The sequence below is a fragment of the Bartonella sp. AP65SXKL genome (assembly GCF_042195725.1).
GTDB lineage: Bacteria > Pseudomonadota > Alphaproteobacteria > Rhizobiales > Rhizobiaceae > Bartonella.
On sequence record NZ_JBHIOW010000011.1, the window covers coordinates 1 to 57,671 of the forward strand.

47 protein-coding genes, 1 tRNA gene and 1 pseudogene (1 of these 49 running past the window's edge) are annotated in these 57,671 nt (G+C 38.5%); 34 read left to right on the forward strand and 15 right to left on the reverse strand.

The window, feature by feature from the left end; translation table 11 throughout:
- Positions 1–209: 209 nt before the first annotated feature.
- A tRNA-Gly gene (locus ACFIMP_RS06985) sits at positions 210–284 on the reverse strand.
- Between the two features lie 186 nt (positions 285–470).
- Here ACFIMP_RS06985 and ACFIMP_RS06990 point away from each other — a divergent pair.
- The 8 genes from ACFIMP_RS06990 (at position 471) to ACFIMP_RS07025 (ending at position 8,898) form a co-directional block, all read left to right on the forward strand.
- The gene (locus ACFIMP_RS06990; RefSeq protein WP_375612741.1) at positions 471–1,448 is read left to right on the forward strand and encodes an ABC transporter substrate-binding protein; all 978 of its coding nucleotides are present in this window, start codon (positions 471–473) and stop codon (positions 1,446–1,448) included.
- 63 nt (positions 1,449–1,511) lie between these two features.
- A complete protein-coding gene (locus tag ACFIMP_RS06995; protein WP_375612740.1) occupies positions 1,512–2,408 on the forward strand; it encodes an ABC transporter permease in 897 nt (298 codons plus the stop codon).
- Positions 2,401–3,195, forward strand: coding sequence for an ABC transporter ATP-binding protein (locus tag ACFIMP_RS07000; protein ID WP_375612739.1), 795 nt, complete (start codon positions 2,401–2,403; stop codon positions 3,193–3,195). The genes ACFIMP_RS06995 and ACFIMP_RS07000 overlap by 8 nt, the downstream gene beginning before the upstream one ends.
- Before the next feature lie 4 nt (positions 3,196–3,199).
- A complete protein-coding gene (gene holA / locus ACFIMP_RS07005; RefSeq protein ID WP_375612738.1) occupies positions 3,200–4,240 on the forward strand; it encodes a DNA polymerase III subunit delta in 1,041 nt (346 codons plus the stop codon).
- A gap of 1,370 nt (positions 4,241–5,610) precedes the next feature.
- A complete protein-coding gene (locus ACFIMP_RS07010; protein ID WP_375685055.1) occupies positions 5,611–5,766 on the forward strand; it encodes a hypothetical protein in 156 nt (51 codons plus the stop codon).
- Between the two features lie 430 nt (positions 5,767–6,196).
- Positions 6,197–7,126, forward strand: coding sequence for a prephenate/arogenate dehydrogenase family protein (locus ACFIMP_RS07015; RefSeq protein WP_375612737.1), 930 nt, complete (start codon positions 6,197–6,199; stop codon positions 7,124–7,126).
- A gap of 410 nt (positions 7,127–7,536) precedes the next feature.
- Positions 7,537–8,391, forward strand: coding sequence for a YihY/virulence factor BrkB family protein (locus ACFIMP_RS07020; RefSeq protein ID WP_375612736.1), 855 nt, complete (start codon positions 7,537–7,539; stop codon positions 8,389–8,391).
- 30 nt (positions 8,392–8,421) lie between these two features.
- Complete coding sequence (locus ACFIMP_RS07025) at positions 8,422–8,898, forward strand: YaiI/YqxD family protein (RefSeq protein ID WP_375612882.1); 477 nt, start codon at positions 8,422–8,424, stop codon at positions 8,896–8,898.
- A gap of 2 nt (positions 8,899–8,900) precedes the next feature.
- On the opposite strand, the gene ACFIMP_RS07030 is transcribed toward ACFIMP_RS07025, so the two are convergent.
- A complete protein-coding gene (locus tag ACFIMP_RS07030) occupies positions 8,901–9,596 on the reverse strand; it encodes a TlpA disulfide reductase family protein (protein ID WP_375612735.1) in 696 nt (231 codons plus the stop codon).
- 32 nt (positions 9,597–9,628) lie between these two features.
- Between ACFIMP_RS07030 and argH the strand changes: the two genes are divergently transcribed.
- The 5 genes from argH to ACFIMP_RS07055 all read left to right on the forward strand — a co-directional run bounded on the left by argH (position 9,629) and on the right by ACFIMP_RS07055 (position 16,098).
- Complete coding sequence (gene argH / locus ACFIMP_RS07035; protein WP_375612734.1) at positions 9,629–11,029, forward strand: argininosuccinate lyase; 1,401 nt, start codon at positions 9,629–9,631, stop codon at positions 11,027–11,029.
- Positions 11,030–11,080: 51 nt separating this feature from the next.
- Positions 11,081–11,260, forward strand: a complete 180-nt coding sequence (gene lptM / locus ACFIMP_RS07040; protein ID WP_375622099.1) for an LPS translocon maturation chaperone LptM — start codon at positions 11,081–11,083, stop codon at positions 11,258–11,260.
- 8 nt (positions 11,261–11,268) lie between these two features.
- Positions 11,269–12,549, forward strand: a complete 1,281-nt coding sequence (gene lysA, locus ACFIMP_RS07045) for a diaminopimelate decarboxylase (protein WP_375628585.1) — start codon at positions 11,269–11,271, stop codon at positions 12,547–12,549.
- A 126-nt stretch (positions 12,550–12,675) separates the two neighbouring features.
- The gene (locus tag ACFIMP_RS07050) at positions 12,676–15,105 is read left to right on the forward strand and encodes a TIGR02302 family protein (protein WP_375628587.1); all 2,430 of its coding nucleotides are present in this window, start codon (positions 12,676–12,678) and stop codon (positions 15,103–15,105) included.
- A gap of 222 nt (positions 15,106–15,327) precedes the next feature.
- On the forward strand, positions 15,328–16,098 hold the full coding sequence (locus ACFIMP_RS07055; RefSeq protein ID WP_375612730.1) for a class I SAM-dependent methyltransferase: 771 nt from the start codon (positions 15,328–15,330) through the stop codon (positions 16,096–16,098).
- A 901-nt stretch (positions 16,099–16,999) separates the two neighbouring features.
- On the opposite strand, the gene ACFIMP_RS07060 is transcribed toward ACFIMP_RS07055, so the two are convergent.
- The 3 genes from ACFIMP_RS07060 to tsaD form a co-directional block, all read right to left on the reverse strand.
- Positions 17,000–17,680: a response regulator transcription factor gene (locus tag ACFIMP_RS07060; RefSeq protein WP_375612729.1), complete on the reverse strand. Its 681-nt coding sequence runs from the start codon at positions 17,678–17,680 to the stop codon at positions 17,000–17,002.
- 908 nt (positions 17,681–18,588) lie between these two features.
- Positions 18,589–19,023, reverse strand: coding sequence for an EVE domain-containing protein (locus ACFIMP_RS07065; protein ID WP_375677712.1), 435 nt, complete (start codon positions 19,021–19,023; stop codon positions 18,589–18,591).
- A 596-nt stretch (positions 19,024–19,619) separates the two neighbouring features.
- Positions 19,620–20,714, reverse strand: a complete 1,095-nt coding sequence (gene tsaD, locus ACFIMP_RS07070) for a tRNA (adenosine(37)-N6)-threonylcarbamoyltransferase complex transferase subunit TsaD (protein ID WP_375630686.1) — start codon at positions 20,712–20,714, stop codon at positions 19,620–19,622.
- A gap of 285 nt (positions 20,715–20,999) precedes the next feature.
- On the opposite strand from tsaD, the gene ACFIMP_RS07075 reads away from it, so the two are divergent.
- The 4 genes from ACFIMP_RS07075 (at position 21,000) to ACFIMP_RS07090 (ending at position 26,430) form a co-directional block, all read left to right on the forward strand.
- Complete coding sequence (locus ACFIMP_RS07075; RefSeq protein ID WP_375686173.1) at positions 21,000–22,184, forward strand: COG4223 family protein; 1,185 nt, start codon at positions 21,000–21,002, stop codon at positions 22,182–22,184.
- An 11-nt stretch (positions 22,185–22,195) separates the two neighbouring features.
- The gene (locus ACFIMP_RS07080) at positions 22,196–23,755 is read left to right on the forward strand and encodes a heme biosynthesis protein HemY (protein WP_375686174.1); all 1,560 of its coding nucleotides are present in this window, start codon (positions 22,196–22,198) and stop codon (positions 23,753–23,755) included.
- 145 nt (positions 23,756–23,900) lie between these two features.
- The gene (locus tag ACFIMP_RS07085) at positions 23,901–24,647 is read left to right on the forward strand and encodes a glutamine amidotransferase (RefSeq protein ID WP_375606037.1); all 747 of its coding nucleotides are present in this window, start codon (positions 23,901–23,903) and stop codon (positions 24,645–24,647) included.
- 796 nt (positions 24,648–25,443) lie between these two features.
- The gene (locus ACFIMP_RS07090; protein WP_375686175.1) at positions 25,444–26,430 is read left to right on the forward strand and encodes a DUF2125 domain-containing protein; all 987 of its coding nucleotides are present in this window, start codon (positions 25,444–25,446) and stop codon (positions 26,428–26,430) included.
- A gap of 1,186 nt (positions 26,431–27,616) precedes the next feature.
- Here ACFIMP_RS07090 and ACFIMP_RS07095 read toward each other — a convergent pair.
- Positions 27,617–32,326 carry an NAD-glutamate dehydrogenase gene (locus ACFIMP_RS07095; protein ID WP_375686176.1) on the reverse strand — a complete coding sequence of 1,570 codons (4,710 nt, stop codon included), beginning with the start codon at positions 32,324–32,326 and terminating at the stop codon, positions 27,617–27,619.
- Positions 32,327–32,592: 266 nt separating this feature from the next.
- Between ACFIMP_RS07095 and ACFIMP_RS07100 the strand changes: the two genes are divergently transcribed.
- The 4 genes from ACFIMP_RS07100 to rpsP all read left to right on the forward strand — a co-directional run bounded on the left by ACFIMP_RS07100 (position 32,593) and on the right by rpsP (position 35,793).
- A complete protein-coding gene (locus ACFIMP_RS07100) occupies positions 32,593–33,249 on the forward strand; it encodes a carbonic anhydrase (RefSeq protein WP_375612226.1) in 657 nt (218 codons plus the stop codon).
- Positions 33,250–33,479: 230 nt separating this feature from the next.
- Entirely contained in the window at positions 33,480–35,048 is a 1,569-nt protein-coding gene (gene ffh / locus ACFIMP_RS07105; RefSeq protein WP_273790300.1) for a signal recognition particle protein, read from the forward strand.
- Positions 35,049–35,072: 24 nt separating this feature from the next.
- Positions 35,073–35,402, forward strand: a complete 330-nt coding sequence (locus ACFIMP_RS07110) for a chorismate mutase (RefSeq protein WP_273790075.1) — start codon at positions 35,073–35,075, stop codon at positions 35,400–35,402.
- A gap of 16 nt (positions 35,403–35,418) precedes the next feature.
- Positions 35,419–35,793: a 30S ribosomal protein S16 gene (gene rpsP, locus ACFIMP_RS07115; protein WP_273787601.1), complete on the forward strand. Its 375-nt coding sequence runs from the start codon at positions 35,419–35,421 to the stop codon at positions 35,791–35,793.
- A 134-nt stretch (positions 35,794–35,927) separates the two neighbouring features.
- Here rpsP and ACFIMP_RS07120 read toward each other — a convergent pair whose 3' ends face one another.
- Positions 35,928–36,143: a DUF1674 domain-containing protein gene (locus ACFIMP_RS07120; protein ID WP_273790074.1), complete on the reverse strand. Its 216-nt coding sequence runs from the start codon at positions 36,141–36,143 to the stop codon at positions 35,928–35,930.
- Positions 36,144–36,226: 83 nt separating this feature from the next.
- Between ACFIMP_RS07120 and htpX the strand changes: the two genes are divergently transcribed.
- The 3 genes from htpX (at position 36,227) to ACFIMP_RS07135 (ending at position 40,495) form a co-directional block, all read left to right on the forward strand.
- A complete protein-coding gene (gene htpX, locus ACFIMP_RS07125) occupies positions 36,227–37,273 on the forward strand; it encodes a zinc metalloprotease HtpX (protein ID WP_375686177.1) in 1,047 nt (348 codons plus the stop codon).
- A gap of 47 nt (positions 37,274–37,320) precedes the next feature.
- Positions 37,321–38,685 carry an RsmB/NOP family class I SAM-dependent RNA methyltransferase gene (locus ACFIMP_RS07130; RefSeq protein WP_375612722.1) on the forward strand — a complete coding sequence of 455 codons (1,365 nt, stop codon included), beginning with the start codon at positions 37,321–37,323 and terminating at the stop codon, positions 38,683–38,685.
- A gap of 64 nt (positions 38,686–38,749) precedes the next feature.
- A complete protein-coding gene (locus ACFIMP_RS07135) occupies positions 38,750–40,495 on the forward strand; it encodes a heparinase II/III family protein (RefSeq protein ID WP_375612721.1) in 1,746 nt (581 codons plus the stop codon).
- 928 nt (positions 40,496–41,423) lie between these two features.
- Here ACFIMP_RS07135 and ACFIMP_RS07140 read toward each other — a convergent pair.
- The 3 genes from ACFIMP_RS07140 to ACFIMP_RS07150 all read right to left on the reverse strand — a co-directional run bounded on the left by ACFIMP_RS07140 (position 41,424) and on the right by ACFIMP_RS07150 (position 45,044).
- Entirely contained in the window at positions 41,424–41,576 is a 153-nt protein-coding gene (locus ACFIMP_RS07140) for a DUF1127 domain-containing protein (RefSeq protein WP_375612720.1), read from the reverse strand.
- A gap of 346 nt (positions 41,577–41,922) precedes the next feature.
- Entirely contained in the window at positions 41,923–43,542 is a 1,620-nt protein-coding gene (purH, locus tag ACFIMP_RS07145; RefSeq protein WP_375638442.1) for a bifunctional phosphoribosylaminoimidazolecarboxamide formyltransferase/IMP cyclohydrolase, read from the reverse strand.
- A 719-nt stretch (positions 43,543–44,261) separates the two neighbouring features.
- Positions 44,262–45,044: an SURF1 family protein gene (locus ACFIMP_RS07150; protein WP_375612234.1), complete on the reverse strand. Its 783-nt coding sequence runs from the start codon at positions 45,042–45,044 to the stop codon at positions 44,262–44,264.
- A 296-nt stretch (positions 45,045–45,340) separates the two neighbouring features.
- On the opposite strand from ACFIMP_RS07150, the gene rpmB reads away from it, so the two are divergent.
- The 3 genes and pseudogenes from rpmB to ACFIMP_RS07165 form a co-directional block, all read left to right on the forward strand.
- Complete coding sequence (rpmB, locus tag ACFIMP_RS07155) at positions 45,341–45,658, forward strand: 50S ribosomal protein L28 (protein WP_375612235.1); 318 nt, start codon at positions 45,341–45,343, stop codon at positions 45,656–45,658.
- A gap of 120 nt (positions 45,659–45,778) precedes the next feature.
- On the forward strand, positions 45,779–46,462 hold the full coding sequence (locus ACFIMP_RS07160) for a VUT family protein (RefSeq protein ID WP_375612236.1): 684 nt from the start codon (positions 45,779–45,781) through the stop codon (positions 46,460–46,462).
- A gap of 1,162 nt (positions 46,463–47,624) precedes the next feature.
- Positions 47,625–47,771 (forward strand): annotated as a pseudogene (locus ACFIMP_RS07165) (HaeIII family restriction endonuclease); the annotation flags it as partial.
- A 48-nt stretch (positions 47,772–47,819) separates the two neighbouring features.
- Here the strand turns inward: ACFIMP_RS07165 and cobT are convergent.
- The 3 genes from cobT to ACFIMP_RS07180 all read right to left on the reverse strand — a co-directional run bounded on the left by cobT (position 47,820) and on the right by ACFIMP_RS07180 (position 51,533).
- On the reverse strand, positions 47,820–49,715 hold the full coding sequence (cobT, locus tag ACFIMP_RS07170; RefSeq protein ID WP_375612718.1) for a cobaltochelatase subunit CobT: 1,896 nt from the start codon (positions 49,713–49,715) through the stop codon (positions 47,820–47,822).
- A gap of 14 nt (positions 49,716–49,729) precedes the next feature.
- Positions 49,730–50,710, reverse strand: a complete 981-nt coding sequence (gene cobS, locus ACFIMP_RS07175; RefSeq protein WP_375612717.1) for a cobaltochelatase subunit CobS — start codon at positions 50,708–50,710, stop codon at positions 49,730–49,732.
- 202 nt (positions 50,711–50,912) lie between these two features.
- Entirely contained in the window at positions 50,913–51,533 is a 621-nt protein-coding gene (locus ACFIMP_RS07180; RefSeq protein ID WP_375606021.1) for a J domain-containing protein, read from the reverse strand.
- Between the two features lie 124 nt (positions 51,534–51,657).
- Here ACFIMP_RS07180 and ACFIMP_RS07185 point away from each other — a divergent pair, with 124 nt between their 5' ends.
- Positions 51,658–51,930, forward strand: a complete 273-nt coding sequence (locus ACFIMP_RS07185) for a BolA family protein (protein ID WP_375612716.1) — start codon at positions 51,658–51,660, stop codon at positions 51,928–51,930.
- A gap of 18 nt (positions 51,931–51,948) precedes the next feature.
- Here the strand turns inward: ACFIMP_RS07185 and ACFIMP_RS07190 are convergent, their stop codons facing one another.
- Positions 51,949–52,917 carry a tyrosine recombinase XerC gene (locus tag ACFIMP_RS07190; RefSeq protein WP_375686178.1) on the reverse strand — a complete coding sequence of 323 codons (969 nt, stop codon included), beginning with the start codon at positions 52,915–52,917 and terminating at the stop codon, positions 51,949–51,951.
- Between the two features lie 3 nt (positions 52,918–52,920).
- Positions 52,921–53,742: a SapC family protein gene (locus tag ACFIMP_RS07195; protein ID WP_375632437.1), complete on the reverse strand. Its 822-nt coding sequence runs from the start codon at positions 53,740–53,742 to the stop codon at positions 52,921–52,923.
- A 132-nt stretch (positions 53,743–53,874) separates the two neighbouring features.
- Here ACFIMP_RS07195 and rimM point away from each other — a divergent pair, with 132 nt between their 5' ends.
- From rimM to sdhA, 6 genes are all read left to right on the forward strand, one after another.
- On the forward strand, positions 53,875–54,432 hold the full coding sequence (gene rimM, locus ACFIMP_RS07200) for a ribosome maturation factor RimM (RefSeq protein ID WP_375653385.1): 558 nt from the start codon (positions 53,875–53,877) through the stop codon (positions 54,430–54,432).
- Positions 54,433–54,716: 284 nt separating this feature from the next.
- Complete coding sequence (gene trmD, locus ACFIMP_RS07205) at positions 54,717–55,415, forward strand: tRNA (guanosine(37)-N1)-methyltransferase TrmD (protein ID WP_375612244.1); 699 nt, start codon at positions 54,717–54,719, stop codon at positions 55,413–55,415.
- Positions 55,416–55,624: 209 nt separating this feature from the next.
- On the forward strand, positions 55,625–56,065 hold the full coding sequence (rplS, locus tag ACFIMP_RS07210; RefSeq protein ID WP_375612245.1) for a 50S ribosomal protein L19: 441 nt from the start codon (positions 55,625–55,627) through the stop codon (positions 56,063–56,065).
- Between the two features lie 495 nt (positions 56,066–56,560).
- Positions 56,561–56,962: a succinate dehydrogenase, cytochrome b556 subunit gene (sdhC, locus tag ACFIMP_RS07215; RefSeq protein WP_375606014.1), complete on the forward strand. Its 402-nt coding sequence runs from the start codon at positions 56,561–56,563 to the stop codon at positions 56,960–56,962.
- 18 nt (positions 56,963–56,980) lie between these two features.
- A complete protein-coding gene (sdhD, locus tag ACFIMP_RS07220) occupies positions 56,981–57,367 on the forward strand; it encodes a succinate dehydrogenase, hydrophobic membrane anchor protein (protein ID WP_375612246.1) in 387 nt (128 codons plus the stop codon).
- A gap of 6 nt (positions 57,368–57,373) precedes the next feature.
- Positions 57,374–57,671, forward strand: the 5' end (the start) of a protein-coding gene (gene sdhA / locus ACFIMP_RS07225; protein ID WP_375677720.1) for a succinate dehydrogenase flavoprotein subunit. Its footprint extends 1,547 nt past the window's final position; only the first 298 of its 1,845 coding nucleotides appear in the window; its start codon is at positions 57,374–57,376; its stop codon lies off the right edge, out of view.

A 57,671-nucleotide genomic window follows, 5' to 3' on the forward strand; every position in this document is an offset into this window, starting at 1 on the left:
CCAACTCAATGATTGATCATCTCAAATTGCGATTTTGAGCAGAAAAGAAAAAGAGGCTTTAAATGATCTTTGAAAGGTCTTTGAAGACCCTTTGAGAACCCCTTAAAAACTCTTTGAAAAAAATAAATTGGTACAAAACCTAGTGGCAAAATACACAAAACCCGCTGGCAAGCTACATCCATACAAGAACGAATAAATACAAAATTCAATGGAGCGGGCGATGGGATTCGAACCCACGACCCCAACCTTGGCAAGGTTGTGCTCTACCCCTGAGCTACACCCGCTTACCGATTCGATATATGTCTTGTCTGTATGGCGTAGGCTTCTACGAATTGCAACAAAAAAATATCATTTTAGTTTGATTTATTTTGTCCATGTTTAAATAAAATGAAATAAAGATTGATTTTAGAAAATTCTTCAGTAATAGATTATTCCTTTTTTAATTTTTGCATGGAGAGGGGTGGAATATAATGTTGAAGAGAATAAATATATTAGGGGTTATCATTGCAACTGTTTTTATGATGAACAGTGTTGCAAAGGCCGATGACCAAGTTAAACACGTTAAAGTTGCAATAACGCAAATTATGGTCCATCCTGCTGCGGATGCTGTTCGTAAAGGTGTGGAAGATGTGCTTGCAGCAAATGGTTATAAGCAAGGTGAAAATTTTCAACTTACCTTTTTATCAGCGCAGGGTAATATTTCAACAGCAACGCAAATTGCGCGTAAATTTGTTGGTGATAAACCCGATGTTATTGTAGCAATTACCACGCCTTCAGCACAAACGATGCTTGCGGCAACAAAAACAATTCCTATCGTCTTTGCAGCAATTTCTGATCCTATCGGAGCTAAAATCGTTTCTTCACTTACCAAACCTGGCGGTAATATGACGGGGAGTTCTGATCGTATAGATGTTGCAGAAAGTGTTAGACTTTTACAAGAAGTAAAACCAGATTTGAAAAAAATTGGTTATCTTTATAATGCTTCTGAGGCAAATTCTGTTTCGACACTTAAAACGTTAAAGGATGTAGCAAAAAAAGCTGGAATTGAAATTATTCCCTCATCGGCACCAAAGCCTTCAGATGTTCAGGCAGCAACACGCGCTTTAATCGGTAAGGTCGATATTATTTTTGTTCCTGCTGATAATACGATTTTATCTGTTTTAGAAGGTGCAATAAAGGTCTCAGAGGAAGCCAATATGCCTGTATTTACTGTTGATGCGAATACTATCGGGCGCGGGCCTTTTATGACGCAAGGTGTGAATTTCTATGATGTAGGGGTTGATGCTGGGAAATTGGTTGTGCGTATTCTAAAGGGTGAAAAGCCTGGTGATATTGATGTTGTGCAGGCGGCTAATAATGACATTCGAATTGATTTGAAAGCAGCCCAAAAAGCAGGGATTATTATTCCGCAGGCAGTTATTGACCGTGCAACAAAAGTGATTCAATAACTTTTATTGATAGAGTGTTGATACAATAAAAATACGTTAAGTTTTCATGGGGATTGTCTTTACATGAATATATTTGCGTTTTCTGGTGCTGTGGAATTAGGCCTTATTTATGCGTTTGTTGCTATAGGGGTTTATCTTTCATTTCGGGTTTTGGATTTTCCTGATTTAACGGTTGATGGCTCGTTTCTTCTTGGATCCTGTGTCTGTGGTGTTTTGATTCTTTTAGGTTTCAATGCGTGGACAGCTATGGCATGCGCTTTTTGTGCAGGTATGGCGGCTGGTTTGTTAACAGCTCTATTGAATTTGCGTTTTGGCATTTTGAATCTTTTAGCTTCTATTTTAACAATGTCAGCACTTTATACAGTTAATCTTCGTATTATGGGAATTATGGGAGGGTCTAATGTTAATTTAGCACTTGCTGATACGGCGTTAACCCCCTTTTATAATCTGTTTGGTTTGTCTGATATTTTTGTGCGTCCTCTTTTCGTTGGTATTGTGTTGCTCGTTATGGCGTTTTTGATTTGGCGCTTTTTGGAAAGTGAAATTGGTCTTGCTATGCGTGCAATGGGCGCTAATCCACGCATGGCGACGGCGCAAGGTGTCCATACATCAGCATTGATATATTTTGGAATGGGGCTTTCCAATGCGTGTGTGGCACTTGGTGGTTCTCTTTATATTCAAACTGCGATTGCAACAGATATTACCGGTGGAATTGGAACAATTGTTTTTGGATTGGCAGCCGTGATTATCGGTGAAACTCTCTTTCGTACGCGCAATATTTTTTGGATTATAATCAGCTGTATTGTAGGGTCTGTGCTTTATCGTGTGGCGGTGCAATTTGCATTTGAAGCAAATGGCATTGGCATTGATACGTCGACAGATCTTCAGTTGATTACTTCGCTGTTGGTTGTTTTAACCCTTATTGTGCCACGCTATTGGAGGAGGCATAAACGTGATTGAGTTTTTTCATGTTGGGGTCACATTTAAACCGCAAACACCTTTGGAAAAACAGGCTTTAATTGATATTAACCTGAAAATTGATCAGGGTAGTTTTGTTACGGTTATTGGTTCAAATGGTGCTGGTAAATCAACTTTGCTCAGTGTTTTAGCGGGTGCTACGCTTCCTTCAACAGGGAAAGTGGTTATCAATGGACAAAATGTTTCTAGGCAATCAGTCAGTGAACGCGCTGGAAAGATTGCTTGTGTTTTTCAAGATTCGTTAGAGGGAAGTTGTGGTTCTTTAACAATTGAAGAAAATTTGGCTCTTGCTGCTCTTCGAGGAAGTCGTCGTGGTTTGCATGCGGCTTTAAATCATGAGAAACGGCAATTTTTTCGAGAGAAAATTGCTCAATTAGGCATTGGTCTTGAAACATATATTCATAATCCTATGGATAGTTTATCAGGTGGGCAACGCCAAGCAGTTTGTCTTGTGATGGCAACATTAGCACATGCGGATGTTTTATTGCTTGATGAACATACCTCAGCGCTTGATCCTGGAATGGCTGATTTTGTGATGCGGTTGACTGAAAAAATCGTTGAAGAGAAAAAATTAACAACTATTATGGTGACTCATTCTATGCGTCAGGCTCTTGATTATGGCGATCGTACCTTGATGTTGCATGGTGGAAAAGTGATTTTGGATGTCTGTCATGAAGAGCGGAAGGGCTTGGATGTCAATGATTTAATTGGCATGTTTCAGAAAGTTCGCGGGGAAGTTCTTGATGATGATGAACTATTAATGGATTAATAGTGTGGCTCAGAAAAAAGCACATGAAGTTGATCAGTTTCTAATGCGTTTTTCACGTGCTTTTCCTATTGTTCTCATTTATGGGCCAGATCGTGGTCTTATTTGTGAGCGTGCACAATGTTTTGCAAAACTTACACGGGTAGCAATAGAAGATCCATTTTCGACAATTCGTTTGGATGCTGCTGAAATTGATAAAGATCCTGCACGTTTAGAAAATGAAGCGCGTACGTTATCGCTTTTTGGGGGAGATCGTTTGATATGGATCTCTAATGCTGCTAACCAAAAAGGTTTTCTTGCTGCCTTAAAACTTTTAATTGAGAAACCACCAGAAGCTTGTTTTATTCTCATTGAGGCAGGGGATTTAAAAAAAGGAACAGGGTTGCGCAATGCTGTTGAAACAGCATCAAAAGCGATGGCTTTACCCTGTTTTGCCGATGATATGCGGTCTCTTGACGGTTTGATTGATGAGGTTTTAGGACAGTTTAAGAAGACTCTTTCTTTAGATGCACGTAGATGGTTGCATGAATGTTTAGGGGCGGATCGCCTTGTATCACGCAGTGAATTAGAAAAGCTTTGTCTTTACGCTGCAAATGTTCATATTACTCTTGAAGATGTGAAAGCTGTTGTAAGCGATGTCAGTGCTCTTTCTCAAGATGAAGTCATTGATGCTCTTTTATTGGGCGATATATCAGGCTTTGAAGCGCATTTTAACCGACATGCAGCAGTGCAGGGGGCACTTTTTTTAATTTTGAGTACAGCTCAAAGGCATTTTCAGCAATTACAGCTATTGCGTTATCAGGTAGAGGTTGAAGGAAATTCACCTTTTACGGTGGTTTCTCAGGCACGCCCTCCCATTTTTTTTCAACGGAAAAAGATCGTTGAACAAGCTTTAAAATATTGGAAGTTAGAACAAATTTCTTATGCAATGGAAAGAATTCAGAGTGCTGTTTTAGACAGTCGTAAAAATCCACTTTTGGGCGAAGCTATCATTCGTCAAGTTTTGTTAGGGCTTACAATTATTGCACGACGCCAGATGGCAGCTTAACAGCCTAGAAATATAATGATTTTTTATTTTTGGTATACCACAGAGGTATTTTCAGTAATTAAAACTGTTATGCTATCAAGTAGAGGTTGATGGAACTTGTATTTTTGAGGATGCATTTTAGGAGCTTGAAAGCTTGATAGAAATTTTTCTTCAAAAGAAATAGTTTATTTTCAAAAGGCCATTTTGAAACAGTTTTATTATTTTGTTGTGTCGTAAAATACTGTTTTTAGGGTAGTGATACGAGGCCCATATCAAATTTTATGTGTTCGATGTTTTTTTGTGTGGGTATTTGGTGAATATTAGGTTGGTTCATAGAGTCTTAATGGAGTAACACCCCCATGTAAAACAGAGTATCTCAAACAACAGAAGACACTTGTATGGTAGATTCATACGCTTTCTTAGAAATATTTTTCAATGCGCGTCATATCTATTTCGCGGCGGTGTTTATGAATGGTGTAGAAGTAAAGTTCCTTGTGAAGAATATAAAACCCATAGAGCAACTCTATCTTTATGCTTAATAAAAGCGCAAGTCGACACTCATTATATACTTTGCTAGCCTCTAATGTTACTACAGTTTTTAGCATTAGAGAGCGTTTTTCATCATTTTTTCTCACATGTCTTCTTGTGACGTGTAGCCAAGAGATTTTAATTGATAAGAGGGTTTGTGATGGAAGAATTTTACAGTATTCGAAGTTATGATTCAAATTGAAAAAAAGTATTATTTTTATAAATCAATGTATTATAGATTAATTGAATCACTTAAAATAGTGAGCCAGAGGAATCTTTTAGACAAGAAAATGAATTGTTTGCAGATCAGTATGAATTAAGAATCTTCATGGGATGAGAAGAAAGTCAAAATAGATTATGATGAAAACCACAGCACCTATGGGGAAACTTTTATGTTTGATACAGAGATGATTATCTTAGCAATGAATGTGTCTCATAAACAGAGCTAGTCATTGTTTATTATTAATAATTTATTATTTTTCATATTAAATCAATCAGAACAATGTCTTTTGCACGTCATAAGTGGGGGGCGTGTGGATAAAAACTGTACAAGAAAGCACTAAAAATGCCTCTTATGAATGCTCTCAAATTCCAAGGTTTTTTGCAACATTGGGGGTAGGAAAATATAATGATAGTGTTTTATTTAAGTGTGAAGAGGGTCGTGCTTAATAGATTTATAGTTATAACATTTACGAACACTGTTGTGAGATAGGCTAGGGAGCGAGATGTCTTTTAAAACAAACCCATGAATTTGTAATCCAAATTTATTCTGTTGAGGGCGTTCTGTTTTACGTGAGGGATGTGATTCCATTAAAGGGATATTCGGTGTTTTTGTTATCAAACTTTTTCTTTATTGAGAGGGCGTGTTTTTCTCATATTTATTTGATTTACGGTATCCGGAATCGGGAGAGGAAAATGTTTTTAATGGTATCTTTTGGTATGCGTTGTTTTACGGTGTTTTCAATATTCGCGAAACTTATGTTGATGTTGTAGGTGGAGGCGCAATACGTTTTATATAGGTCTAATATACAAATTAATGAACGTATCGGGATAATTGGAGAAGAGTTAGTGTCTGCTTACGCTTTTGATGTGTTTTTTTGTGAGTAAATTAGTAAGATAAAGTAAACTGATGGGATTTTATGTAGAGTCGTTGTTATCCTAATTGAGAGTGCATTTTATTTTGTTTCGGTGATGCGCTTTGATCAGTAATTAAGAGGGAGTTTTAGAGCGTGATGTTAGATTTCTCGTCATTTATTTTTTATGTGTTTTCTAGGTAAAGTGATCTGTTGTCAGCTTGCGCAGGTGATAATTGGTAAACTGCGTTATTCTTTATTCCCTAGTTGTCATTTTTTAATGTTTTACGCATAACTCTTGAACAAACAAACAAGAAAATTGTGATTTTACAATTAGTCTTTATTGCCATTTGCAAAGAATCTTTGAAGGTGAAAGATGCTCCATACTCAGTTTGAAAAAATAGCACTCATTGGGATCGGTCTGATTGGGTCTTCTTTAGCAAGAGTGATTAAAAAGAAAAATCTTGCGGCTCAGATTTCTATTGCAACACGTCGTCCAGAAACCCTGAAAAGAGCGCGAGAATTGGAGCTTGGGGACTTTTATACGACAGATAATGCAAAAGCTGTTGAAGGAGCAGATTTGGTTATTCTTTCTGTTCCTGTTGGGGCTAGTGCAGAAGTGGCAAAAACCATTCGTGATCATTTAAAACTTGGAGCGATTGTGAGTGATGTTGGTTCTACGAAAGCGTTGGTTATTGCGGAAATGGCACCTTTATTGCCAAAAACGGTTCATTTTATTCCAGGGCATCCAATTGCTGGAACGGAATATTCAGGACCGGATGCTGGTTTTGCTGATTTATTTATGAATCGTTGGTGTATTTTAACGCCTTTTGCGGATAGCGATGCTGCTGCTGTCGCACAATTAACAGCGTTTTGGGAAGCTTGTGGTGCGCGTGTCGAAAAGATGGAACCTAAGCATCATGATCTTGTTTTGGCTATTGTTTCACATTTACCCCATTTGATTGCGTATAATACTGTTGGGACAGCGAGTGATTTAGAAAAAGTAACAAATTCGGAAGTGATTGCTTATTCCGCTTCCGGTTTTCGTGATTTTACGCGTTTAGCATCTTCTGATCCCGTTATGTGGCGAGATATTTGTTTGCATAATAAGGATGCTATTTTAGAAATGTTGAGCCGTTTTAGTGAGGGGCTTGCTTTTTTAGAACGGGCAATTCATTTAGGAGATGGTGAGACACTGTTTAACTTTTTTACACGTACGCGTGCTGTACGCCGCAATATTATTGATGCTGGACAGGAAATTGATGCTCCTGATTTTGGGCGTCAGAATGTTTCTAAAAAAGGGTGAGTAAAAACAAGAGGTTTTTGTTGAATTTCGTTGGTTTTTTCTAAAAACCGATAAGAAGTTTTTTCTCTACTCAGTCATAGATTGCAATAAAAAAGAGTGGCGATTGCTCCGATATAGATAACCATGACTTCAAAAGATTTTATGTGTGCACGATCATCTTGCTTAGTTCTCTATAGGGCATATGATGTACAGAAGAGGTTACTGATCTGTAGAAGTAACAAAAAAATGAGGTCGTTGTAGAACTTCATAGAGTGGGTTATTGTTTTTGTTTTGGTATAAAGTCGGGCTTGACCGTATTGATTATTGACCGTTATATTGCAACATTGCAAAATGTTTATTTGCAGAGTTTTGATGATTTTTATAAAACTTGAAATAGACTGAGGAAGAGTTTTACCAGAAAGTATTGAGTTTTGTTAAAAAATATCTTTTGGTATAGCTATCGTATTTTGTGTGACGCAGTAAGTCATTATTGGCGTGATAATGGGAGTGCTTTTGCAAGCCATGTTGCGCTATCGGGGCTTTTAGCATTTTTCCCTTTTTTTATTTTTGGAACATCTTTTGCTCGTTTTCTAGGTGCTTTTACTTATACACCGCAAAAAATTAAAGCACTGGTGCAGTTATTGCCTGATGTTATTGCAGAGCCTTTATCTCAGGAAATTGTTAATGTTTTAACCATTCATCGAGGAGGTGTGTTGACGCTTTCTGTCATTGGAGCGGCTTATTTTGCTTCTAATGGGATAGAGGCTTTGCGTACGGCTTTAAATAAAGCTTACCGTGTTACTGATCGACGGAGTTTGTTATTTTGTCGTTTTCAAAGTCTGTTTTTTGTAATCCTTGGAGCTGTTGGTCTTGTTGTGATTAGTTTTTTATTGATTCTGGCGCCTTTGTTGATCAAAATTATGCAAAATCATTCTTTTTTTATGACTGAATATATTGCTGTTATTCGTGTATGGCGTTATACAGTTGCAATCGTTATTTTGTTTATCAGTCTTTTGATTGTTCATAAATGGCTTCCAGCAGGGCGGCGGAAAATTATAGATATTTTACCAGGAATAGTGGTGACAATGTTTATATGGTTTATGGCTTCTATCGCTTTTGCGCAATATTTAACGATGTTTGATTATATTTCTACCTATGCAGGGTTGGCATCTATTATGGTTGCTATTATTTTTCTGTACATATTGAGTGCAATTTTTATTTTGGGAGGAGAAATAAACGCGGCGATAATGTTTTATCGCAAGGATTTGCAACATTCAGATAAATGAAAGAGCTTATTATTGCTTGAAAGCCAAGGTATGATTATCCCAATAAAGCCTGCTATCACTTTGTTGATTGATGCAGATGCTTGTCCTGTAAAAGATGAAGTTTATCGTGTGATGAATCGTTATCAGCTTAAGACATTTGTTGTGGCAAATCGTTCTTTGTCCCTTCCAGATGAAGCACTCATTGAAAGAGTGGTCGTTGCTGGTGAATTCAATGGTGCTGATGATTGGATCGTAGAACATGTGCATGAGGCAAGTATCGTTATTACCAGTGATATTCCTTTAGCAGCGCGGGTTGTGCAAGCTGGGGGTTTTTGTCTTTCGCCAACGGGGCGTATTTTTGATGTAAATTCAATTGGTCAGGCTTTGGCGATGCGCAATTTGATGGAAGATTTGCGTGGACAGGGCAGTATAATAGGTGGTCCCCGTCCTTTTTCTCGTAAAGACCGTTCTGCTTTTTTGTCAGCACTGGATCTTGTTATACAACGTTTAAAAAGACGCGGTTATTAAAGTTATAGGGCTTCTTTAATGACTGCTTTTATAAGTGCTTTGGCATCGTCATTGGCCCATGGAGCTGCACCATTGAAGGAAGCAATGAGATATCCCTCTTTATCAATGAGCAATGTAATGGGGAGTCCTAAAGCGAGCCCCTGTTTTCTAACATTGTTGAAAATATCCATTGTTTCATCGCGATAGTAAAGCAAATTATCTGAATGAATATTCTGTAAAAATTGCTGAATTTTTTCAGGAGAAGCAGTTTTATCGATATTTATAGCTATGACATCAAAGTTTTCTCCACCTAATTCACGTTTTAATTGCGCAAGTTCAGGCATTTCTGTGCGGCAAGGTGCACACCAAATAGCCCATAGATTGACCAGCATTGGTTTTCCGATAAATTCGCTGAGTGTGTGCTCTTTTCCTAGAATATCCTTGAAAGAGAGTTTATTCATATCTGAGGGCGTATCAGCAAATCGTATGTGGCTAAAAAAGCCTTTTGCTGCTTTTCGTATCGCCATCATTTTTTCTGCTCGTGCTTTATCAGTATTTATTTCTTGTGCTTGTGCTGCTGAAATGAAATTGAAAAGAAAAAACTCTCTTTTGGTATCGTAGTTTATGGTTGCGTATAAACTCAATGCAATGATAAAGAATGCAAGGGAAAGTTGCCTTTTTTTATTGTTTTTTTTGCTGATGAAAATTTGAAAAATCATAATTTTGTCCTTTGGATGGGTGTTTTCAGAATATGACAGATGAGAAGTTAAAGAACCAAATGTGGGGTGGTCGGTTTGCGGCAGGCCCTGCTGCAATTATGGAAGAAATTAATGCTTCTATTGATTTTGATCAAAAACTTTATCGACAAGATATTGAAGGTTCTCTTTCTCATGCAGCTATGTTAGCGCAAACGAAAATCATTTCACAATCAGATTATGAAAAAATTGTTCATGGTTTGAAACTTATTCGCCAAGAAATTGAAGACGGTAAATTTGTTTTTTCACGAAAGCTTGAAGATATTCATATGAATATTGAAGCGCGGCTGAGCGAATTGATAGGTCCTGTAGCTGGGCGTTTGCATACGGCGCGTTCACGCAATGATCAAGTTGCTGTTGATTTTCGCTTGTGGGTACGTGAAGCAACGCAAAAGATAGCACAAGCTTTAAAAGGATTGATAGAGCAATTACTTATTCGCGCAGAACAACATGTTGATACCTTTATGCCAGGCTTTACGCATTTACAATTGGCTCAACCCGTAACATTGAGTCATTATATGATGGCTTATGTTGAAATGTTTGGTCGAGATTTATCGCGGATGCGTGATGCTCTTGAGCGAATGAATGAATCGCCTTTAGGGGCGGCTGCTTTAGCGGGGACAGGCTTTCCAATTGACCGTTTTATGACAGCAAAAGCGCTAGGCTTTCGCGAACCTACACGCAATTCAATTGATAGTGTTTCAGATCGTGACTTTGCATTGGAATTTTTAAGCGCTGGCGCTCTTTGTGCAACACATCTTTCACGTTTAGCAGAAGAAATAATTCTTTGGTCAAGTGAACAGTTTTGTTTTATTCATTTATCAGATGCTTTTTCAACAGGGTCTTCCATTATGCCACAAAAGAGAAATCCTGATGCGGCAGAGTTAGTACGAGCGAAAGCAGGTCGATTGAATGGTGCACTTATGGGATTGTTAACGGTGATGAAAGGATTACCGCTTGCTTATTCAAAGGATATGCAAGAAGATAAGGAATATGTGTTTGATGGGGCTTTGAGTTTGGAATTATCACTAGCAGCAATGACAGGGATGATTGCTGATTTGAAAGTGAATAAAAAAGCCATGAAACAAGCAGCGGATTTAGGGTATGCAACAGCTACAGATTTTGCGGATTGGCTTGTACGCAATTTAGGGATTCCTTTTCGCGAAGCACATCACATCACAGGGTGTGCTGTGGCATTGGCAGAAAAAAAACAGTGTCGCCTTCATGATTTATCATTAGATGAACTTCAAGCAATTTGTCCTGATATCAATGCGACACTTTTTGATGTTTTGACCGTTGAAAAATCTGTTGAAAGTCGTAAAAGCTTTGGGGGAACAGCGCCTTCAGAGGTTCTTCGGCAAATTGCGTATTGGAAAAAGCGTCTCGTGAGCGCTTGAGTGATTGTATTTTAAAGGTAACAAAGAGATCGAGATGAGGAAAGAGGACAGATGAAAATTATATTAAAGGGGTTGATAATTGTCCTTTTTGGGGGCTTGGGTATCGTTGGGTGTGGGCGTAAAGGGTCATTAGAGTTACCTCCTTCAACAGGAGTGAATTCTTCACAAGGAACTTTTGTTTCTCAAGGTAAAACAGATAAACCTTTTATTCTTGATCGGTTAATACAATAGGAATTTTTATGCGTTTTTTTTCTTATCATCAGGGTGTGCTTCACGCTGAAGGTCTTTCTCTTTTGGAACTTGCGCGAGAAGTTGAAACACCTTTTTATTGTTATTCAGCTAGCGCAATCGTTGCACATTTTAAAGATTATCAGAATGCATTTCATGATATGCCGAGTTTAATTGCTTATGCGGTTAAAGCGAATTCCAATCAAGCAGTTTTACAACTTTTAGCTAACAATGGAGCGGGAGCTGATGTGGTCTCAGAAGGGGAATTACGGCGTGCACTTGCTGTTGGTATTCCTGCGCAGAATATTGTTTATTCTGGTGTTGGTAAAACAGTGAGAGAAATAGATTTTGCTCTTGCACAAGATATTTATTGTTTTAACGTTGAATCAGAGCCAGAACTTGAACAATTATCGGCGCGGGCTGCTGCGCTTTCAAAAACGGCTCGTATTTCTTTACGCATTAATCCTGATGTGGATGCTAAGACTCACAAGAAAATTACAACAGGTAAGTCTGAGAATAAATTTGGTATTCCACTGTCTTTGGCGGGTGATGTATATAAAAAAGCAGCTCAATTGCCTGGTCTTCATGTGTGTGGTGTTGATCTCCATATTGGCAGTCAAATTTGTGATTTAAAACCGTTTGAAGATGCATTTGTTATTGTTGCAGATTTTGTGCGTCAATTATGGAATAATGGTTATGCGATAACCCATATCGATATTGGGGGCGGGCTTGGTATTCCTTATGGTTATGAGAAGCATCCAGTACCTTCTCCTTTTGAGTATGCAGCACTGGTAAAGAAACATATTGCGCCTTTAGGGATCAATATTATCCTAGAACCTGGGCGTAGTATTGTTGGTGAAGCCGGTGTGTTGGTGACATCGGTTGTGTATTTTAAAAAGGGGGAAGGACGAAATTTTGTTATTGTTGATGCGGCGATGAATGATTTCATGCGTCCAACGCTTTATGATGCGTGGCAAAATGTAATGCCAGTGAAAAAAACACCAATAGATGCCCCTCTGATTAATGCTGATATTGTCGGTCCTATTTGTGAAACTGGTGATTATTTAGGTTTGGAACGTTCTTTACCAGTGTTAAAAGCGGGTGATGTTTTGATGTTAACAGGAGCAGGGGCTTATGGCGCAGTGATGGCAAGCACTTATAATAGTCGACTTTTGGTGCCGGAAGTTCTGGTTCAGGATACGCGTTATGCAGTCATTCGTCCACGCCTTGATTATGCACAATTGATAGGCTGTGATCATATTCCAGATTGGATTGAGCCCAAATTAGATTGAGCATTATTAAATATTTTGGGTCTTATTTTTACTAAACTTTGATGAAACAATTTATTTTCTAGAAATTGTTTTGTATGGGGTTTATGATCTTAATGCACCACGATAAAAGGGGATAAATGCTTGTTTATGAAAAATAAAAACATCAAAGGTTTTGCAATGAAGCTTTTGTGTGTGCGCATTTTGATGTGGGGGATCCTTTCATTTGAACGGATGTGGGTACGGTTGTTGCCATTTTTCCTCGTTCTTAGTCTCTTTTGTTCGTTTAGCTGGTTGGGACTTTTTGGTATTTTGGGCTATTGGTCACATTTGCTCTTACTTGGGGTTATACTTATTTGTGCTGGGGCGAGTTTATTTTTTCTTATTCGTTTTCGGTTTCCCACAATGCGGGAAGTAAATTGCCGCCTTGAACGCGTCAATGATCTTAGACACCAGCCTTTGAATATTCAGACAGATCGTTTATGTTCTGAAAATGATGAAGATTTTAGTGCTGTTATTTGGCGTGAACATCAACGCCGAATGGCAAAGCAATTATACCATTTAAAAACTGGATTTATCTCTCTTAATAATGCGGATTATGATCCTTTGGCTTTGAGGGCTTTGTGTGCTCTTCTTTTTGTGTGCGCTTTTAGTTTTTCTTTTGGTTCACAAGGGGGGCGTTTGGCTGATGCCTTTGATTTTCGTCCTATCGTTGATGAAAAACTCATGCGGATTGATGCTTGGGTAACACCACCTGCTTATACCGGTGTGGCACCGATTTATTTGACAAAAGATGAGAAAACACAACTAGAAATCCCTGAAGGGAGTAATGTTGTTGTGCGTGTTGTCAATGGGGCTGGCATTACAGTAAAAGCAAAGTCTGTAGAAGATGGGAGGGAAGTTTCGTTTTCAGAGAAAACGGAACAAACAGCTTTGAATGATCCAATTGTTCATTTTGAAACACATTTAAAGCATCCAATAAATTTATTTGTATCATCACGTCGTAAAAAACAGCAATGGCATTTGCAGATAATTAAGGACACGCGTCCAACAATTCATTGGTTGGAAAAACCAGGGAGGATTTTAACGGGATCATTGGAGTTACGATATGTGGTGGATGATGATTATGGTGTGACAAAGGCTTTTGTTGAAATAGAGCCTTTTCTTCCTCAGAATAAAAGTGCTTCTTCTCTTTATAATGCTCCGGAAATAGAACTTCTTCTTCCGCGTGGTGGAAAGGGGAAAATGCGAATGGTGCAGGATATATCAGCGCATCCATGGGCAGGTTCGCAAGTCAAAATTACTTTGGTGGCAGAAGATGGTGCGGGGCAGAAAGGGCGTAGCAAAACTTTTGTTATGATATTACCACAGCGTGTTTTTTCGAATCCTGTTGCACGCGCAGTGGTTGAATTGCGTCGTCTATTAGCTCTTGATGCTTCTGTGAAAGAGCGTGTATTGGATATGCTTTCTGCTTTGCTTGTGCGTCCAGAAAAGGGGTTGCAAAATGCATCGCATTTTATTGTTCTACAAAGTGCGTGGACAAGACTTTCTTTAGCACAAACAGACGAGGATTTGCGCGATGTGGTGGATTATTTATGGCAAATTGCTTTGGGTATTGAAGATAATCAGCTTGAATCCGTGCAAAAAAAGTTAAAACAAGCACAAGCTGCTTTACGTGATGCACTGCGTTATGGTGCTTCAGCGGCAGAAATTGAACGGCTTATGGCAGATTTACGTCAAGCTATGGATGAGTATATTCGTGCTTTGGCTGAAAAAGCACCGGATAGTCAAGTTTCTAAAAATTCTAAAAGCTCAAAAAGTCCTAATCTTTCTGAATCTACATTACAAGAAAAGCTAAATTTAATTGAGGAAATGGCTAAAACGGGCTCTTCTTTAGCAGCTGAACAACTCTTGGCGGAAGTTGAACAGACGCTTGATCATTTGCATGTGCAAAAAGGCAATCAAAATGAGGGAGAAAAAAGCCAATCTGCACAAATGAAAGAAAAGATGGACCAGCTTGGAGATTTAATGCGTCGTCAGCAAGAAATTCTCAATGAAACACATCAGTTAGAGATGGAACAAAAACGCGGAGAAAATGTACCGGAAACACAAAAAAAATCTTTAAAAAAACGTCAAGCTGAATTGCAATCTGAATTATCAACATTAGAAAAAGAATTATCAGAACAAGGATTTGAAACAGGGGGCGCATTGAAAAGGGCAGAAGAAAAAATGAATTCTGCGGAAAATGCGCTTGATAATGGAAATCATCAGGTATCTATACAAAATCAGTCTGATGCTTTGGAATCTTTGAGGCAAGGAGCACAAAATGTTTTGAAAAAAATGCGCGAAACACTTAAAGAAACGGGAGATGATCAAAATGCTGATTTTGGTCCTAAAGATCCGTTAGGACGTCCACTTTCTTCAACAACAGATGAAGAACAAGAAGGCGAGGCACTACCACAAGAAAGTGATCAAATGCGTACGCGGCAGATTTTGGATGAAATTCGCAAACGTCTTGGTAAAGAGCATCTTTCAGAAGAAGAAAAAAACTATCTTGAAAGATTGCTTCATTTTAATTAACCAGTGTTGGCTTTTTTCTTAATTGATGTCAAAAACAGTATATGAAGAACCTCTATGGGGTTTATCTCCAAAAAAATGATTAAAGTGCTTGTAAGGCAATAATCATCCTATTGTACTGATTTTTTAATCATTTAAGTTTAAAATATGCAATATTGAAATGTTCGCTATTGCGGAAAAAAAGCAGAAGTCCATATAGGTTTGGTATATGAAAATCTGTAATGTTTGAAATTTGTTTCTACATGGTATGTTGAGTTGGATATCGTTACGCTGAAAGATTTTTATGCTTCTGCACTTGGACTGCGTGTGCAAAAAACGCTATGTGACCAATTGAATTTATGGTGGCCTGATCTTACGGATAAACGGATTATGGGATTGGGTTATGCACTTCCTTATCTTTCTACATTGCGTGAACGTGCCCAACAATGTTTTGCTTTTATGCCAGCTTCTCAGGGTGTTTCGCCTTGGCCTTGTTCTGAGCAAGTTGCTACAGCGCTTGTTTTTGAAGAAGATTTGCCGCTTCCGGATGCGTCAGTTGACTGTATTTTATTGGTACATGCATTAGAATATACAGAAAATTCATTTGAAACGTTGAATGAAATATGGCGTGTTTTAGCACCCAATGGCCACTTGATCGTTATTGTACCTAATCGCTCTGGCTTTTGGGCGCGCAATATTACTACGCCCTTTGGTTATGGCGAACCCTATAGTCGGCAACAAATTACTCGTTTGTTCGAAAAAACAAATTTTGTTTCTGGACCAATACAAGAAATTGTACACTATATGCCCTCTACGGGGTATTTTTCGCGGTTGCTCTCATTTTTTTACGAGCCATTTGCTCGCTATCTTTTGCCTTATTTTGGTGGACTCTTAATGTGTCAGGCACAAAAACGTGTTTATCAGGGTTTGCTCGTACAGCGTCGTCAGTCGCGACGTATTTTTATTCCTGCTTTATCACCACAGACAAGAAATATTTTAATTTATAAAGATAATTAATCATTTTGTCATTGTCATAAGAACCGCAAATATAGAGGCATTCTCTTATTTCAATTTTTTGCATTTACAATTAAAAAATATTCTTTTGTACATTAATATGTGGAATTGGTATGTGAATAAAAATCTCAAGTATCTATATACCGAACCATATTTCATGAATAGTGGAAACATTTTAAAAGAAAAAAATGCTGGTATCTTCGTAAACGTAAAAATAGCAGAGTCCAAGAGATCTTACATAATATGGTTTATGGTGGTTAAAAACTGTACAAGGAAGGATTACAATGCTTCTTATAAACCATCTCAAGTATCAAGGGCTCCTCTGCAACATCGAGATCTAACATAAGTGTGTGATGGTGCTGGCTTGTTCTTTTATAAGCGTAAAGATGGTGATGCCCAGTGGCTTTATCGTTAGGATAAACATTTAGCGTTATATCATGAATTATATAACCTCTTAAGAGGAGATAAAGTCATAAAGAATGGAGGAAAACTATAAAGATAAAAAACATCTCTCAAGTTAGGTTAGTGAATGTGAGATAAAGCAGTGCGTGGAGCGGTTTTTCTGAAAAAAATAATCATAAATAGCACTCATCTAAAGATGATAGTTATGATCAAGAATGTTGCTAAAAGATATCACGATTATTTATATGCGAAACATATTAAAAACTTTAGAAAGAACAAAAGCATGTGAAACAGAAGTTACAAAGTATATCGTGAGGGTTGAAAGCATTTTTGTTTTTGGTTCTCATGTTGGAATATTTCGTTTTTTATTCATAATGTTATATATTTTGTCATAAGAGTAAGTTCTATGTAATAGCATTCGAATTATATGCGAAGGTTTTTTCATCTCGTTTCTGTTTTCATTTAGAATATTAAAATTATTTTTGAAACAGAAAATCTCGAATTAAAGATTTAAACGGTAACCATTTTGATCTGTTATGAGAATTTGCGCATTGGAGGGATCGTTTTCGATTTTTTGTCGCAAACGATAGATATGGGTTTCTAAAGTATGGGTGATAATATTTTCATTATATCCCCAAACTTGTTCTAACAATGTTTCACGGCTGACAATTTTATCATTGGCATGATAGAGACATTTAAGGATCGCTGCTTCTTTTTCTGTGAGACAGATTTTATTGTTGCATTGATCAAGAAGAAGTTTTTGTCTTAGTTTAAAAGTATAGGGACCAATATGAAAGGTTGCGTCTTCATTTTGTTCATATTGGCGCAACTGTGCTCGAATTCTCGCTAATAACACCGCAAAGCGAAAGGGTTTTGTTACATAATCATTGGCGCCTGTTTCAAGATCTAAAATATTATCACAGTCTGTATCATAATTTATTATCATGATAATGGGGGCACGAAATCCTTGGGTGCGTAATTGTTTAACGGCTTTGTAGCCATCAAGATCAGGAAGTTGAAATCCCAAAATAGTGAGATCAATATTTTTTTCTTGGATTATTCTCATTCCCGCTTCTGCTGTTTTTGCTTGGAAAATTTTAAACTCTTGATGCATTTGCAATTGTTCTACTAAAATAGGGCGTAGATCATCGTCTTCAACGATTAAAAGAGTATAGTGGTTCATGTTTTTCCTTATAGGCATGTTGATGCACTGATTGATATAGTTTCATGAAAAATAAGATTTCATGCAAGAAAAATTAAAAGAGGAAAATTAAAAAAGAGCGCTTCTAAAAAATAAACTTTTATAATTTCTAATGGTTGCTTGCTGAAAAGACGGTATTCCGTCTGCAGGGTATTTTACGTGTTGGTTGGAAGCGTTTTTTTATGTTCTAGAACGTGTTTTAGCTATTGAGTGTCATCATCTTTACGCTTTATGGAGAAACAAGGTGTGGCACTATCATTCACTTTGCCAGCTCGTGGGTGTTGCGGACAGTTCTTGGCACTTGAGACGATTCATAGGAGGAATTTTTAGTCCTTTCTTTCACGGTTTTTTCCATATGGGACTTTCTCCGTTTAGAATGTGCAAGCAAATAGCCTTTGATTGATTCAATATAAACAGGTTGGGAATGAGAGAATCCTGCGGTATGAGGCGCACTCGTCCAACATGCAAAACAATGAACACGCAATATGATGCGTTTTTTAGGCGTGAAGAGAATTGTGCAACACCTAGAACATATGCACTGTTTAGGAGAACTTCACGATCGTTTTTATTGTTTTTATTCACGTTCAGTTTTGTTTTTTTGTTGCATTTGTGTGCGAAGGGGATTGAGTGTTATGTTCGTGGTGTTGCTTATTATAATCGTTGAGCAAGCTTTGCCTTTAGCAATGCCGAAAAGATGCATCATAAAGAGGTTTTTTGTGTAATTTGGAAGGAGACTGTATTGAGAAAGAGTGCAGGATAAAAAATGACAAAGAAAAATATCATATTTATGCATTTAGCATGAGAATACCTCAACAGAAGGGGGTGTTGAGCTTATTCTTCTGCGCTATGAAGCATCTTTTTATATGAGTTAATGAATAAAAATTATTGTTTTAAGATAAAAGCATTTCCTCCTTAAGGTTGCCCATCAAACAGACTTCTTTCCATTCATCTTCTGTTACGGGTTGCACTGATAAGCGGCTGGCTTTGACCAGCGCCATATTTGCTAGTTTGGGATTGGCTTTAATTTGTTTTAATGAAACAGGTGTTGGCATGTCACAAAGTGCACGGATATCCACACATTCCCAGCGTGGATCAGAGCTTGTAGAATCAGGGTGCGCTTCAGTACATATTTCTACAATTCCTACAATTTCTAAACCTTTATTTGAATGATAAAAAAAACCTTTATCGCCATATTTCATAGCGCGCATATTATTACGGGCTTGATAATTGCGTACACCATCCCATTGTTCGCCATTAACTCCTTTTTTCTTTTGCATCTCCCATGACCATTTATGGGGTTCAGATTTAAAAAGCCAATAAGCCATGAGTTCTCCTTTTTCATAGACTGTTATGCATTTTTATAAGTATCTTTGTAATACCATCAACGATGATTTTTAAAATGGGGTAAAGAACGGCTATTATCTGTTTTTTCTTGTTTCAAAATAACGTGTAGTAGAGAGACGCGCTCTATTGATATTTCATGTTGTATAAAGGTATTTTGCTCTTTGCTTATCCTTTTAGCTATGGTTTGAAATGCGGTCATTATAAGAGTTTGTTGGAAAAAATGAAGAAAATTGGTTCTAAAAAGCTTTAAGATTACAATGGCAATGAAACGAATGAATGGTCAAAGATGAAGAGGTCAACGAATGGCATTCATATTTATGCTTCGTGGGAGAGAGTAGATCTTATTATGCTGTAAAATACTGTCATTTGAAATGTAATGATATAAGGCAGTTTTTTGAAACATGAAGGTTTTCAGAATATGTGGTGAATATTTAGGTTTACGTGTCGAGCTTTGGGTTAAGTGAATTGTGTGAGTGGGAAGCAGGTGGAAGCTGCTCGATAGAGAATTCGGGCTATCTATAGACCGGATTGAGTAGAAATCTTCGTTCTTTAAGGTGTGTGTGGGACGTCAATTTTATTATGCTTTTGTTCCACGGCGTCCCATCCCGATCAAGGGCGCGGCTTTTTCATCTAATGGCCAGCGTGAGCGGGGTGCAATGTCAAGAGAGCTTGTTTCTCCTCGTGCGAGTTTTTGTGCACCGGCAAAAGCAATCATTGCAGCATTATCGGTACACAAGGAAAGAGGAGGGGCTATAAATTCAAAACCATGTTGATGGGCAAGTTCTTGCAACGTAGAGCGAATGGCTTGGTTTGCGGCAACACCGCCTGCGACAACCAAAGCAGGAGAACGCTTTTCTTGATCATGAGAGAGAGGGTATTGGTGGGCAAAGTGTTGTAGGGCTAGGTGAATACGATCATGTACTGTATCGGTCACAGCGGCTTGAAAACTTGCGGCAATGTCAGCAATATCATTTTCTGTAAGAGGAGCTATGGCTGTTGCGGCTTGTCGAACAGCAGTTTTTAGTCCGGAAAAAGAAAAGTCTAACCGTTTTTCACCTTTTAAAGGTCGTGGAAGGGGAATGCGATTTTTATCACCAAATAAAGCTGCTTTTTCAAGTGCTGGTCCACCAGGATAGGGAAGACCTAAAAGTTTTGCAGTTTTATCAAAGGCTTCTCCTAATGCATCATCAATGGTGGTTCCTAAACGTTGGTAGTTGCCTACTCCATGAACAATGATTGTTTGTGTATGACCCCCTGAAACTAAAAGTAATAAATAAGGAAAGCTGACGTTGTGCGTTAACACAGCTGTTAAAGCATGTCCCTCTAAGTGATTTACCGCAATAAATGGTTTGCCAGTGGCAAGAGAGAGTGCTTTTGCGCTCATAACGCCTACCAACAATCCTCCTATCAAACCAGGACCACTGGTGGCTGCAATGCCATCAATATCTTTTAATTTTGTGTTTGCTTCTGTTAGTGCTTGTAGAATTAAATGATCAAGAACTTCAACATGGGCACGAGCAGCAATTTCAGGAACAACACCGCCGTAAGGTGCATGGTGATCAATTTGACTCCAAACAACATTGGAAAGAATTCGGCTGTTTGATTCATTGTTATATTCAATGACAGCTGCTGCCGTTTCATCACAACTTGTTTCTATTCCCAGCAGACGCATTTTAAACAAAACCTTATATGGAAGCTTCTTTCCTGCGTGCGTACCATGAACAGAAAAAGATGCAAAGTATTTCTCTTAGAATTGATATTTCTATTTCTTTGAATTTTATGATATCGTTGATTAAAAAATAAAGCTGTATTTTCGAGTATAAAATGCAAATGTTTTTTAAAAACTTGTCTATTAAAGGCGATACTTGTAAATATTATTGAGAAAAGCTGCGTTTTTAAAACTTTTTTCATTTTATTATTTTATCATTAAAAAAAGTGTGCACGAAAAGTGACAGAGATGGTCGATTCTTCAAAACCAAAAGTTAAACCACATTATGCTGGTACGCGTCGTAAGAAACCAGTTATTGAACATGAAGCTGTTCCCCATGATTCAGAGGAAAAAATCCACAATTCTGTAGAAGCTCATGCGCGAGAAAAACAGAATATGCAAGGTCAGGATAAAAGTACCTCTAGTACAACTTGGCTTTTCTTGTCCCTTTCTGGGATTTTGGGAGGATTCATTGCTTTGGGAATTTTTATGGGGCTTCAATGGGCTGGTTTTTTTCCTTCTCCTTTTGTGGAAAATTCTGCTGGAGGAGAAAAAGCTTTGCAGATTGCTGAAGCCGCAAAAAGTCAAGGTAAAGACACAAAGGAACAATTGAGGCGGGTCTTTCAAGAAATTGATACGTTAAAAACAGAGTTTTCTTCTTTTTCATCACAACAGTTTAAAACAACGAAAAATGATGAACTATCGAAAGAAGAAAGCAAAAAAGCTTTTGCGATTTTAGAGGAAAAAGTAAAAGCTCTTGAAGAAACTGTACAAACTTTTGTTAGAGAGTCGAAAGAGATAGAGACGGCTTTGTCTGTTGGGCTGAGCAATGCAAATGATCTTGCTGCGTTAAAACAACAGTTAGAAGCACTACAAGAAGAAACTGCTGTTAAAAATAGTGAGAAAAGAGAAATAGATACCGCGCTTTTTACTGCAATTAGTTCATTAAAAAATGCTGTAGAGCGTGGTGGATCTTATAATAATGAATTAAAGCTGTTACAACAATTATCGCCTTCGATTAATGGACTTGATGTGTTGCAAAAAACAGCTACTGTGGGCCTTCCAAGTTCAGCACAACTTTCAGTTGATTTTGCTCATGTTGCTGATACAATTGTTGGTACGCAAAATCTTGTTGCGTCAGATGCTGGTTTTTTTGACCGAATTTTAGCGTGGATAAAAGGGCTCATTGTTTCGCGACCGATTGGAAATGTTGAAGGGACAACGCTGGGGGCTATTGCGGCACGCATGGAAGTTGCCATTCAAGCTGGTGATTACGAAAAGGCTTTGAGCGAATGGCAATCATTGCCTCAAAGTGCAAAAGATGTTTCAATGGATTTTGTTAAGCAGCTTGAAAGACATATTGCTATTCAACAGTTGTTGCAGCAATTGTTATTGTCTGTGCAACAAGGATCTTTTAAAGCAACAAAGATGTAAATAGGCCCAAGATGATACGTGTTTTTATTTATATTTTTGTTGTTTGTATCCTCGGTTTAGCTTTCACGTGGGTTGCTAATCACAATGGTATTTTTGTTCTCACATTTTTGCATTTCAGATTTTCTGCTTCATTTCTTACAGTGTTAAGTGTGCTTATTTTGTTTTTTATAACGCTGGTGCTTTTATGGTGGTTATTATCTTTCTTTTTTTCCATACCGAGTGCTCTTTCCAATTATTTTTATAAACGCCATCAAAAGCGTGGTTACGAAGCTCTTTCAAAGGGGATTCTTGCAACTTTTGCTGGTGATAGTATGGTTGCGCAAAAAATGGAAGAACGGGTTGCTAAATATCTTGCAGGAAAACAAGAGCCATTGGTAAAACTCTTACAAGCGCAAACCTTGTCTTTACAAAATGACTCTGTCCGCGCCATCGGTCTTTATGAAGAGATGAGAAAGGAAGATCCGACAAAACTGGTTGGACTTTATGGTTTGTTTCGTGAAGCGATGAAGAGTAAAGCTTATGAGGCGGCGCAACAATATGCCGAAGAGGCACTGACTTTATCGCCAGCACTTTTATGGGCGCATCAGGCGGTGCTTGATCGGTTAAGTACTGAGGGTAAATGGGATAAGGCACTTACTATTTTTGAAAGAACGCAAAAAGCTCTCCCGCGTTCTATTCGCGCGACTCCAGAGCGGCAGCATATACAGGTTTTACTACTAAGTGGGCAGGCACTTTCTTTGTTTGATACACATCCTGTACAAGCACGTGAAGCCATTTTGAAAGCCCATAAATTGGCGCCTGATTTTGTTCCAATAATAGTTATTGCTGCTGATATTCTTTATAAGTTAAATGAAACGCGTAAAGCGGATAAAATGATTATAGCGACTTGGCAAAAGAATCCTCATCCTGATTTGGGAGCGCTTTATCTTGAAAGAGAAGAAGGAGCCATTGGGCGATTGAAAAGGGCTAAGACACTTGCTTCTTATAATAAAGATGCATTTGAGTCGGCTTTCCTTATTGCTAAAGCAGCTTTGGATGCTGGTGAAACAGCATTAGCAAGAGAGAAGGCACAAAAAGCATTACAATGTCATCCACGGGAAAGTGTTTATTTATTGTTGGCAGATATTGAAGAGGCACAGGGAAACAATCAAGGTGCTGTGCGTCAATGGCTTTCTTTAGCACTTCGTGCTGAACGTGATCCAGTGTGGATGTGTGATGGGTCCATTTTTTCTTCTTGGTCAGCGGTTTCTCCAATCAGTGGACGTTTGGGCTGTTTTGAATGGAAGGCGCCTCCCTGTATGCCTTCTCTCACATTAGAGGCGGACAATATTGTGCCGAAAAAGCAAGACAAAGAGTATGTTATGGGAAAAAGTGATGATGTTGAAGATAAGAAGCTGGAAAAATTAACACCTATAGATAATTCTCTTTTGCATAATGTGCAGGTGGAGAAACAAGATATAAAAGAAAAAGATGTAAAAATGTTTAGTCAAACTCACTTAAATGTTGATGATCCAGGGGTTAAAATAGAAGAAGAAACATCTTTATCGAGGAAAAAGTTTCGTTTATTTTAAATTGCACCAATGGATAATATGAGTGTTTTCTTAGAAGAAACAATTGACCTAGAAGAAAAAATATCGTTAGTCTTTTCCAATAAAATTATTCTCTTATGCTTTAAAAATAAAGTTTTGCTTGGTAGCAGAGGTGATTGGTTAAAAAATGTTTTTAAATCAGAGATGTCTTGATAAAAAACAAAAAAATAACAAACCAAGGATTGCTGTCGTTATTCATCGGCGCTCTACCTATACTGGTCGTTTGGGAAAATTTTTACAACAAAATGGTTTTGTTCTTGATATTTATCGTCCTATTTTTGGACAAAAACTCCCTGATACATTAGAGCATTATGCCGGCGTTGTTATTTTAGGGGGACCGATGAGTGTGAATGACAGCGAAGCTTATATTGGTGAGGAAATTGATTGGATTTCGTTATCACTAAAGGAAAATAAGCCTTTTTTGGGTATTTGTCTTGGAGCACAAATGTTAGCGCGAAATCTAGGGGGGCGCGTTGGTACAAGAAGTGATGGGACTGTTGAAGTCGGCTGGTATCCACTAGAAGCAACCCCACAAGGGAAGGAATTGATGAATTGGCCAGAAATGGTCTACCATTTCCATGATGAAGGTATTTATGATTTACCGAAAGAGGCAATGCTTTTGGCAACAGGGAATACATATCCTACACAAGCTTTTCGTTATGGAAACAATGCATGGGGCTTGCAGTTTCATGCTGAATTTACACGCGCTATGATGCGGCGTTTGGTCGTGCGTTCGGCACATAAATTGACTGAAAAAGGTGCTCAACCTGCTTGTGCACATTTGAAAGGTCGTTTAATCTATGATCGAGCTTTGAGCCAATGGTTTGAAAGCGCATTGCACCAGATTTTTTGTACACCGCCCGTACTTGTGTGATTATTGGCAACGCATTGATTTATACAGATAATTCACTGTTTTGCATATTGAATGAGAACCCCGAATATAGTAAGGTTTTCTCATTCCAAACCTGTGTATGTTGACTCAATAAAAACCTCTTGTTTGCATGTCACAAGTAGGGCTGGCGTGTGGGCAAAAACTGTATAAGAAAAGACTAAAAATGCTTCTTATGAACTGTCTTAAGTGCCAAGGGCTGTCGCAAAATTGTGGGGGTAGCCAAATATAATGATGGTGCTGGCTTTGGGGTCTCCATAAGCGTAAAGATGGGGGGCTCAATGGTTTTATCGTTAAGAAACACTATTCATTATCATTTTTGTTGTGCTGTAAAACAGTATGGTTTAAGGCAGAGGTAGAAAATCTATGTAAAACTTTACACATGAGGTGTTTTTTGTTAAAGGGTGTAATAGATTTTTTAAGAAAATCTTGTTTGTTGAGCTTATGAGATACTGTACTTTAGAACGATGTATAGGGACTTCTTGAAGTGATTAGTATATAAAATCCGGTCGATTAAGAAGTTGGATTGTGTATAAACTGACCGTGGTTGGGAATCTTTATCCTTTTTAGGGTGGGGAGGAAGTTAAGAGATAAAGAAAGTTTGAATATTGTCTAAATCCTTTCAAATACCATCATCACAAAAAAGTTTTTCTTTGAGTTATTTAATTTGTGGGCTCTTTTGTCTTACTTTGGTATTTATTTATAGCGCGCTCTGGTTTTTTTTTCACGTAAAATAGAAGACTATGTTTCTGATATATTCACAAAAATATCTTCCCATAATATGGTGGCGGTATGTGAGAATGTGCACAAGGATGGTTATCCTTTACGTGTCGGTGTTGTTTGTGACAAGTTTCAATTTTCTTGGCCTTTACATGGGGTTTCTTTATCGACGGGGCGTTTGACAGCTGGTGCACCAATTTACGCACCTCATTTGGTCGAGTTTAATGTTCATTCTCCTGCATTAATTGTTTTTTCCGGAAAAACTCCCATAGTATCGCATTGGCGCAATTTGGTGATTGAAACAGAGCCTTATTGGAAAACGGGTAAAACATTGAAGTTTATAGCTGAAGGGCTTGAGATTTCATCTTTTTCCTCTTCCCCTGAAGATCAAAAGCTTCAAGAAGCATTAAGAGCACAAACGACAGATAAAAAAACGACACAAGAAAATATTGAAGATCAGGCATCTTTGCAAAATACGCATAACGTGATTATTCAGCCGTTAGAGCCAAAAGAAGCTTCCCAAAAAATAACGGCAGAATTTTTTCGACTTGATCTTAAACATGAAAAGAATGATTTATCGGGACATATAACTTTTGACGGTTTTGATGCTTCTCCTTTTTTAAAATCTTCTTTTGTTGATATTCCTAAAATTGATGGCAATTTGAAATGGGTTTTAAATGATGCTTCGCTTCTGTTTGAAAATGAAGGAAAAAATTGGCAACAGCGACTGTATGGAAAAAGTGGACTTTTAAAGCAAGGTGAATTGACTTTTCATACAGGTGGTGCAGTGCGTATTAGTGGACCTTTTTCTTTTGATGATGAAGGATATTTGACAGCAAAATTTGAACTTGTCCTTATTCAGTCCATGAAGCTTCTTGACACTCTGCAGCGCTTATTTCCCACGCAAACCAATAATCTTCAAGCGTTATTTTTTATTTTAGGTGCTTTGCCTAAAAATGCGGACGGCGCTCCCGTTCTTTCCTTGCTCATTAACAATGGGTGGGTAAAACTGGGATTTTTAAAACTTGGTCGTCTTGCTCCACTTTAGGTGTTGTACCAAAGCCTTTTTTCATTTTTACTACCAAATTTCAACTTTTTCTGATTTTCACACTTTTTTGCAATTTTAGAGTGTCAAAATCTATTTTAACAAAATGCGTATTTAATGGTAAAAAAATAGCTATAAAAATAAAAAATTATCACCTACTCCTAACTCGTCCAACCTCTTTTCACTTAGTGCAAAATCTTATGTCAAACTACATATAGCAACAGTGTTTCTATGGAAAAAGTGGCATTTTAAAGTATGCTGAATTGCCTTTTTATACAGGTGGTGTGGTACTTGTTAGGAACCTTTTTCTTTATATATGGAATGAGCATATTGCATATATCTGTTTGGGTGTAACCTCTTAAAACAAGTAAATAGCCTAGTTGGAGGAAGATATGAAGTTGTAAAGGGGAAAATCAACATCCATCTTTACTGTCATTTTTTATTCGATTTTACGCATTTGTTAAAAAAATAGTTCTCAGTGCTTCCTATTTCACGATGTCGCCTATGAATGGTATAATGATAAAGCCATTAAGCACCATCATCTTTTCGGTTACGGAGTAACAAGCTAGGGGAAAACATCATCATATTTATATTTGCTTATATTTGCTAATTCTCAATCTTACTGCAGCTTTTGGCACTTGAGGCGGTTTATGAGGGGCATTTTTAGTCCTTTCTTTACTGTTTTTATCTATTTGGCTTTCCCATTTGCAATATGCAAGGGGAAATGGGGTTAATTAATTGAATATAAATAGATTTTAAATGAGACAAATTTAGAATATCGGATTATCAGTTATCATAAAAATGATAAAATTATGATTGTAAATCAATATATTATATTTTTATGATGAAGGATATTTGACAGTAAAATTTGAGTTTATTTTTAGTGCTCTGTCTAAAAATGCGGGATAGCGCCTCCGTTCTTTCCTTGCTGCTTCGTCATGGATGGATAGAACGGGGCAAAAGCTTAGCTGTTTTGTACTGCTTTTAAGTCTGAAAGTTTATGTTTTTAGGGTGAGAAATCAATCCTGCTGTTTTTTTGACATTGTTGCAAACAATTCTATTGTGATAAATAGCGAGATTTTTATTTTTGGTGTTATGTTTAAAATGCAAACTCCCGCTCTCTATTTTTGTTGGTTTGTTGTGGTGGTGGGATAGAACGGGAGATTGAGTGGGTCGTTTTGTATTTGCTTTAGGTTTGAAAGCCAATATTTTGAAGTTGAGAAATCAATCCTGCTGCAAAAGTAAAACGAGAAATATTGAGATCATTTTCAATAAGGGCGCTAATGCGGTTTGTAATGTTGTGAATATGATCTTCTTCTGTTTTTTTCCAAGTGTCAAAAGGATCTTTTTTCTTTCCATAATTTTTGAGGATTTTCATAACGATTTGCCGAAAGCTTTCAGAAACATTTTCTTTGGCTTGGCTTAAAGCCATACTATCATAATAATCTACTACAGGAATTATACGACTTGCTTCGTTAATGCGGTTTATACGAATGATTTGCGCAAGTGAAAAGTAGATCTCTGCGGTTTTAATAAGATCACTGTTGCTTTGTTTTGCAATCAAAGAAATATCACAGATTGTTGAAGCAGCTTCCAAGAGAGCTAATTGTTTCGCTAATGCTTTTGGTGCTCCCTCTTCGCTGTAGTGTAATGCTTTTTCTTCAATCTTTTGCTTAATATCGTTGCCGTGAGAATGCATAAGCTCTTTTTCAATAACGCTACGGGCTTGTTTTATTGTTTTTACAATTTCTTCTAATGGACGTGAGAGATCTATGTTGTGCAAACCCCAATTGGTTGTTTCAAAGAGCATTGGGGTCATTGTTGCGTAGAATTTATTTTGGACAAGACCGGGTATTTTATTATCAAGCTTATCAATTTGCTCAGACAATTGAGGAATTTCGAAACCATCGCGGATGGCAATGAAAACGCGAATAATATTTTCAGTCTTTTGTTCTGTTGCATCGTGTAGTCTATTAACAAAAGTGGGGCCTCCACGATTTACAATATCGTTGGCAATCAGCGTTGCGATAATATTACGACGCAATTGATGATTAATAACTTCCTTCTTAAAATTTTCTTGAATTTGGGTTGGAAAATAGTTCAGCAGGGCTGTATTGAAATAGTGATCATCAACAATGGGGCTATTAGCAATTTCTTCTTTTAAGGTCAATTTAGCATAGGCAAAAATAACGGCGAGTTCTGGACGGAGAAGACCTTTGCCTTGGGTTGTTCTTTGTCGTAAAATTTGCTCATCAGGGAGTATTTCAACTCTGCGATCTAGAAGCTTTTTTTGTTCCAAATCGTGCATAAAGCGTATTTGATAGGGCAAATCAGTAGTGCTTTGGTTTTCCGCCAAAGAAAGCGCAAGGGGTTGTAGATAATTGTTGCGCAAGACGAGTTGCTCGACTTGAGGCGTCATTTTTTTCAAGAGCTTATTGCGATCTTCGCGGGTTAACGTTTTGGCACGTAGTGCTGATGCAAGAACAATTTTGAGATTGACCTCAATATCAGAACAATTCACACCAGCAGAATTGTCAATGGCATCCGTATTGCATCGACCACCATTTAAGACATATTCAATCCGTCCACGTTGTGTAACACCAAGATTAGCTCCTTCACCAATAATTTTTGCACGCACTTGTTCTCCGGTAATGCGTATTGCATCATTTGCTCGATCACCTACTTGGGCATCGTTTTCTGTTGCAGCACGGATATAAGTACCAATGCCACCGAACCATAAAAGATCAACAGGGGCTTTGAGAAGAGCAGAGATAATTTCAAAGGGTGTTCCTGTTTGTTTTTCGAAACCAATGGCTTGTGCTGCTTCAGGTGAGAGAGTAATGGTTTTTTCTTTTCGTGAGAAGATGCCACCGCCCTTTGATAATTTGGTTTTATCGTAATCCTGCCAGCTTGAGCGAGGCAGTTTGAAGAGACGTGTACGCTCTACATAGCTTTCGTCTATGTTCGGATCTGGATCAATAAAGATATCGCGGTGATCAAAAGCGGCAATCAATTTTGTTTGTTTGGAAAGCAGCATTCCATTGCCAAAGACATCACCAGACATATCGCCAACACCGACACAGGTGAAGGGCGTTGTTTGAATATCGTAATTAAATGATTCTCTAAAATGTCTTTTGACGGCTTCCCATGCACCTTTAGCTGTAATACCAATGTCTTTGTGGTCGTAACCTGCTGAACCTCCAGAGGCAAAAGCATCATCAAGCCAAAAGTGGTTTGCTTGGCTGATGGCGTTGGCTGTATCAGAAAAAGTTGCTGTTCCTTTGTCCGCCGCAACAACAAAATAGGGGTCAGGGTCATCATGACAGATGACATTGTGGGGAGAACTTATTTTGCCGTTAATCAGATTGTCTGTAATGGAGAGCAAAGCTGTTATAAAGTCTGTATAAGCTTGTCGTGCTGCTTCTATGATGACAGCACGGTCATTTGTTTGGGGAAGCCGATGGGGATAGAATCCACCTTTTGCACCTGCAGGAACGATAACCGCATTTTTAACTTGTTGGGCTTTGACTAAGCTAAGCACTTCGGTGCGGTAATCTAATGCACGGTCAGACCAACGAATGCCGCCACGAGCGATAGGTCCAAAACGCAAATGGACCCCTTCAACTTCTGGTCCATAAACAAAAATTTCTCGGTAAGGGCGCGGTTCAGGCAAACCTTCAATCTGGCGTGGATTTAATTTGGTGGCTAAAATACGCCGTGGACTTCCATCAGGAAGAGGCGTAAAGGCATTCGTTCGTAAACTCGCCTCGATAAGGTTACAATAACGGCGTAAAATGAGATCATCATCTAAACCAGAGACTTTCCGTAATTTTTCTTCAATGCGCTTTTGAATAACTTGTTGGTTTTTTTCTCGTTCTTTTTCTGTATGGCTTTGATGAAATTTTAAATGAAATAAAGCATAAAGATCTTGGGTAATGTCAGGATAAGCATTTAAAGTTTGGGCAACGCGATCTTGCGAATAAGGAATTCCAGCTTGTTGGAGATAGCGCCCATAATGGCGCAAAATAACAATTTCATGCCAATCAAGCTCAGCTGTTTGGGTGAGAGCATTAAAGCCGTCATTATCAGCATTTTGTGCCCAAATGGCTTCAAAGGTTTCGGCGTGTTTTTGACCGTCTTTTTCAAAATCGATACAGCGTTGGAAAGTACTTTCTAGCTGCATATCATGAAGATACACAGAGCGCCCATTGCCATCTGGTAATTCAAGGGTTTGTTCAGCAATAACGCGAAACCCCATATTTTCAAGGAGTGGTACACGTTTGGAAAGGGCAAGTGCTTCATGGCGGTGAAAAAGCCGAAGAGAAATGCACTGTTTTTCTTTGTTTTGTGCGTGATAAAAGATCACGAAAAGGGGCTTTTCATCATGAAGACTTAGAATATGTCCGGCATCGTTAATAGCGTTTTCAGCTGAAAATAAATCACGATAGCTGTTGGGGAATTCACTGGCTAGACGTGTTTGTTGCTCTGTTATTTTCTTGTTAAGAGCGATGGCTTGAACCCTGTCTTCCCAACTTCGTGCAATCGAACGTACATGTTGTTCAAGTGTGGAGCGCTCGTGAAGGGGAACAGTTTCGTTTCCTTTGCGATGGATGATATAATAGACACGTATAAGGGTACTTTCCAAAAATAGCGGATAAGATTCAAAAAAGTCACCTTTATAAAGCTCTACAAAATGTTCGCCAACTTTTTCACGCAGGCTGCTGCTATATTGGTCACGCGGTACGTAGACAAGGATAGAAACAAAGCGTCCAAAAGAATCAGTGTGGGCAAGAACCCGTAAACGTGGGCGTTCATCTAATTGTAGAATAAGCTTAGTGTTTTCTGTCAATGTATCAACATCAGAGCGAAACATTTCATCTCTTGGATAGGTTTCTAAAGCACTGATGAGTGCTTTACCTGAATAATCGGCGTGATTGTGTCCAAGACGTTGAATAATAGTTCGGGCTTTTTCTTTTAAGAAAGGAATTTGCAAAATAGAACGTGTATAAGCTGAGGAGGTAAAAAGCCCTACAATGCGTAATTCTCCACAGAGTTGGTTTTCTTTATCAAAGATTTTAAGACCAATATAATCGAGCCAAACAGAACGGTGAATTTTGGAGCGGCTGTTCGCTTTTGTCACGATAAACAGATTATCGCTTTCCATGAAGGATAAAACTTCTTGAGGAGGTTCTTTCATGCTTTTATCGTCAACAATATGAATAGAAGCATCCGTGAGTATACCAAGCTCAATATTACTCGCTGTAAAGGATTTTAGGGGTTTTTGGTCTTTGATGAAGTTGTAAGTGCGCATACCAAGGAAAATGAAATTATCATCCATTAGCCAGTGAAGAAATTCAATAGCTTTTTCGCCTTCTTGTTTGTAGTGTGGGGGAAGACTTATTTGGTAGGCATGAATCTGCTTTTCAACTTCTTCAAGCATAGGTTTCCAGTCTTGTACAGCAGCATTAACCTGTTCAAGAACTAAGGTGAGTTCATTTTCAAGTTTTTGTATTTGCTGTTTGTTTAATGACTCGATGTGAATTTGCATCAGACTGATGCGTTTTCCAGAAGCACAATCAATAATGGGGTGTGCAATCAAATAGATATGGTTTTTGTGTTGATTAAAAACATTTAAAATAGAATCGAGAAGGAAGGGTTTGTTATCATTGACAAGCGTGATAACGGTTATAGGTCTGTTACTACGGGTTAAATTTTGCTCAAAGCAGATGGTATTTTTTCCCGTCTGATGGAGATTAAAAGCTTTTACCGCGATGGCTGTGGCTTTTTGAAGTTCTTCATTTTCATAATAAGCAATATCTTCTTTATCGGTTTGGGCAAAAAGGATTTGTTCTATTTTATCTTGGGTGTTTTTTGTCTCTGTTTTTTTTTGTTGCAACACATTCACTCTCCCTTTTTGCTCTTAAGGGGTCTTTATTAAAAGCAGACCATTATATTTTTTATATACTGTAACACCTTCTTTCTAAAGAAAATAGCTCTTTATTTGGAAAGAATGAGTTTGTTTTTGCTATTTTTTAGTAATATTTTGTACTTTAAAGAAATATTTTGCTTCAAGGAAAGGGCGCTTTTAGTATTTTTGTATGTTAATAGTTTGTTTTTTAAAATATACAAAATGAAAGTAAAAAAAGAAGCAAAAGTAAAGAGAGAATGGCGCATTTACCAGAAAGACTTTTAAGTGGTTACCAAAACTTTATAAACAATCATTTTTTATATAAAATAGCAGATTATCAGCAATTGGCGATTGAGGGGCAGAAACCTGAAGTTTTGGTCATTGCTTGTTGTGATTCGCGTGCAGTACCAGAAATGATTTTTGATGCTAAGCCAGGGGAAATTTTCACTCTGCGCAACGTGGCGAATGTGGTTCCTCCTTTTTCTCCTGATGACCAATATCACGCAACATCAGCAGCTCTTGAATATGCTGTGCAATTGCTTGAGGTGAGACATATTGTCGTTTTTGGTCATGCCCATTGTGGAGGCATTCGTACTGCTCTTAATGAGACATATAAATCTTTATTATCAAATGATTTTATCGGTCAATGGATAAGTCTTTTAGCACCAGCAGCAGAAATCGTTTTGAATAATAAGTCGTTGTCTTGGCCAGAAAAACAGACGGCATTAGAGCAGCTTTCTATTCGCCATTCGTTGAGAAATTTAGAGACGTTTCCGTGGATAAAGCTTCGCAAAGATCAAGGTTTTTTGACATTGCATGGTGTTTGGTTTGATATCTCTAGCGGAAAATTATGGAGCATGGAACAGGAAACAGGTTGTTTTATGCGTGTTGAAGTTGAAAGTTTTGAAGTATAGTATTTGTTGTTTTTATTTCTTCGTATAAAAAGATATTTTATGATAAAACTTGACAAAGCTGGGGTTTTATTGTTTGAAGGAGCAAGCTTTCAGTGACAAAATTAACTTGGAGCCACCGACTGAGACCCCAGTTTAAGGGTATAAAGAGATCTCAGAGGTCAACATCCGACGGCGCGATGCGTTCTCGGATGCTATTTTGGTTTGTTTGTTATGCAACAATGAGGTAAATGATGTTTGAATCCTTGCAAGAGCGACTTGGTTCTATCCTGTCTCATTTGACGGGACGTGGCGCTTTATCGGATCAGGATGTTGTAGAGGCGCTGCGTGAAATTCGTCGCGCTTTATTGGAAGCTGATGTTGCTCTTGATGTTGTGCGCTCTTTTACCGATAGAGTTCGGGAAAAAGCTGTTGGGGCCGAAATCGTTAAATCAATTAAACCAGGCCAAATGGTGGTTAAAATTGTTCATGATGAATTGGTTCATATTCTTGGAAATGAAAGCGTTCTGAGTGATTTAAATGCACCAGCTCCAGTTGTTATCATGATGACTGGTTTGCAAGGTTCGGGAAAAACAACCACAACAGCAAAGCTTGCAAAACGTTTTACTGATAAGCACAATAAAAAAGTTCTCATGGCGTCATTAGATACACGCCGTCCCGCTGCACAGGAGCAATTGCGCCAATTGGGAGAACAGGCAAAACTTGCAAGCTTGCCTATTATTGCGGGTCAGCTGCCTGTTGATATTGCATCACGTGCCGTACAGGCTGCTAAATTGGGTGGTTATGACGTGCTTCTTCTTGACACAGCAGGACGTAATCATATTGATGAAGCTTTGATGCTCGAATTGGCTGAAATTAAAGCATGTTCCCTTCCTCATGAGATTATGTTGGTGGCTGATAGTTTGACGGGGCAAGATGCCGTTCATCTTGCTCGTTCTTTTGATGAGCGTGTAGGGATTACGGGGATTATTTTAACACGGATGGATAGTGATGGGCGTGGTGGCGCTGCTCTTTCTATGCGTGCTGTTACAGGTAAACCAATTAAAGCAATTGGAACTGGTGAAAAAATAGATGCTTTAGAAGAATTTCATCCCAGTCGTATTGCTGATCGTATTCTCGGAATGGGGGATATTGTTTCTTTGGTTGAAAAAGCTGCTGAAACAATGGATCACGAGAAAGCTGCTGCTTTTGCAAAAAAAATGCAAGCTGGAAAATTTGATCTGAATGATCTTGCAGAACAGTTGCAGAAAATGAAAAAACTGGGTGGAATGGGCGGTATTATGGGCATGTTGCCAGGAATGGGGAAGGTCAAAGAGCAGATTGCGGCTGCGGGGTTTGATGATCGTTTGTTTGATCGTCAATTGGCCATTATTTCATCTATGACACCCAAAGAGCGGGCGAATCCAGAGCTTTTAAAACATAGCCGCAAACAACGAATTGCTAAGGGGTCTGGTACGACAGCGGCTGATATTAATAAACTTTTGAAGATGTATCGCCAAATGGCTGATATGATGAAAGCCATGGGTGGTAAAGGAAAAAGTGGTTTTATGGGAAAGATGTTGGGAGGCCTTGGTTCCAAAATGGGTTTTGGTGGTATGGGAAACTTGGGAGGGGATTCTCCAGCTATGCCGGATTTGTCGGGATTGGATCCAAAGCAATTCTCAACGCTTCAAAAGCAAATTGAAAATGGTAATGGAGGGAAGCTCTTGCCCGGACTTCCTAAGCGTGGACCTACATTTCCTGGTCTTTCCAATGGCATTGTCGATGGGGGAAATTTTCCTCAGCATCCTAAGAAAAAATAAGATGTAAAGAGGGAAAGGAATATAATGCAGGAAACAGTATTAAACGAATTGGCACATTTACGAGCATCCATTGATAATTTTGATGCAACTTTGATTCATATCTTAGCAGAGCGGTTTCGTTGTACGAAAGCTGTTGGGCGCTTAAAAGCGCGTTATGATTTACCTAAAGTAGATCCTCTGCGTGAGCAATATCAGGTAGCGCGTTTGCGGCAATTGGCTATGGATAGTGATCTTGATCCTGATTTTGCTGAAAGATTTTTAAAATTTATTATTAAAGAAGTTGTGAGTCATCATGAAGTTATTGCTGAAGAGCAAAAAACAAAAAAAGTCAATTTAAACGAAAGCCAGAGCTGACAATAGGAGATAAAATATGGCATTGAAAATTCGTTTGTCCCGTGGAGGTTCAAAAAAACGTCCTTACTATCATATCGTCGTTGCAGATGTTCGTAGTCCGCGCGATGGGCGGTTTCTTGAACGTGTTGGTGCATGGGATCCAATGTTGCCTAAAGATGGACCGAGGGTGAAACTTAATGAAGAACGTATCCAATATTGGCTTGGGCAAGGGGCTCAACCAACAGATCGCGTTTTACGGTTTTTAGATGCAGCTGGCTTGAAAAAGCGTCCAACTCGTAATAATCCACATAAAGGTGAACCGGGTAAAAAAGCACAAGAACGTATAGCAGCAGCAAAGCAAGCAGCAGAAGAAGCAGCGGCAGCGGCTGAAGCAGAATCTGCTTCAGCATAAGAAGCATGATTGTTTAATCAATGTGTTTTTAAAAGCTTTAGAAAAATAAATATTATCCGTTTTTGTCTATCAAAAACGGATTTTCATTAAAAAGCTGCTTGTTTAAATTGCGCCGTTTTTTTAAATCAATGGTTTTAAAAATCAATGGCGCGGCCTTTAATTTCCCAGTCTCCATAGCGGGAAGGGTCTTTGCCGCCGCGTCCGCCGTTTTCTAAAGGTTGTTCCTTTTTTGCTGCGCGTTTTCGTCTTTCTTCAGCTTCTTTAAGGGCGCGTTGTGCTGCGGGAGAAAGAGATTGCTGTTTAACGACAGTTGCATTTTTTTTGCTTGTTTTCTCATCTTTTTTATTCATTTTACACCTATTCCATTGAAGAAGCAGAAAGAAAACACCATCATATAGTATTGATTGACTTTTATCATGGAGTTTTTTGAGTAATGAATATAATGCGTACAGCTATGCTTTTGGCTTTTTTAACTGCTCTCTTTATGGGAGTTGGTTATCTTGTTGGAGGGGGCGGTGGCATGGTCATTGCTCTTTTGATGGCAAGTGGTTTAAACTTTTTTTCTTATTGGAATTCAGATAAAATCGTTTTACGCATGTACGGGGCGCGTGAAGTTGATCAGCATTCAGCACCAGTTTATTATAAGATTGTAAGCGATTTAGCACAAAAGGCTTCTCTTCCTCAACCAAAGGTTTATGTTATTGAGAATGCACAGCCAAATGCTTTTGCAACGGGACGTAATCCGCAAAATGCAGCTGTTGCTGCAAGTACTGGGTTGTTAGAGCGGTTAAGCGCTGAGGAAATTGCCGGCGTTATGGCGCATGAGCTCGCACATATTGAGCATCGTGATACGTTAACAATGACTCTAACCGCAACGATTGCAGGGGCAATTTCAATGCTTGGTAATTTTGCTTTCTTTATGGGAGGACAGCGTAATTCTTCAGAAGATTCTCATGGCGCTGGGGCAATTGGAGGATTTATTGCATTGCTCGTGGCGCCTTTTGCAGCGATGCTGGTGCAAATGGCGATTAGCCGTACACGGGAATATGCTGCGGATCGTAGAGGGGCTGAAATATGTGGTAATCCTTTATGGTTGGCTTCGGCATTGCGTAAGATTGCTGATGGGGGACGTGGGGTATATAATGAAGAAGCAGAGCATAATCCAGCAACCGCGCATCTGTTTATTATTAATCCTTTGAGCGGTGAGGGAGCGGATAGTCTTTTTTCGACACATCCAGCAACTGCAAATCGTATCGCTGCTCTTTATCAGCAAGCAGAAGAGATGAAAGGGGCTCTTGCCAAAAGTGTGGGATGGAATAAAGAAGACGCTATACATGAAAAAAGCAGCGGGATGAACTATGGAGATTTTCATAGTGGTCAGGCTCATGCATTAGGTGAGCAAGAAAATAGTTCTTTTCAGCGTGTTACAAAACGTCCTTCTTGGCTTCGTTATGAAAATTCAAAAAGATCTCGTTCATAGAATTATTGAGAGAGCTCTTGAGAAAACTGTGATATAAAGGTGGTGTTTTGAAACACAAAAAAGCGGGGCATGTGTCTGAAAAAAATGTTCCAGGATTAGCTGTTCGACAGGTGTGTGTGCGTCTTTTGGGGGCGGTAGTTGATAAGTACACGCCTCTGTCTGGTTTGACGGATAATGAACACGGACATCCACAATATTTGAAGCTTTCACAACGAGATCGTTTGTTATGTCGGGCTATTTTAACAGCTTCATTGCGTCATCGAGGGCAGATTATGGCGGCTCTCTCACGCTTTTTGGCGCGTCCTTTGCCTTCACAAGCACTTTCACTTCAGCATCTTTTGCATATCAGTGTTGCACAAATTCTTTATCTTGATATTCCCGATCATGCGGCTATTGATTTAGCTGTGCGTGTGGCGAAACTTGATCCTCGAATGCGCCGTTTTTCAGGGGTGGTGAATGCTCTTTTGCGCAATGTTGCACGTGAGGCAGAGCCTTTACGCCAACAAGTTCCTACCATTGAAGGTGTGCCAGCGTGGTTTGGACAGCTTTTAATATCAGCTTATGGAACAGAAAAGGTACATCAGATTATCGCAATTCAAAGTGTGGAACCTCCTTTCGATTTGACAGTGAAATCTGATAGTGGTGGATGGGCTGAAAGGCTTGGCGGTGTGGTATTGCCCAATGGTTCTGTTCGATTAAAGCGTCTGGAGTGTTCTGTTTCTGATTTACCAGGCTATCGTGAAGGGTCTTGGTGGGTCCAAGATTTTGCAGCAGCTTTGCCTGCTTGTTTACTTGGGAGTATTGAGGGTAAACGCGTTGCTGATCTTTGTGCGAGCCCTGGAGGAAAAACAGCACAATTGGCTTTGCAAGGGGCTGAGGTGACTGCAATTGAGCTTTCTGCTAACCGCATAAAGCGTTTAAAAGAAAATATGGAACGGCTTCATTTTTCAGTTCATATTTGGCAGGGCGATGTGAAAAATTTCCATTCAACACAGCTTTTTGATGCGGTTCTTCTTGATGCTCCTTGTTCTTCTACAGGAACAATCCGTCGTCATCCAGATATTTTATGGACGAAATCGAGGGAAGATATCGTCAAGTTAGCGGCGTTGCAATATGATTTGCTTGTCGCAGCAATTTCTTTGGTGAAGGAGGGGGGGCGGATTGTTTTTTCCAATTGTTCATTGGCAAGAGAAGAAGGTGAAGATCTTATTGAGAAAATTTTATCGATACGCAATGACATTGTTTTAGACCCTATTTATCCAGAGGAAATGGGAGCACTGGAACATTTGCTTTGTGGGGGGATGTTACGGACAACGCCTGCGGATTTTTGTCATAAAAATTTTGATGCTGAGAAAACCGTATTTTTAGGAATGGATGGTTTTTTCGCTGCGCGCTTACGAAAAATTGCTTAATTAACGCTTCATTTACAAAAATGGTCGAAATTGTATTTGATTCAGCATAAATGGAGATGAAATTTTGGCGGTTGCGGTAAAAGCTCCTCAGGTAAAAGTGGCAGCCTGTATCGATACGATACAGAATGTTATGCGGCGTTTATGGGTTGGACCATTGTTTCGTTGGCGATTTTCAGGGTTTCGTCCTCATAAAATTTTAGCGCATCCCATGGATTTGCATGTAGCTGATCCGATGATGGCGCATGAATTTTATCATGGTCGTTTTGCTTTTGCTGGTCACATTGTTCATTCTGGTGCTGTTTCGCCGTTTTCATTGGTTCCACCAACGCTAGAATGGGAAGCGGCTCTACATGATTTTCATTGGTTGCGCCATATGGAGGCAGCAGGAAGTGATTTAGCTTCTGCACATGCACGCTCTCTTTTAGAAGACTGGTTTGACCATGCTGGTAAGAAGGTAAAAGGGCTTGCTTGGAGTGATCCTGTTGTGGCGCGGCGCTTGATTTCATGGATTTGTCATTCGAAAATGTTGTTAGAAGGGGCAAGTGAACGGTTTGAAAAACGCTTTTTACGTGCACTTGGTTTGCAATTTCGTTATTTGCGCGTAACAGTTTGTAGTATGGAGCACAATGATCAACGTTTACAAGCAGCAGTGGCTTTGACATTCGCATCTCTTGCTTTGCCTGTTTCAGCGGCAGTGAAAAAAAAGGTACAAACCACACTTATAGAGGAGCTTTCCCGTCAAATCCTAGTTGATGGTGGGCATATTTCCCGTAGTCCTGTTATTTTGCTGAATTTGTTATCGGATTTATTGTCGTTACGGCATCTTTTTATGCGTAGCAATGAAACAGCACCCCGTATTTTGATTGATTCTGTTGAGCGTATGTTGCCAGCTTTACGATTCTTTATCCATGAGGATCAAACGTTGGCCCATTTTAATGGGGTTGGTCCCCTTGTATCGGAACGATTATCATCACTTTTGGAGCTTGATGAAACAGGAGGACATCCTTTTAGTTATGCCCGTTATTCAGGATTTCAGCGCTTAAAAGCCAATCAAACAACAGTGCTTGCAGATACAGGAAAGTTTCCACCTCGCTCTGTAGCACAGCAGGCTTGTTCGGGGTGTTTGTCTTTTGAAATGTCTTCACAAGGGCACCGTTTTATTATCAATGCCGGTGTTAATCCTGATGGGCGGGAAGAGTATCGACATTTAGGGCGTGTTACTGCAGCACATTCAACAGCTACGCTTAATGATTGTTCAGTGGGTGCTTTTTATCATAAAAAGAAAAATGGCGCGCCATTTTTGTTTGATGGACCAACAGATGTTCAAGTGTGCCGTATAGAGGATTCAGAGAAGACAGGTTTTATTGCGAGTCATAATGGTTATGTGCGACCCTTTAATCTTATTCATGAGCGTGGTCTTATTTTGGCGACAAATGGAGATACGATCGAAGGTTTTGATCGCTTTTTTATGCCAAATAAAGGGAGAAAGAGACACAAGAGTGTGCAAAATGAACAAAATTATGTTGCTGTTCGGTTTCATCTTCATCCACAAGTTGAAGTTAACTATGATGGCAAACGTGTGTGTTTAGCCGTAAAGAACGAGAACGTGAAGAGTGAACAAATATGGTATTTTATATCGCCTGACGCAGATATTTGTCTTGAAGATTCGATTGATTTTGCAGAATTAACAGGTCCACAACGGACACAACAGATTGTTTTATATTTTCGTCCTGCATTTCAGGAAAAAGTTCGTTGGCGTTTTATCCGTAAAGCGTTTGATAAAAAATTAGAACATTGTTCCAACCCATAGTATATTGCGTTTTATTTTGCGTGTCGCAAAACATTATTGTTTATTGTGGTAATATTCTCAAAATTTGAAGATCATATCAATTTTATACATGAAGAGTTTTGTTAGAGTATGGGTTGGATGTTTTTAGGCAAGGTTTGCTCATAGAATCTCATGAGGTGATGCTAAAAGGGATTGGCTCCAGAAAAAAGGTTTTTTGAAAGACCATTGTTGACAGATGAGTACTAGTTAAGGATTTTGATCCTTTAAAGATATGGAGAGAAAATTAAGCCGTTGCTTATCTTCTATAAGTTTTTAAGTGTGCTGTTGGGATCAATATTTCTCTCTGAGAGAGTTGCATTAATAGGATTACGCTCTTCACGAAAAACAGAGCGCTATTGTATTGTATATTCACGAACTTATTTTAAAGAAAAATTCCTTAACGCTTCCAAGCTATTTTGCGACGATGCCCGTGATGGGTATAACGGTAAATCCATTAAGCCCCCCCCATCTTTATGCTTATGAAGGAGCAGTTCGGCACTATCACACTATTGATCAGTGCCCAATGTTTGTAACAAGCTCTTGGCACTAGAGATAGTTCATAAGAGGCATTTTTAGCCTTTTCTTAATAGCTTTTATCCATACAGCTCTCCCCGCGCTTGTAACGTGCAGGCGAATGGTTTTGGTTGATTCAACATACACAGATTTGAAATGGAAGAATTTTACGGTATTCGGGGTTCTAATTTAATATGAATAACGCTAAATTATTATTACAAATCAAATGTTGTACATCACAGAAGCATTGAAAATTCGAGAAACAATACATAACAATGGCCGAGAAAAATAACTCTTCTGCTCTTTGTTATTATACTAAAAATGAAGTTATAATAACAAACCACAAAATGCGCGCTTTTTCATAGCAAAGCATTCTCTCAAATATCTCAAACAACTTTCATAAAGATCTACGCGAATAACGTCGTGCAATTGAATCAATATCACCTCGACAAATTCCAAGATCACTAAGTTCATATGTTGAAAGACGACTTAACGCATTAACGGTTCGACGATAACGGCGCCAATTACTATAAAAACGTAGAATATTCATATCCTCTACTCAAACTTTTCATTACACTCTTTAGTTTAAGAATAGAGTATATTACTAAAAAGAGTTGTGTTATAATATCATAGCAGGTATGCATCTACATACAAGATAATGTCCCTTTAACATTTTCCTCATGCGAAAGGGTAACCATTAAAAATATCAACAAGAACATCTTATCCCTAACCAATGGCTAAATTATGTGCATTTTCTGCGGTGATAAACTTCTTCACGTGTAGCTTCTTTGGATTGAATAACTGCTTCCATTTCAACAGTTATCAATAGTCATACGATAATTATGAAAAATTCCTTGAAACATTTGTCTCATACGAAAAGAAAAGCAGCAAAATTATTAATGGCGGAAGTGACGTGTTCCTGTAAAAACCATCGCTAACCCCTGTGCATCAGCAGCGGCGATAACTTCTTCATCACGCATGGAGCCTCCTGGTTGAATAACTGCTGTTGCTCCTGCTTCAGCTGCTGCTAATAAACCATCAGCAAAAGGAAAAAATGCATCTGATGCAACAACAGATCCTTTTGTGAGAGTTTCTGTTAAGCCTGCTCTTTGCGCACTTTCTGCTGCTTTACTTGCAGCAATTTTTGCTGAATCGATGCGGCTCATTTGTCCGGCTCCAATTCCAACTGTTGCGCTATTTTTCGCGTACACAATAGCATTTGATTTAACGTGCTTTGCTACACGAAAAGCAAATTGAAGATCACGCATTTCATCTTGAGTTGGTGCCCGCTTTGTCACTACTTGCAATTTAAGATCATCGACTACCACGTTATCACGTGATTGTACTAAAATGCCTCCTGCAAGTGTTTTCGCAAGAAGTCCTCCACAGCGTGGATCAGGAACTCCACCTGTAATGAGCAAACGAAGATTTTTTTTCTTGGCAATAATTTCACGTGCCGCCATTGTGGCATCAGGAGCAATAATCACTTCTGTGAAAATTTTAACAATTTCTTCAGCACATTCCTCATCAAGGGTTTGATTTAAAGCAACAATTCCACCAAATGCCGATACATTATCACACATAAGAGCTTTCAAATAAGCGTCTTTCAAATTTTCTCCTTCCGCAACACCACAAGGATTGGCATGTTTAATAAGAGCGACAGCAGCGGTTTTTTGCGGATCAAATTCTGCCACAAGTTCAAAGGCTGCATCTGTATCATTCAGATTGTTATAAGAAAGCGCTTTGCCTTGTAAAAGTTTTGCTGTTGCAATACCAAAACGTTTTTCATTATTGCGATAAAATGCTGCCTGTTGATGTGGATTTTCCCCATAGCGCATAACACTTTCAAGATGACCGGAAAAACTCTGCCATGATGGAGTTTCAATTTTTAAATCCCGTGCAAACCACGATGCTATTGCCGTATCATAGGCAGCGGTGTGTGCATAAGCGCGCATTGCTAGCTGATGACGCATAGATAAGCTTAAACATCCATTATGCTGCTTTAATTCAGCTAGAATCGAATCATAATCTTTTATCGCTGTTACAACACCGGTATAAGCATAATTTTTTGCCGCAGCGCGAATCATCGCCGGTCCACCGATATCAATATTTTCAAGAGTCGTTTGCCCATCAGCTCCCGAAAGGATCGTCTCTTCAAAAGGGTAAAGATTCACCACTAAAAGATCAATTCCATGAATGCTGTTCTTTTCCATAGCTTCCCTATGGTTAGGATCTTCTCTTACCCCTAACAAAGCACCATGAATCAAAGGATGGAGTGTTTTTACACGCCCATCCATTATTTCAGGAAATCCGGTAACTTCAGCAACATCTTTTACGGGTAAACCAGCTGCTATGAGGGTTTTTGCTGTTCCTCCTGTTGAAATTAATTCAACATTGTAAGTAGCATGAAGGGCTTGTGCAAAAGCAACCACACCCGTTTTATCAGACACAGAAAAGAGAACACGACGAACCCGATGAAGATCAGGTATGGGAAAATTTTTGGCAACAACACCCATAACAGAAGCCTTAAAAATGAAAGAGTTAAAATTCTAGTAAAACACGCTTATACGTTTATAGCATAAGCCTTTAGCAAAATACACTGAAAGGATAAACTGTCTTTTTAGAATATAGGATGATTCACCTTTTTCTATTATCCTGTAAAAACCTCTCATTTGAGGTGTGGTGATAGGTATAAAAGTCTCATTGAGACATTAAATATTTTTTTGTTGCTTATAACTCAATATCTCATCTTCATAGCAGTTTTGAAACAAAAAATGCATCCGTATGTTCTCTGCTATATTAGCCTTTATACTAGATGAAGGCGAAAGTATTGCGTATATCAATTGGAGTAATCTCTGAAATGGGAAATAATCTAATGAAGCAAGAATATAAAATTATAAAGGCAAAAATGAGTGCTCATCTTTCCTATCATTTTTAAATTTAACTTTATATTTTTCAAAAGCGTTTATGACAATGTTTTTTAAGAGTGAATTTTTTATAGAGTGGAGATAATGCATTGCTTCACATTTTTGGGCATTACATTTTTAATGAATAAACCCTCGTTTTATGATGATTTTTTAAAGAGTGTCGCGTAAATCTTTTGTGGATGGTATAAAGATCTATTGTATGCCTATGATCTTTATTTAACAAAGGCGCAAGTTGGTAGATTTTATTCTCTTTATCAGTTTTCAAGATTCTAAAAATTTTTGTTACTTGAGATGGAAGAGGTATTTTTTTAGTTTTTTTGCCGTAGCAGAAAAAGAAAACCTCCTAACACACCAGCAGCTAAAATAAACCACGTGATTGCATAAACGAGATGATTATTTCGAAAATGGATAATCGTAAGACCAACGACGGGAAGTTTTGCTTGTGGAGATGTTTTTCTGGCATCAATGAAATAAGGGGCAACAGTGGACAAACCAAGTTTTTGTGCCATAGCGGGGAGATCGCGCGTATACCATAAATTTTTGTCAGGATTATTTTTACGCGGGAAAAATCCATTTTTTTCACTCATGCGTAATAAACCTATAATCGTTGTTTGTTCTGTGTCCGTGGTAGAATTTTGCTGAGATAAGGCATTTGTATGCGATTGCTCTGTGTTTTGAAAATTGTTACGTTCATCCATAGGGATAAAGCCACGGTTGATAAAGATCAGTATATTATCAGCAGTTTGTAAGGGAGTCAAAACCCAATAGCCTGTAGTATTTTGAGCGGCAGCAGTGACTAAAATATTTTTATCTGTTAAAAATTTTCCTGTGATAATAACAGGTTGATATTCATATTTTTCAAAAGTAACATCTGACCATTGATTTTTTGGAGGGGCTTTTATGGGGGGTAAATGAATGCGCTGATTGGTACTGGTAATAAGATTTGTTTTCCAGTTTAACCGTTGTACTTGCCATATACCTAATGCACTGAAGAGAAGAAAAAAACAAATACATAAAGTTCCAAATAAAAAAGAAGAAAAACGGCAAGAATTTCCCTGAAGCTTTGTCATGGGGGGGTCTTTTTTGCTCATGATTTGTGCTTCCTTTCGGGACAATAGGCTTTTATTCTAACATGGTATATATTAAAAGAAACATTTTGTACGCTTTTTGGCAGAATTTGCACGCCTTATTGAGGAAAAAGATGAAAAATGAGCCAACAAGAGATGAAAAAGGTTTTATAAAAGACTTGACCTTTTGTTGTCGACCCCCTATTAGAAAGAAACTTCCCAATGATGCCCGTTCAAGGTTGCATTGCGCGTGTTTTGCGTTCATTGTGTCCTTTGGGTATGGGGATTTGAAAGTTTCTTAGAGTTTAAGGGTGAAGTTTATGTCTCGTGCATGTGAATTGACAGGGAAGACGGTTCTGTATGGTAATAATGTTAGCCATGCGAATAATAAGACTCGGCGTCGTTTTTTACCAAATCTTTGCAATGTGACATTGATTTCAGAGGTGTTACAGCAAAGTTATCGCTTGCGTATTTCAGCAAATGCATTGCGTTCTGTTGAGCACCGCGGTGGTCTTGATGGTTTTTTGATTAAAGCAGACGATAAAGAGTTGTCGCAACGTGCGCGTTTGCTAAAACGCCAAATCATTAAGAAAAAAGCTGAGCAAGAAGGTGAGCAAAAGGCTGAACAGGCAGCATAATTGTTAGCGCCATTCTTTTTGGTTTATTAATGCTTTGATTTCGGTTTTCTGTTCTAGAAGTTAGGTTTTTTGCAGGTTGATCGTTTCATTTTATTGGTTCCATATCCCAGGTTAAAAAAAATGTCTTCAAGCGGTCTTTTATTAGAACAGCAAAAGAAAAGGTATGTTGTTTTTTCTATTTTTGCAATGTGCCTTGCTGTCACGGCTTCTAATATTTTAGTTCAATATCCTGTCTATTGGTTTGATTTGAATGAGCTGTTGACTTACGGGGCTTTTACCTATCCATTTGCTTTTCTAATCAATGATTTGACCAATCGTTTTTATGGTCCATCTGCTGCGCGGCGTGTGGTTTATGCTGGTTTTTTTACGGGTGTCTTTGTTTCTTGGATATTGGCGACACCACGGCTTGCACTTGCTTCTAGTTTTGCATTTTTATTTGGGCAACTCCTTGATATTGTGGTTTTTACTCCTTTGCGACGTAAAACATGGTGGAAAGCACCTTTAGCAGCAGCGTTGGTTGGTTCAGCTTTGGATACAGTGCTGTTTTTTGCTCTTGCTTTTTCTAGCTCGTTTGCTGTTTTTGATAAGATAACAGGGTATGCAGATAGTTCACTGGTGGAGAGTACTGTTTTGGGAGGGATAGGCATGCCAGTTTGGCTATCGCTTGCTTTTGGTGATTTTTCGGTAAAAATTATTATGAGTCTGTTGATGTTGATTCCTTATGGGACAATTCTTAACATCGTAAAGCTTCCTCTTTATCAATGTCATTCAAAAGATGATTCCTCTTTTGTTTGTCACAAATAAGGATTTTTGTCTTTTTGTTTTCCTGAAGCCAAGAAAATTGTACGCTATGCTTGGTGTGACACGTTAGTTATAATGGATACTTTATCATTTACCAACTTAAGTAAGAACTCCAACACAAAACGCTTTTTTATTTCAAAATTCTCTTGTGAGGAAAAGATAAAGTCATTTGTTTGAGAAGGGGCTAAATATGCTTTTACAAATGATTCAATGTGACAGAAATTGCAACTGATGTTTATTAATAGATTGATTTAAAATGATAACTTATATTTTTCATTTGAGTGAAAGAGCCCAATATCATAAAATTTTACGCGTTTTAAATACTCTTATATTGAGTTAATAAAAATCATTTGCTTGCCTATGTTATAAGAGGAATTGGCGTGCGGACAACGTCATTTGAGAAAGAAATACTTCTTATGAAGAGCTTTAATGCAATAAAAGTGCAATATTAGGCGCTGAAAGTATATTGATTTATCTTAAAAACATTGGAAACTTGAAAGTAGGATTCTGCTTTTGGCTTGTAGCTTGTAAAGTAAAGGATGATTCTGGATTTTGCATTATGCCATATATGGGCGCTGTTGTGAAATAAGCTTGGAAGCAAGGAAGAATGTAGGAGTGCGGATAAGATATATAATGGTGTGTTCTTTTTCGTGAATGAAGTAATATTTTTTTTCGTGTTTTTCTTATATTTTATGTGAGTAAAGATTTTTTCTTTTATCCATGAGATGGGAGCTTATGTTGATAGATCACCCGTGGTGAGTACTGTTTTGGGAAGGTTAGGGGACAGGTTGGCTTTCGCTTGCTTTAGCAATTTTTGCCGAAAAATTGCTATGAATCCATTTATGCCGATTCTTTTATAAAGAAATTCTTAGTGTTTAAAATATCCTCTTTTTTTTCGTATAATAAATACAACTTTTATCTTTTTGTATTACTGAAGGTGAAAGTTTAGGTATTATATTTTCTGTGAGAGCAGCATTTTAGAGCTATGTCTAGTGGAGATATTTTTCTATATACGTGTATTTCAATATAATGAAATAACACAAGATCGAGACAAAAATGGGTGATTATTCAGTCTTTGAATTTGAATGGTACTCTGGGATATGGTCGTAAATGGAAAGTTCTAAGCAAAACTTTATCAGTCGCAATATAACCAGAAAGTAAAAACAAACTCATTACAATTTTTGAAGATGGTTGGAGCATTTCTTTTAGAGCTCATAATGCATCCAGTAAAGTAGAAGCTTCTTTAAAATTCGATATTCAATTTGTGGGATTATCTTCTCAGGTTGTTAGCCATCAAATTCCAATGGTTTAATGATAGAAATAATTTTTTAAATGTAATCGTTGCTGATTCAAGGCAGGTTTATTTCTTATGAATATGAGTTCTTTTATCACTAAAAAGTATTTCTAATTGTTTTGTTATGGCGTCGGCAAGTTCTTCAGCATTCATAATTGTTACAGCACGTTGGTAATAACGTGTGACGTCATGACCAATTCCAATGGCAATGAGTTCAATAGGGGAGTGTGTTTGGATTTCTTGAATCACTGCGCGTAAGTGTTTTTCTAAATAATTGCTGGAGTTGACCGATAGTGTCGAATCGTCAACAGGAGCGCCATCAGAAATGACCATGAGGATACGACGTTGTTCACGCCGTGATAAAAGGCGTTGATGAGCCCAAATTAAAGCTTCTCCGTCGATATTTTCTTTTAATAATCCTTCTTGCATCATTAAACCTAAATTGCGTCGTGCGCGACGCCATGGGGTATCAGCACTTTTATAGATGATATGGCATAAATCATTGAGGCGTCCAGGATTATGGAGTTTGTTTTGGGTAAGCCATTGTTCGCGCGATTTTCCCCCTTTCCAAGTTTTGGTGGTAAAACCTAAAATTTCAACTTTGACACCACAACGCTCAAGAGTCTGTGCCAAAATATCAGCACAACTTGCAGCAACGCTAATGGGGCGTCCGCGCATTGAGCCTGAATTATCAATGAGAAGTGAAACAACTGTATCCCGAAATTGGGTGTTGCTTTCCATTTTAAAAGAAAGAGGTTGCATGGGGTCAATAATTAGACGTGGAAGCCGTGTTGTATCAAGATATCCTTCTTCAAGGTCAAAGTTCCAGTTGCGATTTTGTTGCGCCATCAAGCGGCGCTGGAGACGGTTTGCTAAACGTCCAACGATGTTTTGGAGATGATTGATTTGCTTATCAAGATAACGGCGTAAGTGATCTAACTCGTTTTCAGAACAAAAATCTGTTGCTTCCAAAATTTCATCAAATTGACGGGTGAAGATTTTATAATTGCCAAGTCTTTCCATTTGTTCCGAATCAGAAAAAAGGTGTTTGGGTTTGCTCGGCTTTTCTTGCCAAGGTCCATTTTTTTGTTCGCCGTCAGCTTGATCATTGTTGTTTGATTGTGTCGCTTGTGTTTTTCCATCATCTTGCACATCACTTTCTTGTTTAGTGCTGGTTTTTTCTTCACTTTGAGCGCGTTTTTTGTTTTTACTTTCTTCTTCTGCTTGGTCTTGAGGTTCACATTCGTTTTTTAATTTTTTATTATTTTCACTATTAGAAGCTTCATCTTGTTGCACTGTCATTTTGAGTGTAACAAGCATTTGGCAAACGATCTGCGCAAAAGCCTTTTGGTTGTAAATATGATGTGGGAGTTCATTGAGTTGTGATGCTGCTTTTTGTTCGAGTTCTTTACGCCACAATTCTAAGACAGAACCCGCTTCTCTTGGAGCTGCGCGCTTTGTTATTTTTTCACGCAATAAAAGTGCAATCGCTTCTTGGATGGGGGCTTCACTTTGGTTGCTAATTTTATGATAATGGGCTCTTTTGTATTTATCGGCGAGCATGACATCAAGATTTTTTGCAAGTCCCTCCATGGCTAAAGTACCAATTGCTTCAACACGTGTTTGTTCGAGGACTTCAAAGATAGCACGCGCTTCTGATTCTAGTGGAGCAAATTGCATGTGAATGCGGTTGTCATGCCATGCTTTGCGCAGAGCCATGGAATCACCTAATCCGCGGGTAATGGTGATGTCTTTATTCGTTGCGTATTGAGGTAATTCTGGTAAACGCGCACAACTTTCGCTTAAAGATGGTCGATTATGACTAAAGGAAACTTCAAGGTTGTTTGTGCCTGCAATTGCACGCATACAGGTGGAAAGTGCTTTTTTAAAAGCTTCAGTATTAAGAGTGTTGTTTGAAGAGTCTTTTGCCGGATTTTTGTTGTCGCCAATATCGGTAGCCATGAGTGATAGATTCCTTAAGGCGAAACACCATGAATGAGTGATTCGGGAAGCTCTTGTCCAAAGGCGCGTTGATAAAATTCTGCAACAGTGGCACGTTCGAGTTCATCACATTTATTGAGAAAGGTTAATCGGAAGGCAAAGCCGACATCTTGAAAAATTGTTGTATTTTCTGCCCAAGTAATGACGGTACGTGGACTCATGACAGTTGAAAGATCTCCATTGATAAAAGATTGGCGTACCATATCAGCAACATGAACCATTTGTGAAATTGTCTTTTTTCCCTCAGCCGTTTGAAAAGATTTGACCTTTGAACAAATGATATTAACCTCTTTATCATGGGGTAAATAATTGAGTATCGTAACAATAGACCAGCGGTCCATTTGAGCTTGATTGATCTGTTGGGTACCATGATAGAGACCGGTTGTATCACCAAGACCAATGGTGTTTGCCGTTGCAAAAAGACGAAATGCTGGATGGGGAGAGATGACACGGCTTTGATCAAGTAAGCTTAGTTTTCCAGAGGTTTCAAGAACGCGTTGGATAACAAACATAACATCGGGACGCCCCGCATCATATTCGTCGAAAACAAGAGCAATATTATTTTGATAAGCCCATGGCAAAATGCCCTCTTTAAATTCAGTGATTTGTAAACCATCTTTTAAAACGATAGCATCTTTTCCTACAAGATCGATACGACTTACATGACTATCGAGATTAATGCGAAGACAAGGCCAGTTAAGACGTGCAGCAACTTGTTCAATATGTGTTGATTTCCCTGTACCGTGATAGCCAGAAACCATTACACGGCGGTTAAAGGTAAAACCTGCGAGAATCGCTAAAGTTGTTTGCTGATCAAAAAGATAATCAGGATCGATATCAGGAACATGGGGACTTTTTGTGCTAAAAGCAGGGACTTTCAGATCTGTTTCAATATGAAATAGATCGCGAGCACAAAGTGTAATATCGGGCAAATTTTCAACGGTAAGATTTGTCATTATGTTTCTGGAAGGGAGAGGACGCTATTTATTCATTAGAAACGATACAAGAGTTAAAGTATTTATGCAATGCTCTATAATGAGAGCCTTAGATATTGAAGAAAGATTTTTTTACGTATTCTATAATGTTTTGCAAAAAAAGTAACATTTTGCGCAAATAATGATGGTCTAAATGAAAATAGACTCATATAAGCGCATGTTTTCAGCACAAACCAGACTTTTTTAGCAAATTGTAAGCATGTAAAACATCACGAAAGCGCTCTTCTGAAGCACGATTACCACCATTGGAATCAGGATGGTGCTTTTTTACCAACTCTTTATATTTCATTTTGATGTCTTCTGCTGAAGCGTTTGCCTGTAGTCCCAGTGTATCAAAAGCTTTTGCTTCTAAGGGCTTTAATTTTCGTGAGAACTTATTGCTTGAATGCTGCCCAGTAAAAAGCGTGAAGGGATCGCGCATGCGATTTTGATAGGCAGCTGTGCCAGAGCGAATCTTTGCATAATTCGCGGCTGTTTTTTTCGATGTACCATTGCTCAGATCTGTAGGCCATGTCGGACGATGTCCTGTGAGAGCATCCTTTTGAAATTTTGCGATATCTTTATTGCTAAGACCAGAGAAGTAATTAAAATTTTTATTATAGGCGCGTACGTGTTCAATACAAAAATATAAATATTGTCCTTCGTGATTTCGACCTGCTGGTGCTTTATGGGACCCTGTTTTTTCACAACCTTCCCACTGACACTGTTGTGCTTCTGGCTCAGCTTTTTGTTTTTTATTTGAGCTTATGCGAATTGAATCGAATAATTTAGATGTTATTGTCATATTATTGGTTTATGCAAAATTGATTAATTTTACAAGAATTGACTTTTGAAAAATTTGTTTTCACACTTATTCTATTATGAAAAAGGTGTATCTTTGCACGTTCATTTTGTTTGAGGAATGAAAAATGTTTATAGAAACAATAATTCAGAGAAAGCTTCAGGATGCTTTTCATCCGCAAAAGCTTGAAGTGATTAACGAAAGTCATCTTCATGAGGGGCATCCTCATAATGAACATGCTTTTGATGGTAAAGGAGAAACACATTTTCGAGTGAAAATTTTATCTTCTTCTTTTTCTAATATGACACGCGTAGAAATACATCGAGCGATTTATAAAGTTTTACAAGAAGAGTTAGCTACTTGTGTTCATGCTTTGGCACTTGAGGTTGAAACACTCTAATTTTTTGATGAGACGTTTTTAGGAACGGGGATGGGCCTTTTGATAGATTTTTAACAAATGGTCTGTATCGACGTGGGTATAGATTTGTGTGGTGGAAAGACTAGCGTGCCCAAGAAGTTCTTGAATCGTGCGTAAATCTCCCCCCCGTGATAAAAGATGGGTGGCAAAAGAATGGCGCAGTGTATGAGGCGTTGCAGTTTCTGGTAAACCAAGGCTTGCTCGTAAGTTGCGTACAGTTTTCTGAATAATGGCGGGCTGTAGGGGACCGCCTCGCGCCCCACGAAATATGGGTTGGTTATCCAATAAAGGATATGGGCAACATTTGAGATAATTTTGTACAGCTTCGTAAACAATTTTGATGAGAGGAACAAGGCGTGTTTTGCCGCCTTTTCCTGTTATAAATAAACTTGTTTTTTCAGGATCAGAAAATTGTTCTGGTGTGAGGCTTAAGGCTTCTGATATTCGCATTCCACAGCCATAGAGAAGCATGAGGACAGCAGCATTACGAGCGCTAATCCAAGGTTCATTTTCCAGTTGATTTTCTTGTTTGACTATGTGAAGTGCTGATTTTATCGCTAAAGGTTTTGGGAGCAATTTGGGGTGTTTGGGGCTTCGGATAAGTTGAGCCGCGGGAACATTGACGATTCCTTCACGTGATAAGTATTTGAAAAAAGAACGGATGCCTGCCACCCCTCGGCTTAAAGAGCGCGCACTTATATTGTTTGTACGCCGATAAGCAAGATAAGCACGCAAGTCACTGATGCGTAAATGAGCAAGATCTGTAAGGGTTGGTGTATGGCTTAAGTGTTGACAGAGAAAAGACAAAAATTGCCGTGTATCACGTTCATAGGCTTGCACTGTTTGTGCTGACATACGACGTGTTTGGGTAAGACACTCTAACCAATTTTTCCTTGCGTTTAAAATTGCATGGTCTGCTGGAATGAGAGGAATATTTTCATCTTTTCTCTTGTCGTTTTTGATGGGCATTATCTAGTTGAGAGTTTCTTTCTTTTTAGCTTTTTCATCGTTAGAATGACCATTCTTGTTTTGGGGTTGCTCTTCACGATTGATAAGTTGCTTTTCACCTTTGAGAGAGAGTATTTTCACAAGATTGTGTGTTGACATCAAATGCGCAAAAATTAATCCTAAAAAGCCATTTTTATGAAGTTTGGCAAGTTGGCTTGCTGATAATTTATTCAATTTTTCTTCATCAACAACCCAAAAATGTTCCAATTGCGCTGAGAGACCTTTATCGTTTTTCACATTGATGGATTTTTGGCTTAGAAGATCCATTTCTACAAGAGCATCAATAAACTCAGAGGTTTTCTCCATAGCGATTTTAAAACTTTCAAGAAAGCGAATACGTTCTTCCATAAAAGGAGAAATAGAGCCATCGGAATTAAAAAGTTCTGTTCCTGCAACTTCATTAAACATACCGGACTGTTGATCAAAGCAGACAGAAAGTTCTTTTTCATTGCTAATTTGTGCCAAAACAAAAGGATAGCGACGGACAAAAGCTGGAACATAAGTATTGTTTTTCCAACTTTTATCAGAAGCGATATAGTCATTTTCGTCATTAGAAAGACCGACAAGAGCTGCGGATGTGTAGTGCCGTTTTTTTTGTTCATCTTCGGCGCACATAAATAAAATAGGATAGTCTAGCGCTGCTTGAAAATATTCAGTACTTGCTAAAGGAACCCAATGAGTATCCTTGGCAAAAGACATATCAGTTGGAGGAGCAAATTTTAGATTTTTATGGGAAATTTTGTTGATTGGTGTGATATCTTTGTAAAATAGCATAATATTTGCCATAAGACTTTCTCCTTTATTAATTTGTTTTTTGTTACCAAGAAAGGTCTTTTAGAAGATTGTCTCATATGGCAACAAGATTGAATAGAAAACTATAAGATTGAAGGGTTCATTTTTGAGAGATAATATTTTTGCATGAAGTATAATAAAGAAAAGCTTAAAAATAAAGTCTATCTTGCCATTATTGGTATGCCTCATGGTATAAAAGGAGATGTTTTTGTTAAAATTCTAAGTGCTGAGCCACAGCGTTTCAAGTTTTACAGCACTCTTTATGATGATATGGGGCGTTCTTATGAAATTGTAACTCTTCGCATACAAAAAAATAAGGCGATTGTACGTTTTAAAGGGGTAGAAAATCGTAATGCGGCTGAGTCTTTAAAAGGGATTCGCCTTTATGTGACGCGTGATCAATTAATTGATGATTTGATGGAGGATGAGTTTTATCAAGTCGATTTAATAGGCTTGTGTGTCCAAGATTGTGGGGGGAAAATCTTAGGTGAAGTGTGTGGTTTTTTTAATTTCGGGGCTGGTGATTTGCTTGAAATACGTTTGGATAGGGGTAAAAGAGTTCTTATTCCCTTTAGTAAGGCGGCGGTACCAGAAATTTGTATGGATTCTGGTTTTCTTGTTGTTGATCCCATGGCCGCTGGTTTAATTGATGGGGGAGACAATGATAAAAAGGAAATAGCTTGAATCTAAAAATAAAGATGAAGGTAAAAAACAACAGATGAATTTCGTCAATAAAAAGTGGAATGTGTGAAAATATTAAAAATGCTCTTTTGAGCAGATATTGTAAGCACTTTATCTCGAAATAGTCCTGAATTTTTAGAGTCTTTTTTAGTGCAAGTATTTAGAAGGATCGTATTAAATATGGCGCAGATCAAGAAGACTCAGATTAACGCTATAGCGTTAAAAGTCTTGTTTGTGCTATTTTTGCTATTAAGAGTCTGTTTAAGAAAATAAGGATAAGAAATAAAATGAAATTTCAGGCGCGCGTTTTAACCCTTTATCCTGAAATGTTTCCTGGTTTTTTAGGGTATTCTTTAGCAGGGCAAGCTTTAGAGCGTGGAATTTGGTCACTGGAGACGGTACAGATTAGGGATTTTGCTTTAGACAAACACCATAGCGTTGATGATAAACCTGCTGGTGGGGGAGCTGGTATGGTAATGCGGGCGGATGTATTGGCGGCTGCTCTTGATTGCTGTCCACAGGATTCGCCAAGATTGTTGATGAGTCCACGTGGGCGTCCTTTTGACCAAGCTTACGCGCATAGCTTGGCTCGTGATACGGGTGTAACGTTAGTTTGTGGACGTTTTGAAGGGGTTGATGAGCGAGTCATAGAGGCACGAGAACTAGAAGAAGTCTCTATTGGTGATTATATTCTTTCAGGGGGTGAAACAGCCGCATTGGTTATCTTAGATGCTATTATACGTCTTCTGCCTGGAGTGATGGGGAATGCAGCTTCTGCAAGGTGTGAAAGTTTTGAAAATGACTTGCTGGAACATCCGCAATATACCCGCCCTTCTCTTTTCGAAGGGCGGGGTATTCCGCCTGTATTGCTCTCAGGTCATCACAAAGCGATCGCAGATTGGCGTCAAAGCCAAGCCGAATTGTTAACACGTCAACGTCGCCCTGATCTTTATGCGCGTTATAATAAAAATCATCAGAAAACTTGATTCATATGATAAGGTGGTGTATTGCATGGCTCTCTTTTTAGAGAGTTTTTTATAAAAGGTTTTCTGTAGTTCCAAAATTAAAATGAAGGAATGGTGTATTCGCTCCTGTGTAAGACATAGCCTAAAGAGCTCCTTATTCTTAATAAAGGCTTTTTTGGTAAGAGTTGAGCGCTCTGACTGTTCGATAAAGAACATGAAGGATAAAAGAAATGAATATTATCGCACAGCTTGAAGCTGAACAATGTGCAAAAATTGAAGAAAAGCGCCAATTTCCAGCATTTCAGCCAGGAGATACAGTCCGTGTTATGGTGCGTGTGACAGAAGGTACACGGACGCGTGTTCAGGCTTATGAAGGTGTCTGTATTGCGCGTTCAGGCGGTGGGTTGAATGAGACCTTTACAGTACGCAAGATTTCTTATGGCGAAGGGGTGGAGAGGGTATTTCCTGTTTATTCTCCTTTGATTGAAGGTGTTGAGCTGGTGCGCCGTGGTAAAGTGCGCCGTGCAAAACTCTATTATCTACGTGGCTTGAGAGGTAAAGCTGCACGTATCGCTGAAAAGAGAGATTATCGGAAAAAAGCTGAAAAGGTTGTTGAGAAAGTAGAAGCAGCATCTGTCAGCACAGATGTTGAAAAGCAAGTTTCTGAGTAAAGATTATATCGGCTAAACTTTATGCAAAAGCGGCTTTTATGCCGCTTATTTGTGTCTTTCTTGATTCGTTTTGCCTTTTAAAAGGCTTGGAGGGGACATAAAAATGTTTAATCTATCAATTTTTCCTCTTTTTATTCTTAATCATGGGTGCAATTTAAGAGACCATTGCATATATCGTGGATACTCAAAAGGATAAGTTTAATCTGAAAAAATGTCTGTTTATATTTGGAAAAGATTTTAGACCTTTGACGTGAAGATAAAAGTGTATTAGATTAAGGCGAGTTTTGCGGATCATATCCGGGGAGTAATCGGTTTTTTTATGCGTGACCTTTAATCCGTTATTTGAGACAACCGACCTGTAATATCGGTATCTTGAGATGCCAAACAAGTAAAAACGAGAGAGTATGTTTAGTCGTTTTGCGCGAACTTTCTCGTTCATTGCGGTTGCAAAAACCAGGTCAGGATATTTTATGATAAACCAGGTCAGGATATTTTATGATAGAGACAACTAGGATAAAAGAGCGCCCTCGTTCCCCTCATATAAGTATTTATCGTTGGACAATTACTATGGCCATGTCCATTGCACACCGCATTACGGGTATGGCACTTTATGTTGGAACGGTTTTTCTTGCTGTTTGGTTAATTGCTATTGCGTGTGGCGAGGAGACATTTAGAACAGTTTACGAAATTTATAGTTCTTGGTTTGGATTGTGTATTTTGTTTCTTTATACTTTGGCAGGGGTTCATCACATGGTTGGTGGTGTTCGCCACATTGTTTGGGATCTGAAGCCTTGCCTTTTGGCAAAAGAAAAGGCAACAGTCACTGCTTGGGCGACAGTGTTTATTTCTCTTATTGTTACTTTTGCGATTTGGATTATTGGATATACCGTTGTTTAGCTGGGGGTGAAAAGAGACATGAAAAAAGATTTTCGAACGGAACTTGGAAAAGTACGGGGGCGTGGCAGTGCTCATGAAGGAACAGAGCATTTTTGGCTAGAACGTTTGACGGGGTTTATCAATCTACCACTTTTGATATTTTTTATTGTTCTTATTCTTTCGCTTGTGGGAAAGGATTATAGTATTGTGCGTGCAAGACTTGCACATCCTATTGTTGCTATTTTGATGGGATTGATGACTTTTTCGGTCCTTTATCATATGAAACTTGGTATGCAGGTAGTGATTGAAGATTATATTCCACGTGAAGGTTTTCGGATATTCTTTTTGACGTTAAATATTTTATTTTGTTTTCTCATAGGTGGTATCATTATTTTTTCTCTTTTGAAAATTGCATTAGGGGGTTAAACAAGTATGGCGGGTACAGGATCATCTCTGGGTGCTAAAGCAGGTAACGCCCCTTATCGCACTGTAGATCATAAATTTGATGTTGTTGTTGTTGGGGCAGGTGGTGCAGGATTACGTGCGACACTGGGTATGGCAGAACAAGGATTAAAGACAGCTTGTATTACGAAGGTTTTTCCAACGCGCTCACATACGGTTGCAGCACAAGGGGGAATTGCTGCATCGCTTTCAAATATGGGACCTGACAATTGGCAGTGGCATTTATATGATACCGTGAAAGGTTCTGATTGGTTGGGCGATACCGATG

Coding starts and splice junctions, on each gene's coding strand:
- ACFIMP_RS06990 (WP_375612741.1), top strand. CDS start 471: ATGTTGAAGAGAATAAATATATTAGGGGTTATCATTGCAACTGTTTTT.
- ACFIMP_RS06995 (WP_375612740.1), top strand. CDS start 1,512: ATGAATATATTTGCGTTTTCTGGTGCTGTGGAATTAGGCCTTATTTAT.
- ACFIMP_RS07015 (WP_375612737.1), top strand. CDS start 6,197: ATGCTCCATACTCAGTTTGAAAAAATAGCACTCATTGGGATCGGTCTG.
- ACFIMP_RS07025 (WP_375612882.1), top strand. CDS start 8,422: ATGATTATCCCAATAAAGCCTGCTATCACTTTGTTGATTGATGCAGAT.
- ACFIMP_RS07030 (WP_375612735.1), bottom strand. CDS start 9,596: ATGATTTTTCAAATTTTCATCAGCAAAAAAAACAATAAAAAAAGGCAA.
- argH (WP_375612734.1), top strand. CDS start 9,629: ATGACAGATGAGAAGTTAAAGAACCAAATGTGGGGTGGTCGGTTTGCG.
- lptM (WP_375622099.1), top strand. CDS start 11,081: ATGAAAATTATATTAAAGGGGTTGATAATTGTCCTTTTTGGGGGCTTG.
- lysA (WP_375628585.1), top strand. CDS start 11,269: ATGCGTTTTTTTTCTTATCATCAGGGTGTGCTTCACGCTGAAGGTCTT.
- ACFIMP_RS07050 (WP_375628587.1), top strand. CDS start 12,676: ATGAAAAATAAAAACATCAAAGGTTTTGCAATGAAGCTTTTGTGTGTG.
- ACFIMP_RS07060 (WP_375612729.1), bottom strand. CDS start 17,680: ATGAACCACTATACTCTTTTAATCGTTGAAGACGATGATCTACGCCCT.
- ACFIMP_RS07065 (WP_375677712.1), bottom strand. CDS start 19,023: ATGGCTTATTGGCTTTTTAAATCTGAACCCCATAAATGGTCATGGGAG.
- tsaD (WP_375630686.1), bottom strand. CDS start 20,714: ATGCGTCTGCTGGGAATAGAAACAAGTTGTGATGAAACGGCAGCAGCT.
- ACFIMP_RS07075 (WP_375686173.1), top strand. CDS start 21,000: ATGGTCGATTCTTCAAAACCAAAAGTTAAACCACATTATGCTGGTACG.
- ACFIMP_RS07080 (WP_375686174.1), top strand. CDS start 22,196: ATGATACGTGTTTTTATTTATATTTTTGTTGTTTGTATCCTCGGTTTA.
- ACFIMP_RS07085 (WP_375606037.1), top strand. CDS start 23,901: ATGTTTTTAAATCAGAGATGTCTTGATAAAAAACAAAAAAATAACAAA.
- ACFIMP_RS07090 (WP_375686175.1), top strand. CDS start 25,444: ATGGTGGCGGTATGTGAGAATGTGCACAAGGATGGTTATCCTTTACGT.
- ACFIMP_RS07100 (WP_375612226.1), top strand. CDS start 32,593: ATGGCGCATTTACCAGAAAGACTTTTAAGTGGTTACCAAAACTTTATA.
- ffh (WP_273790300.1), top strand. CDS start 33,480: ATGTTTGAATCCTTGCAAGAGCGACTTGGTTCTATCCTGTCTCATTTG.
- ACFIMP_RS07110 (WP_273790075.1), top strand. CDS start 35,073: ATGCAGGAAACAGTATTAAACGAATTGGCACATTTACGAGCATCCATT.
- rpsP (WP_273787601.1), top strand. CDS start 35,419: ATGGCATTGAAAATTCGTTTGTCCCGTGGAGGTTCAAAAAAACGTCCT.
- ACFIMP_RS07120 (WP_273790074.1), bottom strand. CDS start 36,143: ATGAATAAAAAAGATGAGAAAACAAGCAAAAAAAATGCAACTGTCGTT.
- htpX (WP_375686177.1), top strand. CDS start 36,227: ATGAATATAATGCGTACAGCTATGCTTTTGGCTTTTTTAACTGCTCTC.
- ACFIMP_RS07140 (WP_375612720.1), bottom strand. CDS start 41,576: ATGAATATTCTACGTTTTTATAGTAATTGGCGCCGTTATCGTCGAACC.
- purH (WP_375638442.1), bottom strand. CDS start 43,542: ATGGGTGTTGTTGCCAAAAATTTTCCCATACCTGATCTTCATCGGGTT.
- ACFIMP_RS07150 (WP_375612234.1), bottom strand. CDS start 45,044: ATGAGCAAAAAAGACCCCCCCATGACAAAGCTTCAGGGAAATTCTTGC.
- rpmB (WP_375612235.1), top strand. CDS start 45,341: ATGTCTCGTGCATGTGAATTGACAGGGAAGACGGTTCTGTATGGTAAT.
- ACFIMP_RS07160 (WP_375612236.1), top strand. CDS start 45,779: ATGTCTTCAAGCGGTCTTTTATTAGAACAGCAAAAGAAAAGGTATGTT.
- cobT (WP_375612718.1), bottom strand. CDS start 49,715: ATGGCTACCGATATTGGCGACAACAAAAATCCGGCAAAAGACTCTTCA.
- cobS (WP_375612717.1), bottom strand. CDS start 50,710: ATGACAAATCTTACCGTTGAAAATTTGCCCGATATTACACTTTGTGCT.
- ACFIMP_RS07180 (WP_375606021.1), bottom strand. CDS start 51,533: ATGACAATAACATCTAAATTATTCGATTCAATTCGCATAAGCTCAAAT.
- ACFIMP_RS07185 (WP_375612716.1), top strand. CDS start 51,658: ATGTTTATAGAAACAATAATTCAGAGAAAGCTTCAGGATGCTTTTCAT.
- ACFIMP_RS07190 (WP_375686178.1), bottom strand. CDS start 52,917: ATGCCCATCAAAAACGACAAGAGAAAAGATGAAAATATTCCTCTCATT.
- ACFIMP_RS07195 (WP_375632437.1), bottom strand. CDS start 53,742: ATGGCAAATATTATGCTATTTTACAAAGATATCACACCAATCAACAAA.
- rimM (WP_375653385.1), top strand. CDS start 53,875: ATGAAGTATAATAAAGAAAAGCTTAAAAATAAAGTCTATCTTGCCATT.
- trmD (WP_375612244.1), top strand. CDS start 54,717: ATGAAATTTCAGGCGCGCGTTTTAACCCTTTATCCTGAAATGTTTCCT.
- rplS (WP_375612245.1), top strand. CDS start 55,625: ATGAATATTATCGCACAGCTTGAAGCTGAACAATGTGCAAAAATTGAA.
- sdhC (WP_375606014.1), top strand. CDS start 56,561: ATGATAGAGACAACTAGGATAAAAGAGCGCCCTCGTTCCCCTCATATA.
- sdhD (WP_375612246.1), top strand. CDS start 56,981: ATGAAAAAAGATTTTCGAACGGAACTTGGAAAAGTACGGGGGCGTGGC.